Source organism: Williamsia sp. 1135, assembly GCF_002095395.1.
GTDB lineage: Bacteria > Actinomycetota > Actinomycetes > Mycobacteriales > Mycobacteriaceae > Williamsia.
The window spans coordinates 1-57059 of sequence record NZ_MJEI01000088.1 but is presented as its reverse complement, the minus strand read 5'-3'; the positions used below and the strand labels follow the sequence as shown (position 1 = coordinate 57059).

Here is a 57059-nt window from a genome sequence, read left to right as displayed (position 1 = left end):
CCTGGTCGAGGCCTTCGAAGACGATGCGGCTGGTCCGCACGTCAACAGCGACCACTTCAAGAAGGCGACGCAGGAACAGATGCCACAGGCGCTGGTGTCGACGCCGCGGATCATCAGTCACACCATCGACGCCGACGACTGGTCGGCCATGGGTGAGATCACCATCGATTGACGGGTGACCCACGAATTCGCGCCACCTAGGTGCGTACGCGCCTGTTGCACCTGTCGCGTACGCACGCAGGTGGCGCGAATTCAGCTGGGCGGGCGGGCATCGATCCGACGTCGCTGCCGTCGCGCGGCAGCGACCATGTTGCGCAGCGACGGCTCGAGCTGCCAGTAGTGCCTGGTCTTGAGGCCGCCATCCGGATTGACCCACAGCCGATCCGAATCGATCGCGGCGGCGGCACGCTGGATGCGCTCATCGATCTCGTCGATGTCAGGAATCGCCGCACTACGACTCTCGTATACCCCCGGCCCGACCTCGCGCTTGATCGCTGTTCCCGAACTCGTGATCTGATCGAGGACCCAGCCGATGGAGCGGGTCGCCACGATCGATGTCACGTCGGCATCGAGGGCGTCGAATGCCTCGACCACCGACGCGATGCTCGAGTACCCGATGTGTGCATGGATCTGCGTCTGGGCTTCGGCCCCGCCCACGGCGAGCTTGAACGCGTTGACCGCCCAGTCGAGGAACCCGACCCGGCCCCGTTCGCGTAGTGGCAGCAGTTCCCGGATGGACGGCTCATCGACCTGGATGATCCGGATGCCTGCCCTCTCCAGATCGGCGACCTCGTCGCGAACCGCCAACGCCAGTTGTTCAGCGGTCTCGTACAACGGCTGATCCTGGCGGACGAAGGATCTCGCCAACATGGTCACCGGGCCGGTCAGGATGCCCTTCACCGGCTTGTCGGTCAACGACTGCGCGTAAGTGATCCACTCGACGGTCATCGGACCTTGGCGCTTGATGTCGCCGTACAGGATCGGCGGCCGCACGCACCGTGATCCGTACACCTGAACCCAGCCGAAATGCGTTGTGGCGTAACCGTCCATCAGCTCGGCGAAGTACTCGATCATGTCATTGCGCTCGACCTCACCGTGCACCAAGACGTCGAGTCCGATGTCTTCCTGCAGGTCGATCACGCGTTTGATCTCGTCGAGCAACAGGTGCCGGTACTCGTCCCAGGTCAAGCGGCCTTGACCGTACTCGTACCGGGCCTGGCGGATCTCCGCGGTCTGCGGAAACGACCCCAGCGTGCAGGTCGGCACCAGCGGCAGCCCCAGAGCCTGCTGTTGCGCCTTGCGCCTGACCTCGTACGGTGCCCGCTCCCGCTGATCCGGACGGATCGCGGAGACACGTTGACGCACATCGTGCTTCATCTTGAAGTGCACCGACTTGGGGCGATCCGACCAGTGTTCGGGGGCCCCGTGGGTGACGGCTTTCGCGAGCGCCACGACCTCGCCGACCTTCTGCTTGGCGAACGCGAGCCTGTCAGCGACGTCGCCCGGGATGTCGTATTCGACGAGTAGGTCCACCGGTACGTGGAGCAGGCTGCAAGACGTCGACACGACCACATCCGGGATGACGGCCTTGATGGCGAGCAGATAGTCGAGCGTGCGCGCCTTGTCGGCCTTCCACACGTTGCGTCCGTTGATGACACCCGCGTACAGACGCTTGCGATCGAGTCCAGGGATCTTCGCCAGACCCGCCGCGCTGATCGGCTCGGATACCAGGTCCAGACCGATCGCCTCGATCTTTGTTCCGGCCAGAATCGGAAGCGCCGCACCGAGATCGCCGTACTGGCCGGTGACGAGTAGACGCGGGCGCTGACTGACGGCGGCCAGCGAGTCATAGACGGTCCCGAGCAGCGCCAGTTCCTCGTCGGTCCGGTCGCTGGTGAAAGCCGGTTCGTCGAGTTGGACGCACTTGGCACCCTGCGCAGCGAGTTCCTTGAACAGGTGCAGATACGCGGGGATGAGCTCATCGATCTTGTCGATCGGCGAGAAGCCTTCGGGCGCACCAGGTGCAGCCGCCGACAGCAGCAGGAGTGAGATCGGGCCGATGACCACCGGCCGCAACTCGATGCCCTGTTGCTTGGCCCGGGCGTGCTCGGCCAGCAACGATTCGGCGTGCAGCGAGAAGGTGGTATCCGGGTCGATCTCGGGCTGCCGGTAGTGATAGTTGGTGCCGAAGAACTTCACCAACTCCAGGGGCGGAAAGTCGGCCTTCCCGCGTGCCAACATGAAGTAGAAGTCCAACGGGTGGAGTTCGGGCTCGAGCGCCGCAAATCGCCTCGGTAGAGCAGCGAACATCAGCGCGTTGTCGAGTACGTGATCGTAGAACGAGAAGGTGTTGCCCGGCACCTGTTCGAGTCCTGTCGCGGCGAGTTCCTGCCACATGTCGTCCTGCAGGTGCCGCCCGACGGCGATCAGATCGCCCACCGAACCACCGAGATGCCAGTACTTTTCGAGCGCGCGCTTGAGTTCTCGCCGGGCGCCGATGCGCGGATACCCCAGGATCGAGGACCCGTATTCGATCGTCTCCTCCTGGCCGGTCATGGCCTCGCCCGGCTTATCTTCCTGCGCCGGTCTTCGCCGGGCTGTCCGCGTACACGTAGAAACCGTGTCCGGCTTTCTTGCCCAGCCGACCGGCCTCGACCATGCGCAGCAGTAGGGGCGGCGGAGAGTAGAGCGGTTCTTTGAACTCTTCGTACATCTTGTCGGCGATCGCCTTCACGGTGTCGAGGCCGACGAGGTCGCTGAGCTTGAGCGGGCCCATGGGGTGCGCGCAACCGAGCACCATCGCCTTGTCGATGTCTTCGACGGTGGCAAAACCGCTCTCCACCATGCGGATCGCCGAGAGAAGGTAGGGCACCAGCAAAGCGTTGACGACGAATCCGGAGCGGTCCGACGATCGGACGACCTGCTTGCCGAGGATGTCGCGGGCGAAGGCCTCGGCGCGCGTGGTGACGTCGTCGGAGGTCATCAGCGTGGTGACCAATTCAACGAGCGGCAGTACCGGCACCGGGTTGAAGAAGTGCATACCGACGACGCGATGAGCGTTGGCGGTTGCCATGCCCAACTTCATGATCGGGATCGAAGACGTGTTGGAAGCAAGCACGGCATTGGGGTCCGTGACCACCTTGTCGAGCTGTTTGAAGATCTCGGTCTTGACGGCCTCGTCTTCGACCACCGCCTCACACACCATCTGCCGGTCAGCGAAATCGCCCAGATCGGAGGTGAAACGCAGCCGCCACGATGCCTGTTCCCGCTCACGTTCGGTGAGTTTTCCGCTACTCACACCGCGATCGAGGGAGCGCAGGATGCGGGACCGTCCAGCGGCTGCCAACTCACGGGTCGTCTCGTACACCAACACGTCGGCGTGCGCCCGGGCACAGACTTCGGCAATGCCTGCGCCCATCTGACCGGCACCGATTATGCCGACCCGTGAAATCTTCTCGCTCACAAAAGCTCCTAAAAACAACGAGCACAACATCTTTGAACAAAGAAGAGAATCTCTGAACTAAGAGTGACCAACACGAAAAGGTGATGAAGAGGGTAACCCTTGTGGGGTACGCCCAGAGTTCACCCGGATACCAGCAGGCGGCCCGCAACGGTAGTCGCGGACCGCCTGACTAGTTCGCTAAAGTTCCCGAGAGGGGTTCCAGCTTAGTGGAATTGGCCCTCTTCGGTGGAACCGGCCAGCGACGTGGTGCTGCTGGTCGGGTCGACCGTGGTGGCGATGTTGTCGAAGTAGCCTGCGCCGACCTCACGCTGGTGCTTGACGGCGGTGAAGCCGCGCTCGTCGGCTGCCTTGAACTCGCGGTTCTGCAGGTCGACGAATGCCGTCATCTGCTCGCGGGCGTAGCCCCAAGCAAGGTCGAACATGCCGTAGTTGAGTGAGTGGAAGCCGGCCAGGGTGATGAACTGGAAGGTGAATCCCATTGCGCCGAGCTCGTTCTGGAACTTGGCGATGGTGGAATCATCGAGGTGCTTGCTCCAGTTGAACGACGGGCTGCAGTTGTACGAGAGCAGCTGGTCGGGGAACTCGCTCTTGACGGCCTCGGCGAACTTGCGGGCCAGCTCGAGATCGGGGGTGCCGGTCTCCATCCAGATCATGTCGGCGTACGGCGCGTAGGACTTGGCGCGAGCGATGCAGGGCTCGATGCCGTTCTTCACGTGGTAGTAGCCCTCGGCGGTGCGCTCGCCGGTGACGAACTGCTTGTCACGGTCGTCGACGTCGGAGGTGATCAGGGTGGCGGCTTCGGCGTCGGTACGGGCGATGACGACGGTCGGCACGTTTGCGACGTCGGCGGCCAGGCGAGCCGAGCTCAGGGTGCGGATGTGCTGCTGGGTGGGGATGAGCACCTTGCCACCGAGGTGGCCGCACTTCTTCTCCGAGGCGAGCTGATCTTCCCAGTGGGTGCCTGCGGCACCGGCTGCGATCATGGCCTTCTGCAGTTCGTAGACGTTCAGGGCGCCACCGAAGCCGGCTTCGCCGTCGGCCACGATCGGCACAACCCAGTTGTCGACGGTGTCGTCACCCTCGACGCGGGCGATCTCGTCGGCGCGCAGGAGCGCGTTGTTGATGCGACGGACCACCGAAGGAACGGAGTTCGCGGGGTACAGCGACTGGTCCGGGTAGGTGTGGCCCGAGAGGTTCGCATCGCCGGCGACCTGCCAGCCGGAGAGGTACACGGCCTTCAGTCCGGCGCGGACCTGCTGCACGGCCTGGTTACCGGTGAGTGCGCCGAGTGCGTTGATGTAGCTGCCGTCTCCGGCGTTGACGCCCTCCCAGAGGATTTCTGCGCCGCGGCGGGCGAGGGTCTGCTCCTCGACAACGCTGCCCTGCAGGTTGGCGACCGACTCTGCGCTGTAGTCGCGGGTGATGCCCTTCCAGCGGGGGTTGGTGTCCCAATCCTGCTGGATCTCGGCTGCGGTACGTGGTTTTCCGACGGTGCTCATATCTCGCGCTCCATATTCGTTGAGCCTGTGCTGTGTGGCCGCCCTGCTCCCGAGGTGCTGAAGCGGGGCCGAGCCATATCGGTGCGAATTAGCAATTTCTTCACTCCGGCTAGGCGGTGCCTGTACTGAGGGTGCCACACACAAACCCGCAGGTCCACACGTCGCGAGTGTGAATTCGGGCTAGTTTTCATGGCCCCGTTGCGAAGTTTGCAAAGATTCGTCTGTAAAACCACTTCGATTTTCTTACTGACGAGTACGCAAAAAGTACGCGCGTACTGCATGTTTGCCGACCGGCTCAGAGGGGCTGTTCCAAGCCCCCGCGGGGGCGACCATCAGCGGACGACTGCCCGAAACAGACGCACCGTGTGTCCACGATCACAATCAGACAATCCGACGGGTGGCCCTCGAGCCGCCCGAACGGACGATGGCGTCGCTAGCCGACGGACCCGGCGACCCGGGTCACTGCACGGGTGAACAACTCCGCGAACTTCGCGTCCGTCATGGCGTCCTGGGTCGAGACCGCCACCAGCTGGACGGTGACCCCGTCGACCACCGCATACCCGGCGAGCGTCTGTGCCACCGCCGTCTTGCCGCCGGGGTAGGTGGTCGTGGCAACCGACTTGACCAACAACGACAGGGACGTCGGTAGCGGCGGAGGAGTGAGGCGCTGGTTCTCGGTGACCACGCCGGCGCCGGCTGTGCTGCCGGTCGTGACCGTGATCGTCACCCGGGCGCACTCACCCGTATTGGCACGGATATCGGCATCGATGTCCCGCGGCACGGTCGTGACCAGCTCGATTATGCTGTTGCCCGACGACGACTGCCACGCCGTCACCGCGGCGTTCGAGGGATCGAGCTGCTCGTTCAGCGTCGCGTCCGCGGTCGGGCGGCATTGCGGCGGATCGAACTGTGCGGTGGACGCCGCCGCCAGGGCAGCCGCATTCTGGTCTCGCAGGTCGACGACGCCGAGTTCGGCCCGCTGATAACCGGCAGGAAACTCACGGGCAGGCAACAGGGCGCTCGCGGGCGTGAACGGTCCGGACTGCGACGCGGACGACGGCGCCGGGTCGGCGTTGCCGCCACACGCACTGGTCAACAGGCCACAGGTCGCCAAGATGATCACCGGGACACCCACCCGCTCGCGCAGCATCCCCACAGCGTAGACACCGCGGCTCACCGACCGAATCGGCCCGTGCGCTGCGGCGTCGTCGAATCAGCGCAGGTGGCCGTGACGGCCAGCGACATCAGATGGTTCGCGAAGCGGGACCCAAGAATGTGCTCATAACTTCGCTCTTGTCGCCGAGAAATGTTCGGCGGCAACGGAGTCGGTTCGCCCAATCCATCAAGCGACCGACGCGATGAAAGGAACCCGCATGAATTGGCTCTATCAGTTCTTCCCGTGGCTCGCACCGCAGCAGAATCGCCAGCAGTACCAAAACCAGAATCAGAACCGCCAGCCGCAGCAACAGCAGAACAACCGTCGCTGACCAGCTGACGCACCCAGCCTGTGACGCCCGGAACCCCACGCCGGGCGTCACAGGTGCGGCCAGACTTCACGGAAGGGGCCACCAGCCATGCACGTCGTCACGCTGTTCCGCCGGTTCTTCCCATTGCTCGGCCGAACCCGCTGGTTGCTGATCCCCGCGATCGGCCTGCTGTTGGTCTCGACGTGCGCAGATCTGCTGACCATCGCGATCTTCGCCCACATCGTCGATCACGCCCTGAGCCACGGCGATCTGGGCGCGCTGCCCGCCCCTGCCGTGTTGTGGATCGTCATCGCGCTCGTCGGTGGACTGGCCGGGGCAGGTGGCACGTTGCTCAGTGCCACCGTGACCGAACGACTCATCCAGCGCCTACGAAATCAGCTCTACGAACACGTTTATCGGATGCCGCGTATCGCCCGCAGCGATTTCGGGCCCGGAGACCTCATCGCACGGCACATCGGCGATGTCGAGTCTGTCGAGCACCTCGTTTCGTCCGGGCTGATCACGGGGGTCGTTGCCGCGATCAGCGCAGTCGTCTTCGCGGTTGCGGCCTTCGCGGTGCGCTGGGAGCTGGCCGCCGTCGCGTTCATCCTGGTCCCGTTGGTCGGCCTGGTACTGCACCGATGCAGCGATCCGCTGCGTCGCGTGTCGCGTATCGAGCGGCAGGTCAACGGATTGCTCAATGCCGAGGTCTCGGAAGGGCTGTCCAACGCCGACGTGATCATCGCCGACAATCAGGCGGTGCGACACCGCCACCGGCTCGACGCACTGGGGACCCGCTGGCGCCGGGCCCGAATGACAGAACTCGCCATCTCCACGGGATTTCGGCAGCTCACCAAGATGGTCGAATTACTGTGCCTGCTCGCGATCATTGCGGTCGGCGTGTGGGAGATCGCGCGCGGACGACTCACCACCGGCGGTCTCATCGCCATGACCGGTTACATCGGCTACCTGTACCCACAGATCCGGCAGGTGGCCGATCTGGCGATGTCGACCACTGCGGCCACCGCCGCTGGAGACCGCATCACCGACGTACTCGACGTCCCCGTCGCGCGACCTGGGCCGCCTCACCCGAAGGCCCCTGCACCCCGTGGCCCCGCCGGCGTCGAGTTGACCAACGTGTTCGCCCGGTACCCGGGCTCCGACCGGGCAGTGTTGTGTGGGCTCGACCTGAGGGTCGCGCCCGGCGAAATCGTCGCGGTGACCGGACGCAGTGGTGCCGGGAAATCCACTTTGGCAGCACTTCTGGTGGCCTTCCTCGATCCTGTGGGAGGCACCATCACACTCGGCGACCACGACATCAGCGACATGTCGGCGGAAGACATACGAGCTCGCGTCGGGTTGCTCCCTCAGCAACCCGCCATCTTCACCGAGACCGTCACCGAGAACATCCGGCACGGGCGTCCCGACGCCGACCTGGCCGCGGTGATCGCCGCGGCCAGGTCCGCAGGCGCCCATGAGTTCATCACCGAATTGCCCATCGGTTACGACACCGTCCTCGGGGCGTACGGCACCGCGCTATCGGGTGGTCAACAGCAGCGGATCGCGCTCGCTCGCGCGCTCGTGCGGGACACCCCGATACTCGTTCTCGACGAGCCGACGACCGGTCTCGACCGCGACACCGTCCTCGCGTTGATGACAGACATCCGGCGCGCGGTCGGGTCACGGACGACGATCCTCATCACCCACGACCGCCAGGTGGCGCGATTCGCCGACCGCGTGGTGCACATCGACCACGGCGTGATGCGGCCGCCCCGTCATTCCGCCGCGTCGGCCGACCAACTGGCAGGCTGACCGCCCAATCCGCCTACCCTGAAAGAATGTCCAAGACCTACGTCGGCGGGCGCCTCCGCCAGCTGCGCTCCGAGCGCGGTATGTCGCAGGTGGCGTTGGCCCAGTCCCTGGAGATCTCGCCGTCGTATCTGAACCAGATCGAGCACGACGCCCGCCCGCTGTCCGCGCCGGTGCTGCTCAAGATCAGCGAGGTGTTCGGTGTCGACACCACGTTCTTCGACTCCCAGGACAACGCGCGTCTGATCGCCGAGATGCGTGAGGTGGTCATGGACGAGGACGTCGACGCCACCGCTGACGCGCAAGAGATCAGCGATCTCGTCGCCAGCCATCCTGAGCTCGCGAAGGCGATGGTCAACCTGCACCGGCGGTACCGGAACGCGACCGACCAGCTCGCGGCCGCGACGGACGAACGCGGCGACGGCAGCATGCGCGGATCCATCTCGGCCCCCCACGAGGAGGTCCGCGACTACTTCTACCAGCGCCACAACTACCTGCACGAACTCGACACCGCAGCCGAAGAGCTCACCACGCGGATGCGTATGCACTCCGGTGACGTCCGCAGCGAGATCGCCGACCGGCTCCAGACCGTGCACGGCGTCCAGATCGTGCGACGGGTCGACCTCGGCGACACGGTGCTGCACCGCTTCGACCCGGAGACCCGGCGCCTGGAGATCTCCGGTCACCTCTCCCAGGGACAGCGGGTGTTCAAACTCGCCGCCGAATTGGGGTACCTCGAATGCGGCGACCTGATGAAGCAGATGGCCGACGAAGGCAACTTCACCACCGACGAGGCGCGAGCGCTGGCATTGCTCGGCATGGCCAACTACTACGCTGCCGCCGCTGTCCTCCCCTACGCCCAGTTCCACGGCGCTGCAGAGGATTATCGCTACGACATCGAACGTCTGTCCGCTTTCTACGCGGTCTCATATGAGACGGTGTGCCACCGATTGTCGACGCTCCAGCGACCCAATCTGCGCGGCGTTCCGTTCACCTTCGTCCGGGTCGACCGGGCGGGAAACATGTCGAAGCGCCAGTCCGCGACCGGTTTCCACTTCTCCAACAGCGGCGGCACCTGCCCACTCTGGAATGTCTACGAGACCTTTGGGTCTCCGGGCAAGATCCAGACCCAGATCGCGCAGATGCCCGACGGACGGAACTACCTATGGGTGGCGCGGACCGTCGAGCGTCGCGCCGCGCGTTATGGCCAGCCCGGCAAGACCTTCGCGATCGGGCTCGGTTGCGAACAACGCCACGCCGCACGACTGGTCTACTCCGACGGACTCGAGATCGGACCGCAGGCAAACGTCACCCTGATCGGTGCCGGTTGCCGGGTCTGCGAACGGGTCAACTGCCCCCAGCGCGCGTTCCCGGCACTCGGGGCGAAACTCGACATCAACGAACACCGGAGCACGGTGTCGCCCTACCTGGTGCAGTGACACGTTCACGCTGCACACGAGTGTCTAGACCGGATCGAGCAGACGCCGTAGGAACTGCTTGGTGCGAGCATGTTCCGGCGCGCCGATGACCTGCGCCGGCGTGCCCTTCTCCAGGACGGTGCCGCCGTCGGCGAACAGCACCTGATTCGCCACCTTCTGGGCGAAGCGGATCTCATGGGTCACCACGACCATCGTCCAGCCCTGAGTGGCAAGATCTTTCATGACCTCGAGCACCTCACCGACCAGCTCGGGATCGAGGGCAGACGTCGGTTCGTCGAACAACATCAGCAGCGGCTTGAGCGCGAGTGCCCTCGCGATACCCACGCGCTGCTGCTGCCCACCGGACAGTTGGTGCGGGTACTGATCCCGTTTCTCCTCCAGGCCCACCTGACGGAGCAGCACCTCGGCCTCGGCCACGAGTTCGTCGTGGTCACGTTTCTGAACCACCAGCGGACCCTCGAGCACGTTCTCGATCACCGTCTTGTGTGGAAACAGGTTGTGTCCCTGGAAGACCATGCCGCTCTGCGCCTGGTAGCGCTTGAGCAGAGCCCGGGGTATCGGGCGCTGGGAGAAGTCGACCGAGACGTCGCCGATCGTGATCTCTCCGCCGTCAGGCACGTCGAGCGCGTTGAGCGAACGCAGGATCGTCGTCTTACCCGAACCGGACGGACCGATGATGGTGGTGACCGAACCCGACGGCACGGTGAAATCGATGCCGCGCAGGACGTGGTTGGCGCCGAACGACTTCTGCAGTCCTGCGACCGTCACCAGGTCAGGGGCCGCTGGGCCGGGTGCGGATTTGCTCAGCGGTGCGGGAGTATCGGTCATTTCGCAACATACCTATCCAGTCGGACTTCGAGACGGCCCTGGAACGAGGACAGAATCAGGCACACAATCCAGTAGTACACCGCCGCGGTGCCGTAGAGCGCGAAGAATTCGAACGTGGGTGCCGCTGCTATCTGTGCGGTGCGCAGCAGTTCGGTGACCAGGATCGTCGATGCCAGCGAGGTGTCCTTCACCAGCGAGATCAAGGTGTTGGACAGCGGCGGAACCGCGGTGCGCAGGGCTTGCGGCAAGATGATCCGGCGCAGCGCGGTCGCGTAGTTCATCCCGATCGTCTCGGCCGCCTCCCACTGCCCCTTGGGGACGCTGCTGATCGCCGATCTGATGATCTCGGCGGCGTAGCCACCGACGTTGAGACTGAAAGCTATTGCCGCGGCCGGGAACGGATTGATCAAGATGTTCAATTCGGGCAACGCGTAGAAGATGATGAACAACTGCACCAGAAGCGGGGTGCCGCGGATGACAGAGATGTAGAACCGTGCCACCGCAGACAAAGCCCGATTCCTCGACATCCGCGCCAGCGCCACACCCAGGGCGATGATCAGGCCGAAGAAGAAGCTGACGGCCGTCAGCGGGAGCGTGACCGTCAGCGTCGCCTTGAGCATCGGCCAGAGGTTGTCCAGGATGAGCTCCCACGTGCTCGGCGCCGTCTTGGGCTCCGACGTACCGGCCGCGTTGGCATTCAGGTACTGCTGCGAGATCCTCTCCAGCGTTCCATCCGCTTTCAGGACGTCCAGCGCGCCGTTGATCTCGTCCATCAGGCCGCTGTCCTTGCGCGCTGCGAACGCCTGCTCGCTTCGTTCACCGATGTTCGCGGCGATCTTGATGCTCGTGTCGCCGGTGGTGGCCTGATAAGCCAATACGGACAGACTGTCGTTGACGGTGGCCTGCACGCGGCCCTGGTTGAGCAGCTTGATCGCCGGGGTGAAGCCATCAACGGCCTCGATATTCGCACCGGCTTCCGCGGCGACCTGGGCCCAGTTGCTGGTCAACGACTGCGCCGTCGTCTTCCCCGACAGATCCTCCAACGAGGTGATCGAGTTGTCCTCGGCCCTGGTGACGATGACGCCTTCGCCGATGGCGTACGGCTGGGACAGATCGTATTTCGCCTTGCGCTCATCGGTGATCGTGACCTGATTGGCGACGACGTCGAACCGGTCGGCCTCGAGTGCGGCGAAGATGGAGTCGAAGGGGGTCTCGACGAACTCGACCCTGAGGTCGAGCTGATCGGCGACCGCCTTGGCCACGTCGATGTCGTAACCGACCAGTTCGCCTGTCGCCGAGTCGTGGTAGCTGAACGGAGCGTAGGTGCCCTCGGTGCCGACCCGCAGCACACCTGACTTCTCCACCTTCTCGTATCCGGTGGCCTCGCCGCCGCCGCCGCAGGCAGCCAGGGTCAGCAGGGCAAAAAGCCCGGCCACCAACACCATCAGCATTCGCCGCACGGGCTACTCCAGTCCAGGATCAGTCGGTCGTTCTGGCTGGCCGAACACTAACACCGGGACAGTGGCCGCAAAAGGTTTGCGATCAGTCGTCGCGGGCCGCTGTGTCCGCTAGGTTGGCAGACGTGAGTTCACCACGAATTGCCCCGGGTACGTTCCGACAACTAGGGCCCTTCAACTGGGTGTTCAGCAAGGGGGCGGCGCGTGTGATCGGGGTGTCCGACGCGCACATCTTTTCCACCCTCGGCCGGGCGAAGGGTCTGTTTCACGGCTGGTTGCACTACTCGAGCCGAATGATGCCTTTCGGCAAGCTGTCTCGACATTCCACCGAGTTGGTCATCATCCGGACCGCCCACCTACGCGCGTGCGAGTACGAGCTCGATCACCACAAGCGACTGGGGCGGCGTGCCGGAATCGACGAGGCGGAGTTCTCGAGGATTCTGCAGGGACCTGAAGCAGGGTGGACCGGGCTCGACGAGGTTCTGCTGCGCGCCGTCGACGAGTTGGTCGGCACCAAGGATCTCAGCGACCTGGCGTGGAAAGAGCTGGCCGAGCACCTCGACGAACGCGAATTGATCGAGTTCGTCCTGCTTGTCGGACAATATGATTCGCTGGCAACCACCATCGGGACCCTGCGGATCGAACGGGACTTTTGAGTAACGCACTGGCGCGCGCTCGCGAGTTGCTCGACCCCGGCCGGCTCAGTGGCCCCGTCGATGAGAGCCGCGGTTATCTCGACCTGCTCGGACCACCGGAGACGGCGGCGAGCAGCACGTTGTGGGTGATGCAGAACGCGGTGTTCGCCGCCGTCTACGAGCGCGCCTGGCGGCCGATCTTCACCCGGTTGTACAGCCTCGGTGGCACCTCGGCTGCGAAGTTCGACCGTAGGCTGGTCACCCACCTCGGCCGGCCCGGGGACCGCACGATCCTCGATGTGGCCTGCGGCCCGGGCAATTACACCCGGCGTCTGTCCGAGCGACTGACCGGAAACGGTGTCTGCGTCGGCCTCGACTTCTCCGTGCCGATGGTTACCAGGGCGGTCGCCGACAACAGCGGCGAGCGGGTGGCTTACGTGCGGGGCGACGCCCACCGGTTACCGTTTCCGGACGGTTCGATCGACACAGTCTGCTGCCTGGCGGCGTTGTACCTCATCTCCGATCCGCACGAGGTCATCGATGAACTCGCGCGGGTGGTCGCGCCCGGCGGTGAGGTCGCCATCTTCACATCACTTCGAACCCGGCTGACATCCTCACGTGTCGTGGACAAGGTCACCGCCCGCAGTGGCTACCGGCTGTTCGGTCGCGATGAGGTGACCGACCGGCTACGCACGGCCGGCCTCGTCGACGTGGAGCAGACCATCACCGGGCAGGCTCAGTACGTGACCGCGCGCAAGCCATGATCTCGCCCGCTCCGCGGCGATGCGGGTCACAGGGCGTGCAAGTTCTTCGCGGTCGGTGATTTCTCGACGCTCTCGGGGTCGGGGTTCGTGCGCAGTACGCGGTCCGCGGTACCCGAGGTCGTGACCGTGAACCAGTAGTGCTCGTTCTTGTAGTGATGGAACCTGTGGTGGCGCCAGGTCGCCTTGGACAGCTTGCTTTTCGGCTTGTAGTCGGTGTGGATCAGATAGTGGGTCCACTCGTAGATCATGCCCAGCACGCCGAGCGTCACCATGAAGGTCAGTCCGAGACCCACCCGCCCGAACGCGAACAAACCCAGCACCAGGGCGAGAGGTAGGACACCGCAGAGCACCTGCCAGGGAATGAAGATCAGCGGGATGTCGCGGGGGTCGGAGTGGTGTTCGCGATGCTTGCGCGAGAGCAGCGAATCAACGGTGATCCGGCCGAGAACCTTCGGACGCCAGTGCAGGATGAACACGTGGATCAGCCACTCCGCCAACGGAAATGACAGGATCATCACCACCGGAACGAGGACATCGGTCCACGCCCAGTCTCCGACACTCACCCTGGCGGCTGCCGACCCGGCAAGAAACGCCACGATCATCCACGGCGTGGGGTGCCGCACGAACTCCCGGAAGGCGGAACCGAGCGTCACCGTCCGCCGCTGCTTGCGCAGCGTGCGCTCGTCGGCTCGAAGGTGCGCGCGAGCATCTCGATCAGTCGTCATTGTCTTCCTCCGTCTCCGACAGTGCTTCCTGCAGAAGCTTCTCCATCTCCCCGAAGGCCGACAGCAACGCCGTGGTCCCGGGTTCGAGCAGGACCGCCGCCGCACGTGCGGCTGCACCCGGGTTGTGGCCTGCGATGGCGTCGACGATCCGCCGATAACCGTCGGCGTTACCGACCTCACCGGACAACGCGGACGCCAGGGCGGGCAGCGCGGGCTCGTACGCGGAACGCATTGTGTTGTACATCAGGCGGAAGGCGATCGAATCGGCGCCGTCGACGACGGCATCCCAGAAGTCCAGCGCAGCCCGCTGCTGCGCGATGGGGTCAGAAAGCTCGATCAGTTGCGCCGCCGCCGCCCGAGCGATGGCAATCTGGTCCTCACTGGCGCGCATCGCCGCAAGTTCGGCGACTTTGGGCCCGATATGGGCGCGCGCCTCGACCACCGACCGCGCGACAGCGACGTCCAGTTCACCGCCGCGGATGAGCAACTTCGGGAGTAGGTCGAGGCCACCGAAGCGGCGGACGTCTCGAACTGTCGTGCCACCGCCCTGCCGGATGGTGACCAGTCCGGCCGCGGCAACCCGCTTCATCGCCTCGCGCACCGCCGGACGCGACACACCCAGCACCCGGGCGAGCTCGCGCTCGCTGGGGAGGTTCTGACCTGCAGGAAGCTCACCGCTCAGCACACCTTCCACGATTTGCTCGAAGACATCCTCGGGAACGCTGCGGTGCTCGATCGGTTGGAACGCCATACCCCCACGGTAGAAGTGCGACGGTCATAGGTCAAGTGGTCTTACCAATTCTGCGGAACTCGAGAGAGGACTGCGTTACCGTGTCAGCCATGACTGAGCGCACACATGTTCATGCCTTCGGCGACGATGCATTGGGAGACCTCGACGCCACCGGTGTCGCCGCCGCGATCGCGTCCGGCGCGATCGGTGCCAGGGAGGCGGCAGAGGCCGCCATCGCCCGGGCCGAACTGGTCAATCCTGCGCTCAACGCGCTGGCACTGAGGGATTTCGATCGGGCGCTCGAGGCCGCGGACTCGCCGTCGAAGGGCGCCTTTTCCGGCGTACCGACCTTCATCAAGGACAACACCGACCTCTACGGCCTCCCGACCGGCCACGGATCACAGGCAGTGCAATCGAAGGCGAAACGGAAGACCGAGCCGTTCGCCGAGCAGTACCTGTCCACCGGGATGACAATGCTCGGTAAGACGACGCTGCCCGAGTTCGGCTTCAATGCGACGACTGAATATCAGTCCCTGCCGCCCACGCGGAACCCGTGGCACACCGGTTACTCGAGCGGTGCGTCGTCGGGCGGTTCCGCGGCTCTCGTGGCCGCAGGCGTCGTACCGATCGCCCATGCCAACGACGGCGGCGGTTCGATCCGGATCCCGGCTGCCGCATGCGGTCTCGTCGGACTGAAACTGACGCGAGGCCGCGAGGTCCAATCCCTGCAGGGCAAGCAGATGCCCGTCGACATCGTGTCCAACGGTGCAGTGACACGAACAGTCCGGGACACCGCGGCTTTCGTCGCTGCACTCGAGAACTTCCGTCCGGCCAAGAAGCTGAAGCCGATCGGCGACGTTGCCGGCCCATCGAGTCGGCGCCTGAAGATCGGGTTGATCACGGACTCGATCGCCGGCGACCCCACGGACGCCGACACCGCCGCCGCTGTCTTGCAGACTGCCGAACTGCTGACGTCGCTGGGCCACGACGTCGTCGATTTCGCGGTCCCGACCGACCACACCTTCATCCGCGACTTCGTCCACTACTGGGCGCTGATGGCGTTCTCGACCCAGTACTTCGGGAAGATGGTCACCGGCGATCCGTTCGACCGATCCAAGACCGATGCCCTGACGAAGGGGTTGGCCCGCAACTTCATCCGGAAACCCTGGCTCACGCCGGTGTCCATCCGCGGGCTCAAACGCAGCGAGAGCCGATACCGCGAAGCGTTCGAGACCCTCGACGTCGTACTGTCCCCGGTGTTGGGTCACACCACCCCGGAGCTCGGCTTTCTCTCTCCGGCGGCCGGATTCGACGTGATGTTCCCCCGCCTGGTCAATTACGTCAGCTTCACTCCGCTGAACAACGCCGCCGGCGGACCGGCGATCTCCTTACCTCTCGGACGGGCCACCAACGGGCTACCGATCGGCGTCCACTTCTCCGCGGCGCACGGTGATGAGCGCACCCTGCTGGAGCTGGCGTTCGAACTCGAAGCGGCGCAACCCTTCGCGCGTATCCAGGATCAGCACGCGAGCGGAGCCGCCTGATCAGACCCGCTAGTTGGTGCTCGCGAGCGCGAACGGGAGCACCTCGTCGACACCGGCGCGCCGCAGGTGTCGCGCCGCCATCGTCAGGGTCCAGCCGGTGTCGGAGAGATCGTCGACCAGCAGGATCGGGCCGGTGAGGTCAGCGATCACCGTTGGATCAGGGTCGACCCACGAACCCTCCAGTGCGGCGACACGGTACGCCGAGTTGGCAGCGGTCACCGGCCGTCGATCGGGTGAGTAGCCCAGCGTCCCGAGATTCGTCAGGCGTCCGAGCTGCGACAGCTTGTCGACCACGGAACCGATCAGGATCGGATGCGTGTCAGAATCCAATCCCATGATCGCGGTGGGCCGGGTGTGCCAGGGCCAGGCCGCCAAGACCGCGACGGCCGCTTTGATCACGTCATCGGATGCCGGAGCGTCGGGTTCGTCGAGCAGGCGTCGTAGGCGGGTGCCCCAGCCGAGGTCACTGAGTCTGCCTATGACGCGGCCCATCGACGGGCCTTCGCTGATCTTTCCGGACAACTCGACACCCAGCTTTTTCATGCCGGTCGGCCACTGCTTGCGGGGCGCCAGTTCGACGCCGGGACGCTGCAGTTGATCACGAGCGGCGTCGAGTGAGCGACCATCGACGTCAGCCGAATAGCGTTGGCCTGCACAGTTGTCGCAGCGGCCGCACTTGCTGTTCGGCTCCAGGTCGGGATCGTCGAGCTGGGCCCGCAGGAACGACATGCGGCAGTCGGTGGTCGACTGGTAATCGAGCATGGCCTGCTGCTCTCGGCGGCGGGCCTGCTCCAGTTTTTCGTAGCGGTCCTCGTCGTACGTCCACGGTTGACCCGTCCCCAGCCAGCCACCCTTGACGCGTCGGACGGCACCGTCGACGTCGAGGACCTTCAGCACCATCTCCAGACGCGAGCGGCCCAGGTCGACGAGCGGTTCGAGGGCCGGGGTGGACTGCGGACGTTCGGTGTCGAGAACGTCGATCACCTTGCGCACCAATGTCCCCGAAGGGAAAGCGACCGACGCGAAGTACCGCCAGATCTCCTGATCCTCGCTGCCCGGCAGCAGGATCACCTCAGCGCTCGCGGTGGAGCGGCCGGCGCGGCCGACCTGCTGGTAGTACGCGATGGGCGACGACGGGGCACCGAGGTGAATGACGAACCCGAGGTCGGGTTTGTCGAATCCCATGCCCAGAGCCGATGTCGCAACCAACGCCTTGACGTCGTTGGCGAGCAGATCGGACTCGAGCTGCTCGCGCTCGGCGGAGTCGGTCGCGCCGGTGTAGGCCGCGACTTTGTGCCCCAGGTCGGTGAGCAGCGTGGCGACGTCGCGGGCCGCGGCGACAGTGAGGGTGTAGATGATTCCCGAGCCCTCGATCGAATCGATGTGCGCAGCGAGCCAGGCGACCCGTTCGGCCGAGGTGGCCACCTTCACCACCGACAGATGCAGCGACTCGCGGTCGAGTCCCCCGCGCAGCACCAATGTGTCGCCGCCACCCACCCCGAGCTGGGCCGCGACATCGTCGACCACCCGGTCGTTCGCGGTAGCGGTGGTCGCGAGAACCGGGACATCAGTACCCAATTCGGCGACCAAGGTGCGGATGCGCCGATAGTCGGGCCGGAAATCGTGGCCCCAGTCCGAGACGCAATGCGCCTCGTCGACCACGACCAGTCCGGCATCGGCGGCCAGCGCCGGCAAGACGTTGTCGCGGAAGTCGGGGTTGTTGAGTCGTTCGGGGCTGACCAGCAACACGTCGAGGTCGCCCTCGGCGACGCGCCGGTGGATGTCGTCCCACTCGGTGACATTGCCGGAGTTGATCGTCGCGGCCTTTACCCCGGCGCGTTCGGCAGAAGCCACCTGGTTGCGCATCAGCGCGAGCAGCGGCGACACGATGACCGTGGCGCCACGACCCTCGGCGCGCAACAGTTTGGCCGCGATGAAATACACCGCCGACTTGCCCCAGCCCGTGCGCTGCACGACCAATGCCCGTCGACGCTGCACCACCAGCGCCTCGATCGCGGTCCACTGGTCGTCGCGCAGCTCGGCCTCGGGGCCGGCCAGCTGCTCGAGAATCGTCTGAGCCTGGTCACGCGTTGCGGTGGTCGTCATGACCCCATGGTGCCCTGTACCGCCGACAGGCCCCGAATCCCCTCCACATGCGGCAGCGTCAACCACCGACCGTGCCGAACCAACCGCCGACCGTGCCGAACCAACCACCGACCGTGCCGAACCAACCGCCGACCGTGCCGACCGGCCGGTCTGTCACCCATCCACGCTCTGGCAAGTGTGGAAACCGCTTCCCGATCGACGACGTCAACCTTGGTATGACACGTGGAGACAGACCATTCTGGGGGGCCGATGCACCGCTGCCCGACGGCATCACGCGCCGAATGATGGAGCGGAACCACCGCAGAATGCATCGGGGTGTTCTGGTCAGCGCGGCAAAGTCGCTCGGCCCGCACGATCTGATCGATGGCGCATTGCTCCGAGCGGGCCCGTCAGCAGTGGTGTCTGGGTTGTCCGCCGCGTTCCTGCACGGGATTTCTTGGTACGAGGCAGATTCCGAGATCGAGATCAGCCGCCATGCCACTGGGCAAGGTCGCTGCCGTGGAGGCGTTCGAGTCGTGCGTTCCGATCTCTCGCCCGGTGATGTCATGGTCATCGACGGCCGGCGCGTCACCACACCTATCCGAACCGCTTATGACTTGGGACGACGTCCACCTCACTGGCGAGCACTCGGTCGCCTCGACGATTTGGTCAATGCCGCAGACATCGATCTCCGACTGTTGTGGCGCTATGTCGTCGAACATCCTGGCACACGCGGGATCCGGCAGATACGCGAGTTGATACCCCATATCAATCCGCTGTCGGAGTCCCCACCAGAGAGTTGGCTGCGGTTACTCATCGTCGAGGCCGAACTCCCGCGTCCGGAGGCGCAGATCTCCGTGCTGGACGACAACGGATACGAGTTCGCAAGGATGGATCTCGGGTACCGCCGACTCAAGATCGGCATAGAGTTCGACGGAACGGAATTCCACGAAACAGCCGAACAGCGGGCGCATGATGCCGCTCGCGACGCCCGGCTGAAGCGGATGGGGTGGATCATCCTGCGGGTGACGGGTGACAGGATGCGCGACGAGTCCGACGAACTGTTGAGAGATATCGACAAGCACCTACGCGACCGCGGCGCCTATCGCTGACGATGTGGGCACGGTCGACGGCGGTATTGGCACGATCGGCGGCATCTTTGGCACGGTCGACGGTCGGATGGGCACGATCGGTGGTTGGTTCGGCACGGTCGACGGTCGGATGGGCACGGTCGGCGGCATCTTCGGCACGGTCGGCGGCGTCTCGGGTCAGATGTTGCGGTAGTCCCGGGTCGGCATCCTCGGCGCGCGGCGGGCGGGCATCTTCATGTACAGCATGATCAACCGGATTACGCGAAAGCGATGTCCGGCATAGGGTTCGAGCAGTTCGAGCATCTGGTCGTCGTCGATGCGCTGACCGATGAGCGCCCGCCCGACCATGGACGGGACGTGGAAGTCCCCCACCGGGACGGCGTCCGCGTCGCCCACAGCGCGACAGCGAACTTCCGCGGCCGTCCACGGTCCGATCCCGCGCAACAACTCCAGGCGGTCCACCTTGCGTTCGACGTCGTAACCCGCAGCATGGACGATGGTGCGACGCCGTGGCGGCTCAGCACCGCTGGCATGCCATTCCCATTGGGGTATCTCACGCCAGACCGCCCGGGGCGGAGGGACTTTCATACTCGGCGACCCCGGCGCGGGTTCGCCGTACTTGTTGACGATGTACCGCCAGGCCCGCCAGGCCTCCCGGCCGGTGACCTTCTGTTCCAGCACGGCCGCAGCCAACGCCTCCCACACCCGATCGGTGCGGCCGATCCGCAAGCCCTGGCCCAGATGCGCGAGTTTGCCGACGACCTCGTCATGCGCGACGAAGTCCTCGGGATTGTCCTCGCTGCCCAGCATCAGCGGCAGCTGATCGAGCAGCCACTGCCTGCCCGGACCCCAGGCCCGTCCGAGTACCGCGTCCCCCGACCGCGACATCGCCAACGTCCCCGGGCCGTCCGGGGTATGGATCGCCCGCCAGATCGAGCCGTTCGGCGCGTACTTCATCGCGGGGTCACCGCTGCCGCGGCGGTGCAGGCCTACCGTCGCCCGGATGTCCAAGGGCCAGGGCGGGGTCCACAACCTGGAGACGGGCGCGGGGCCCGGCGAAACATCGCCGGGCCCCACGCCTGTCACGGAAACTCTAGAGATTGATCATGTGCCCGATGGCGCCGTGGAAGGTCTCCTGCATCGCCTCGGACAGGGTCGGATGGGTGTGGACGTTGCGGGCCAGTTCGTTGGCCGTGAGGTCCCACTTCTGGGCCAACGTCAGCTCGGGCAGCATCTCGGAGACGTTGTCGCCCACCAGATGCCCGCCGATCAGTTCATCGTGCTTCTTGTCGGTGATGAGCTTGACGAAGCCGGCGGGCTCGCCGAGACCCTGGGCCTTGCCGTTGGCGGTGAACGGGAAGGTGGTGACCTTCACGTCGTAGCCCTCGTCCTTGGCCTGATCCTCGGTGAGTCCGAACGAAGCGACCTGCGGCTGACAGAACGTGGCGCGCGGCATCATCCGGTAGTCGCCGAGCGGCATGGTCTCGACTCCGGCGATCGTTTCCGCCGCCACGACACCCTGCGCCTCGGCCACGTGGGCGAGTTGCAGCTTCGCCGTCACATCACCGATCGCGTAGATGTTGTCAACGTTGGTGCGCATGTACTCGTCGATGGCGATCGCGCCGCGGTCGGTGAGTTCGACACCGGTCTTGTCCAGACCGAAGCCCTCGACGCGGGGAGCGAATCCGACCGACATGAGCACCTTGTCGACGGTGAGCTCACCTTCGGCGTCCTTGGCATCTTTGTACTTGACGACGACCTGCGAGCCCTGGTCGTCGACCGATTGCACCTTGGTGGAGGTGAGGAGTTTGATGCCCAGCTTCTTGTACTGCTTGGCCAGCTCCTTCGAGGAATCTTTGTCCTCGTTGGGGAGCACGCGGTCGAGGAACTCGACGATCGTGACGTCGACGCCGTAGTTGGCGAGCACGTAGCCGAACTCCATGCCGATGGCGCCGGCGCCGACGATGACGATCGAGCCGGGGAGTTCACGGGTGAGGATCTGCGTTTCGTAGTCGACGACGTTCTCCGACAGCTTCACGCCGGGCAGCGACTTCACGGTGGAGCCGGTGTCGATGATGACGTTGTCGAACGTGATCTCCCGGTCACCGACCTCGATGGTCTTGGCGTCCTTGAATACGCCGTACCCGTCGATCTCGGTGATCTTGTTCTTGCGCATCAGAAAGTGCACACCCTTGACGATCTGGTCCGAGACCTTCCGGCTGCGGTCGAACGCCGCGCCGAAATCAAAGCTCACGTCCCCCGAGATGCCGAAGGTCTTCGCCTGATGGTTGAAGATGTGCGCCAGCTCGGCGTTGCGCAGCAACGCCTTGGACGGGATGCAGCCCACGTTCAGGCAGACACCGCCCCAGTACTTCTCTTCGATTACTGCGGTTTTTGCTCCGAGTTGCGCCGACCGGATCGCGGCGACGTAACCTCCCGGACCTCCGCCAAGGACAACTGTGTCAAAGTGTTCAGCCACGACGTCCACCCTACGTCTCAGCAGTTCCGGGCGCTGACGGATACCCCCTTGTGGGGGCCCAGACCGCTGCAGGCGAACACGCGGACGGAAAAACCGTTCTCGGTGACTACTTCCTCAGCCCGCAGGAATCCACAGCCAACGGTCGGGACGCGCCATCGATACCGCGCTGCCCGACCCACTGTCCCGGTACTCGGCGGTGTCAGGGTCGGCAGGGAGTCCGTCGAAGGCCGGGCTGTTCTCGGGTTCGCACAGCCGCAGATGTCGAGGGCTCGGATGTGTCCGTGCATTCATTGGAACGCCCTTACGTCGCAGTCCCCGACCGCTCTGTGTCTTCGCAGCACACATTCGTATCTGAATGTGCACTCCTCTGGTATTCGGTACCCAACCGCGTCCGGATTGAACCCTTACGGTGCCGAACTAGAACATGTTCTTGTTTGGCGTGCCGATCACCGATACCGTCGCGAAGGTGCAGCCCACACCCTTTGCTCCAGCCGACCTCGGTCCATTGCGTCTGCGCAATCGACTCATCAAGTGCGCGACCTTCGAAGGGGCCACGCCCGACGCGCTGGTCACCCCGCAACTCATCGAGTTCCACCGCGAGGTCGCCGCCGGTGGGGTTGCGATGTGTACCGTCGCCTACTGCGCGATCTCCCCGGAAGGACGCACCGACCGCCATCAGATCTGGATGCGACCCGAGGCGATACCCGGTCTGATCGAACTCACCGACGCCATCCACTCCGAAGGCGCCCTCGCGGCGGCACAGCTCGGCCATGCCGGGCCGGTCGCCAACTCGATTTCCAATCAGGCCAGGGCGCTCGCCCCGTCGCGTATCCCCGCCCCGATGGGTATGGCGCTGTGCAAAAAGGTCGACACCGACGACATCGCCGTGATTCTCGCAAAGTTCCGGCGGGCCGCCCGGATCGCCGTGGACAGTGGGTTCGACGGGCTGGAGATCCATTTCGGCCACAATTATCTTGCGAGCTGCTTCTTGAGCCCACTGCTCAATCGCCGCCACGATGCGTACGGCGGTTCGCTGATCAACCGCGCACGCTTCTGCCGCGAGATCACCCAGGCCGTCCGCGACGAGGTCGGCCCTGACATCGCTGTCTGGGCAAAACTGAGCATGTACGACGGATTCCCGGGGAGCTTCGGCGTCGACGAGGCCTGCGAGGTCGGGAGGCTGTTCGAGTCGGACGGCTACCTCGACGCCATCGAGCCGACCGCGGGCAGTTCATTGCTGAACCCGATGTACCTGTTCCATGGCGACGCTCCGCGCAAGGAGTTCGCCGACGCGTTCCGTGGTGCCATGAAATGGGGACTCAAGGCCGTCGCGCCCTTCTTTCTCAAGGAGTACGACTACCACCCCGCCTATCTGCTGCCCCTCTCTCGCCAACTGCGGGCCGCGGTGTCGATGCCGTTGATCCTGCTCGGTGGCATCACCGATCGGGCCTCGATGGACCTCGCGCTCGCCGAGGGCTTCGATTTCATGGCGATGGGCCGGGCGCTGCTCCGCGAACCAGACCTGCCGCTGCGAATCGAGGCCGATCCGACGACCGTGTCGAAGTGCACGCACTGCAATCTCTGTATGCCCACGATCTACACCCACACCCGTTGCCCGGTCAGGACCGGCGAGGTGGTGGCCTAGCTCAAACCCTCTCGCCGCGCCACGAGATGGCCGCGTTCGGCGGGATCGGTGGTCAGGGAGATCGCTTTGTCGAACGCGGTGATCGCGTCCTCGCGTCTGCCGAGGCGGTCCAGCAGGTGCGCCCGGGCACTCCATGCGGGCTGGAAATGCGCCGACTCGTCGCCGATGGCGTCGAGCAGTTCGAGCCCTGCCGCCGGCCCGTCGATCTCGGCGGTCACCACAGCGAACGCGACTGTTCCGCCCAGGCTCGGTGCCACCGCGTCGAGCGTTTGGTGCAGATCCCGCAGCGTCGGCCAGTCGGTGGTCCCCGTGTCCCGGCGTGCGACGTGCACGGCCTGCATGGCGGCCTCGAGCTGGTATCTACCGAGATCACCCAGCGGATGGGCGGCCCGCAGGAGCTCGATACCGCGGTCGATCAAGGCACCGTCCCACAGCGCGACATCCTGCTCCGGCAGCGGGACGAGATTGCCCACGGTGTCGAATCTGGCGGGCAGACGCGCATTCGACAGCCAGATCAGCGCGGCGAGTCCGAGCGCCTCGGCGTCACCCGGAGCCACGTCCACCAGCGTCTGGGCCAAGTACGAAGACTCGGTCGTCAGCGACTCGCGGACCTCGGTGCCACTGCTGTGCCAGTCGATGGCATGGGCTCCGTAGACGGCTTCGAGGACGGCGGGCATCCGGCCGGGCAGGACGTCACGGTCGGGTATCCGGAACGGGATCCGAGCATCCTTGATCCGGCGTTTTGCCCGGACCAGGCGGGCGGCAAGAGTTTTCGACGGAATCGCGAACGCACGTCCGATCTGTTCGGCGGTGAAACCGAGCACGGTGTTCAGCATCAGCGGGGTGTGCACTGCCGGGTTGATCGCGGGATGCGCGCACACGAGCATCAACGCGAGGCGCCTGTCCGGTATCGCGTCGGGGTCGATGGCGTCGAGGTGTGCGCCGCAGTCGCGGTCGGGATCGATCTCCACCGACGTCCGATGCGATGCCGACTTCCAGCGATCCCGCTGCCGGTTCCGGGCAACGGTCAGGATCCAGCCGTCGGGATTGTCCGGTGTCCCGTCAACCGGCCACCGCGTGAGCGCCCGCTCGAACGCATCCGAGAGCGCGTCCTCCGCGGCGGGTACGTCACCGTCGGCCGCCGCGAGCAACGCCAGCAACCGCCCGTACGACGTTCGGGCAGCCTGCGCGGCCCGCACCCTCGCATCGGAATCGGTCATCGGCTCAACGCCAGGCGCCGTCGATCAGCGAGATGGCGACCGGACGCACCTCGATCACGCCGTACTGCGCACCCGGGCACTTCTCCGCCCACGCCAGCGCCGCGTCGAGGTCGGGAACGTCGATCACGAAGACCCCGGCCAACGCTTCCTTGGTATCGGCGAACGGTCCGTCCTGCACCTGCACGCTTCCGTTCCGCAACGTGACCGTGGTGCTCGCGGCCACCGGTTGCAGGATCTCGCCGGCGACGAGGACGCCTGCCGACTCGAGCGCCCTGCCGTAGACACCGAAGGCCTCCTGCATCTCTTCGATCGCCTTCGCCGGAATCTCGCCCTCGGCCGGTTCGGCGTTGTTCAACAGTAGTGAGTAGCGCATGATGTTCTCCTTCTGGTTTCTTTGCTCATTGTCGCTTGCACAGTGATGACGATCGACGTCCGCTCGAATCGACACGGTTCCCGAATTGGTGGGTTCTGGTGATCAAAACCCCAGCTCGACTGCGCCAAAACCCACCAAGATCGGGGTGGTGGGGAACCGAGATCGCTCCCGGGGCGTCTGATGCACATGACGAACATCGAACCCCCGGCCCGCCGCACGTGTGGGGCCATGGCCGAGCACCGCCGGCTGCTGACCGACTCGTCGCAATACCGCCGCGCCCGGGCCGACCTGGAGAACACCACCAGGGACTTCCAGCGGCTGGAGCGGACCACCGAAGAGGTGGTCCAGATCCCCGTGGTCGTGCACGTCGTGGCCCGTACCGACGCCGAGAACATCTCTGAAGACCAGGTGGTCAGCCAGATCGAGGTCCTCAACCACGACTACCGGGCGACCAACGCAGACCTGGCGGCCGTGCCCGAGGTCTTCTCCGACCTCGTCGGCGACGCCAAGATCGAGTTCGTCCTGGCGACCGTCGACCCCGACGGCGATCCGACGTCGGGGATCACCCGCACCTCGACGACCCAGAGTTCCTTCGGCACCGACAACGCGATCAAATACAGCGACAGCGGCGGCGCCGACGCCTGGCCTGCCGACCGTTACCTCAACATGTGGGTGGGCCAGCTCCGCGGCGGGCTCCTCGGCTACGCGCAGTTCCCCGGCGGCCCGAAAGACACCGACGGCGTGGTGATCACCCACACCGCATTCGGGACCACAGGAACGGCCACAGAACCGTTCAACCTCGGTCGAACAGCGACACACGAGGTCGGCCACTACCTCAACTTGTTCCACATCTGGGGCGACGACGGTAGTGGCTGCGGCGGCACCGATGAGGTCTCCGATACCCCCAATCAGGGTTCGGAGAACACCGGCAAGCCAACCTTTCCCAAGGTCAGCTGCAACAACGGGCCCTCGGGCGATCTGTTCATGGACTATATGGACTATGTCGACGACGACACGATGGTCATGTTCACAGTCGGGCAGGTCAGCCGCATGCGCACCTGCCTCGAGACCGCCCGGTCATCACTGCGGGCGCCCATGCCGACTACGACGAGGTAGCTGACCATGACCGCCCAGACCTGGTGGCACTCCTTCGAGGAAGACCACGACGACGTCGCCGTCTACAGGCCCGACGGCTTCGGCTTCCCGCCGGCCCGGGGACGTCGCGGACTCGAGCTCGACCCGGACGGCACCGTCGTCGAGCTCGGACTGGGGCGCGACGACACCCCGAGCCGCGCGGCGCACGCTTCCGGCGCATCCCTCGAAGTCGTCCATCAGGCCGATGACCGACTCGAGATACGCCGACTGTGATCGAGCACGAGAAAACTTGTCGCCGATCGGATACCGGGCGGATCAAACTGTCGCCGCTCGAGCATCCGCCAAAGGTGGAGGGCGCCCGGGATCCGGAGCTGGCCACACTCGTCGCGACCCTGTCCCCTGCGCACTACGCGCGGTACCTGACGACGATCGCGGCCCCGACCACCCGCCACTCCCTGAGCCCGGAGTTCGCTGCGGTGATGTCCTTTGCCGCCACCGAGCTCGCCGGTCTGGGCTACTCCGTGACCCGCAGTCCCATCGCCGTCGGAGACGGCCGGAGTGAGAACCTGCTCGCCCACCGCACCGGAACCGGCGCGGCCCCGCGGGGACTCGTCGCGGTCACCGCGCATCTCGATTCGGTGAACCAGGAAGGCCGATCCCTTCCCGCGCCGGGTGCCGACGACAATGCCAGTGGATCGGCGGGCGTCCTCGAACTCGGCCGCGTCCTCGCCGGCAGGGACTGGTCGAACGATGTCGTGCTGATCCTGTTCGGCGGAGAGGAACAGGGATTACTCGGGAGCCTCGACTACGTCGGCGGCCTCGACACCGAGACCAGAGCTCGCCTGCGCGCGATCATCAACATGGACATGATCGGCAGGAGGAACACCGCGCAGCCCGGAGTCATGATCGAGGGCGGCCCAGCATCGAAGACCTTGATGTCCGAACTCGTCGCTGCTGCAGGCACCTGGACGGCGCTGGAGGTGACCACGTCGCTGAACCCGTTCGCCAGTGATCACGTCCCGTTCATCGATGCCGGACTCCCGGCGGTTCTCATCATCGAGGCCGACGACCGCGCGAATACCGACGTGCACACAGCGGGCGACGTCCTGGACACCGTCGATCAGGCCCTCGCACTCGAGATACTCACCATGAACCTGGCCGTCCTCGCCGGGCATCTGCAGAATCCTCCCTCGACTCCCTGACTGCCCGGTGGTGAACCGTTGCGGCAGACTGGTCGGCGTGAGTGATTCCGATCCCTACCTCTGGCTCGAAGATGTGACCGGCGACAAGGCCCTGGCCTGGGTCCGCGAGCACAATCAGCCGACCATCGACACGTTGACCACATCGACGAGGTTTTCCGACCTGCAGTCCGGCGCGTTGGAGGTTCTCGACACCGACGACCGCATCGCGTACGTCCGCCGCCGCGGCGAGTACCTGTACAACTACTGGCGCGACGCCGCCAATCCCCGAGGCCTGTGGCGTCGCACCACCCTGGAGCAGTACCGTACCGACGCCCCGGAATGGGACGTGCTGATCAACCTCGACACCGTCGCCGCCGACGAGGACGAGAACTGGGTGTGGAAAGGCGCTCTGGTGCTGCGCCCCGATCACCGCCGCGCACTCATCCTGCTCTCGCGGGGAGGTGCCGACGCATCGATCGTCCGCGAGTTCGACATGGTCACACGGACGTGGATCACCGCCGACGATGGTGGATTCACGTTGCCCGAGAACAAGTCCGACATCGGTTGGATCGACGAGGACACCGTCTACGTCGGCACCGACTTCGGCGACCAACCCGATGGTGGCTCCGCACTGACCAACTCCGGTTATCCGCGCGTGGTCAAACGCTGGACCCGCGGTACGCCCTTGGAACAGGCTCCGGTGGTGTACACCGGCGCCGTCGAAGACGTGGCCGTGCAGGCGATGTACGACGACACGATCGGATTCGAGCGTCACTTCCTCATCCGGTCGACGGACTTCTTCAACCAAGAATTCTACGAACTCGACGGCGACGCGATCACTCTGATCGATGTCCCCAGCGACGCGCACACGAGCGTCCATCGGAACTGGCTTCTGATCTTCACCCGGTCGCCGTGGCGGCTCGACGAACAGACCACCTACCCGACCGGGACCCTACTGGTATTCGACTATGACACCTACAAGAGCGGCAGTCGCGATGCGACGGTGCTGTTCTCGCCCGATGCGCACACGAGTCTGCAGAACTTCTCGTTCACGTCCGCGCATCTGGTACTGGTGACCCTGCGAGACGTGCAGACCGAACTCCGGTTGCTGAGCGTCGACGACTGGAGTGTTTCCGAGCTCGCAGGTCTACCGGAATTGGCGACCATCGGTGTCCTCGACACCGATCCCGATCACAGTGACGAACTGTTCTTGTCGGCGAGCAGTTTCACCACGCCTCCGAGCCTGCTGCACGGGTCGAGCACAGACGGTGTCGCGCCCATCAAGCAGTCGCCTGCCCTCTTCGACACCGCGAATGTGACTGCGTCACAGTACTTCGCCACGTCCGATGACGGCACCCAGGTGCCGTATTTCGTCGTCAAGCGGGATGACGTCAACACCGGGCCAACCCTGCTCTACGGTTACGGCGGATTCGAGAACTCGATGACACCCGCATACGGCGCGATCTCGGGACGCAGCTGGATCGAGCGGGGCGGAATCTACGTGATCGCGAACATCCGGGGCGGCGGGGAGTACGGGCCGACCTGGCACACCCAGGCGCAACTCGCCGGGCGTCATCTCGTCTACGAGGATTTCGCCAGTGTCGCAAAGAACCTGGTCGATCGCGGACTCACCACTCCGAAACAGCTGGCGGCACAGGGTGGATCGAATGGCGGGTTGCTCATGGGAGTGATGCTCACGAGCTACCCCGAGCTCTTCGGCGCACTCGTGTGCCAGGTCCCGCTGCTGGACATGAAGCGCTATCACCTGCTGCTCGCCGGGGCCTCATGGGTGGCGGAATACGGCGATCCGGACGACCCGGAGCAGTGGGCGTTCATCTCCGAATATTCTCCCTACCAACTGCTCCGTGAAGACGCGACCTACCCTGAACTCCTGATGACCACCTCGACGCGCGACGACCGGGTCCACCCGGGACACGCACGAAAGTTCGTCGCCCGCCTCGAGGAGTACGGCCACACGGTGAGCTATTACGAGAACATCGAGGGCGGGCACGGCGGTGCAGCCGACAACAAACAGGCGGCGTTCAAGTCCGCTCTGGCCTACGAGTTCCTGTGGGAGAAGTTGAGCCGCTGAGGCCGTGAACGGTGGTCAGGGTCAACGTCGCTCGAGCAACACGACCCCGCCCCGCTCGGCGACCTCGCGGTACTGGCGACCGTTCTCGACCTTCTCGAGGGCGTCCCGCACACCCTGCGGACTGGTCGGGAACATGCCATAGGTGTTGGTGTCCGCCATGATCCACTGCGGAATGGACCGATCCCGGTCGAGCCGCGGGAAGAGTGTCACCTCGTGGTCGGCCACCAATTGCGGTGCGATGTTGTTGGTGGCGGCCACCGATGCTCCGGCCGGTATCTGCTCTTCGAGCGCCGCAACTGCCTGTGCGGCGGTGGCCGGGGTATAGAAGTCGCGTTCGGCCAGTCGGTGCAGAGGGCCACCCGCGGTCAGCACCACTGCGATCACCGCGGCGCCCGCGGCGAACCCGGTCAGCACCCGGCGCGAGCAGCCACGCCTGCGCAAGGTCATCAACGCGTCGATCATCGCGACGAACACGACCGGCATCAGGATGGCGTCGTAGTGGTAGTCGTCGGACCAGTAGAGATGATTGGTGCTCCAGAACCGCCACGCGATGGTCGGGATCGCGACGAGTGCGATCGGTGAGCGAACCGCGAGGAACACCGTGATGACGAGGAGCATGAAGGCGGTGGAGGCCCTGGCGTCTCCGGCGGCGAACCCGAGCACCAATTCGCGAACACCCTCTGCGGGCGACTCCGCGAACTTCGATCCGTACGAGTAGTCGGCACTGCTGAAGGCCGGCACGATCACCTTCGCCGCGAGCACGGTCCAGACCAGACCCCAGACCGCGGTCGCTGCAGCCCACCGGTACGTCCGCGATCCGCAGCGCAATGCGACGACAGCCGCAACCACAACAACCGTCAGTCCGAGATCTTCTTTGCAGAACACCAACGGCAGTGCGTACAGCAATGCTGCTCGCCAACGCTCCTCTACCAACGCCACGAGCGAGAAGGCCATCAATGGTACCGCGAGGGCGATCTCGTGGAAGTCGAACGCCAACGCGTGCGCCACGCCCCACGCGAGACCGTAGGCGATCGCGATCAGGACCCCGATCACGACGTCCAGTTGCCTGGTGGCGAGCCGGACAATCGGGATCGCGGCAACGGCGAACAGAAGAGCTTGCACGATCAGCAACGTGATCGGGGACGGGCACAGTCGATACAGCGGGCCGATGAGCGCGATCCAGGGTTGGAAGTGGTCGCCCATCAAATTGATGTCGGTGCCCTCCAGAGGCACCATCGGTGACTCGAAGCGGCTGTACGCCTTGACCGCCTGCGTGAAGATCCCCAGGTCCCAGCCGGTGAACCCGAGCCGTTCATACCGCCTCACGGCGTAGACGATGTAGAGGGTCGCGGTGATCGCGAAGGTCGCGAGCGCCACCACCCAGGGTGCCTGCCACGACGACAGCTGCAGGCGTGCCGCGGCCCGTCGACCCCAATAGAGATTTTCGCCGGCGCGAGCATCGACAGGCGCCGGCCCCTTGTCATCGACGACGTCTGGAGTCAGGTCGTTCGAGTCGGAGACGGTGGGTGAAGCCATCTAGACACCGTAGCGAAGAGTTCGCGACCCTTCTACCTGCAGTTTTCGAACAGCAGTGCGGGCGGCTCACCTCCGCAACCACGCCCGGGTCGCGTTGTCCAGCGTTGGCCGCCGAGAAAATCACGGTGCGCCGAAACCTCCGGCCGCAGTCTCGTGGTTGTTATACAAGCTCAGACAAGTCGGTTACCCGTGCCGCTCAGCGCCACCACACCCCTCCGGAGGTTTCATGCCCACCCTGCTTGTCGTCGCCTTCGTAGGGCTGTTCAGTCAACTCGTGGACGGCAGCCTCGGCATGGCGTTCGGCGTCACCGCGACCACCTTCCTGCTCGCCTTGACCACGCTGTCACCGGCAGCCGTGAGCGCGACGGTGCATCTCGCCGAGATCGGCACGTCCCTGGTGTCCGGGTTCTCGCACTGGCGGTTCGGCAACGTCGATTGGAAGGTCGTCGCAAAGATCGGGATCCCTGGCGGCATCGGCGCCTACCTCGGGGCCACCTTCGTCTCGAATCTGCCCACCGACGTCGCGAAGCCGCTCATGGCGACGATCCTGCTATTGCTGGGCATCTACGTCCTGGTCCGGTTCACCTTCCGCGGCATCAACACGACGAACCTCGGAAAGCCGCTGCGGCACCGGTTCCTGACGCCACTCGGGGTCTTCGGCGGTTTCATCGACGCCACCGGCGGAGGTGGCTGGGGGCCGGTTGGCACGCCCGCGCTCCTCGCCTCCGGCCGTATGGAACCGCGCAAGGTCATCGGCACGATCGACACCAGCGAGTTTATCATCGCCGTGGCCGCGTCCATCGGATTCCTCACCAATCTCAGCGGTGAAGGCATCAACTTCGGTTACGCGGCGGCCATCCTGGTCGGCGGTGTGATCGCCGCACCCATCGCGGCGTTTCTCGTCCGGCACTTCCCACCCCGACTGCTCGGTGCCAGCGTCGGCGGCCTCATCATCCTGACCAACACCCGCACGATCATCGGCAAAGACGGCTTCGCGCTGGACACCGGCGCACGCTGGGTCATCTACTCGATCATCATCGCGGTCTGGGTAGGGGCATTCATCTACTCCCTGATCCAGTACCGACGCGACACGGCCGCCGAGTCTGCTGAGGCGATCCGGGAGCTCGCCGAGCGGAACGAACGCGAAGCGCTGGCCACGGCCCCCGCCTGACCCGGGGGTTTCAGTCCGGCAGCATCGGCACCGACATACCCGCGTCGCGGCCGAGCAGCACCGCCCGGGTCACCGATCCGGAGCCGAAGCGGTCACGCAGACCGTCAATGGTGATGTCCAGCTTCTCTTGGTGATGCTCCTCGAACGGCAGTGCCATCTGAATCGAGCTGTTGCTGTCGAGATTGGTCAGAGACAACCCGACCAACGTGCAGCCCTTGGTCCGGATGATCGGCATCGCGTCCGCGAGGAGTCCGCGGGCCGCGGTCATCAGCACCTGCGTGCCGTCGGTCGGTTCGTACAGGGTCCGCGAACGGGTGGCTCGGGTGAAGTCGTCGAAGCGAAGCCGCAGCACCACGGTGCGACACACCCGTCCAGCTGTGCGCAGCCGCTTGCCGAGCCTGTCGACGATCGCCACCATCGTCGCCTCCAGGTCTTCCTGGGACTTGGGCTTGCGTCCCAGGGCGCGCTGCGACCCGATCGATCGTCTCCGCTTTCCGCCCTCGACCGGGCGCGGATCGCGCGCCAGGGCCAGCGCGTAGAGGTGCCGTCCGGCGCCGCGCCCCAGCAGAGAACCCAAGGACACCTGCCCCACCGCGGCCAGATCACCGACGGTGTTCAGCCCGGCATCTCGCAACTTCCGCGAGGTGACTACTCCGACGCCCCACAATCGCTCCACCGGAAGCGGATGCAGAAAAGCCAGTTCCTGGTCGGCCGGGACCTCGAGCAGTCCATCGGGTTTGCCGACCGCGCTGGCAACCTTCGCGAGGAACTTCGTCCGCGCGATGCCCACGGTGATCGGCAGCCCTACGTCCACGCGGACCTGCTCACGCAGCTTCGCGCCGATCTCCCTCGGGGTGCCGCTGACCCGATACAGACCGCCGACGTCGAGGAACGCCTCATCGATCGAGATGCCCTCGACCAAGGGCGTGGTGTCGTGGAAGATCTCGAAGACCGCGCGGCTCGCCTCGGTGTACGCATCGAATCGAGGCGGCACCACCACCGCCTCAGGACACAGCTTCCGGGCGTCGCGGCCGTTCATGGGAGTCCGGATACCGCAGGCCTTGGCCTCATAGCTTGCGGCGAGGACCACCCCACCGCCCACGATCACGGGCCGTCCACGCAGCTCCGGGTGGTCGCGCTGCTCGACCGAGGCATAGAAGGAGTCGAGATCGGCGTGCAGAATGCTCGCCTGCTCTCTCACCACCCGCGCGTGCGATCCCGGTTCATCCGACACGAACACATGTTCGCACGGGTCACCGACAGCGGCGGCTCGCTACCTCCGGCGCTCCAACAGAGCTGAGATCAACAGACCGATCGCGGCCAGCGCGACACCTGCACCGACGGCGATCAGTCCGACGTTCTGCATGTTGTCGACCACCTTGTCGACCATCAGATCTGCGACCTCGCGCGCCGATCCCTCAGCGCCGCCGACTTCGTCCTGCGCCCGGCGGCGGGCCCATTCGCCGAGCAACCAGGTCAGGATCCCGCCGATGACGACGCCGAAACCGACTGCCAGCAGCACCAGGCCACGCCGGCGGGCGAAGATCAGCGCGCCGAGGGTCGCGACGATCGCCGCTATCGCCGCGCCGAAAGCGATGTACCCGATCTGTTCACCGAGCTGGTGATAGCGGCCCGCCTCGAGCCCGGCCTGCGCGGAGTCGCTCAGCGGCACCTCGATGGGCCCCTCGACCTGGATCGCACCAAGCCCCTGCTCGGACAGCACCCGGTTCACCATCGGGGTCAGGTCGAGGGACATGACCCGTCCCTCGTCCTCAGGAGTGGCTTCGGAGAACAACCAGTCATGCTGCTGGTTCATCACCTCCGCGAAGTCCTTCGGGAACTCGCTGCCCCGGGTGTAGGCGTCGGCCAACGGCTGCACCAGCGCCGAGGGGACCAGCGGAGCGGCCACCCCGACCTGCGTGGTGATCTCGTCGGCGATCAGTTGCTGCACCTTCGCGTTGTCTGCGAGGGGCGCAACGGTTTCGGAGAACCCATCACGGTCGACCACGTGCTCGTTCACCCAGAACGCGGGCACGGCGATGGCGGCCCCGACGATGGCGACGAGGCACAGCAGAGCAGTCAGGAATGAACGCACCGGCCCAGGCTACCGATCCGCAAGCCGCAGATGGCGCAGGCGCCTATTCACCGGCGAGGTCACGCGCCCGTCCGACGATGAGCGGATCAGGCTTACCGACGACGCTCTCGTCCTTGTTGTCGTAGTCGAAGAGGTTCAGGACATGACGCATCGCGTTGAGCCGAGCGCGCTTCTTGTCGTTGCTCTTCACCACGGTCCAGGGCGCGTGGTCGGTATCGGTGAAGGTGAACATCTCTTCCTTGGCCGCCGTATAGCGGTCCCATTTGTCCAGGGAAGCGAGGTCCATCGGGGAGAGTTTCCACTGCCGGACCGGATCGACCTGCCGGATCGCGAACCGGGTGCGCTGTTCCAGCGGGCTGACCGAGAACCAGAACTTGGTCAGGCTGATGCCGTCGTCGACCAGCATCTGCTCGAACAACGGGGCCTGACGGACGAACGTCGCGTGCTGCTCCTCGGTGGCGAATCCCATGACTCGCTCGACGCCGGTGCGGTTGTACCAGGACCGGTCGAACATGACGATCTCGCCGGCAGCCGGAAAGTGCTGGACGAACCGCTGGAAGTACCACTCGGTGGACTCCCGCTCGCTGGGCTTCTCGAGGGCCACCACGCGCGCACCACGAGGATTGAGGTGCTCCATGAAGCGCTTGATCGTGCCACCCTTGCCTGCGGCGTCACGGCCTTCGAACACCATGATGTGCCGCCGCTTCGTGGCCTTGATCCACTGCTGCAGTTTCAGCAGTTCGATCTGCAACAACCGCTTGTCGAGTTCGTACTCATCGCGGCTGAGCCGTTCGTCGTACGGGTAGTCCTCCCGCCAGGTGTCTATGACGTTGCGACCCGGGAGGGTCAGCAGTCGCGGATCGTCGTCGTCGCGATCGTCGACCAGGAATTGGGTCGTATCGGCGAGGTCGACGATGTGCTGCAGGGCCTCGCGCCCGGCGACAACACTGAAGTCCGGACCGATGTCGGGATGGTCGGGACCAAAATCTGAAAGGCGCAGGATCTCGTTCACCGATCAAACCTAATCTGTCGCGACCACCGAGACATGGCGAGCCGATGAACGCGGGACGAATGCGCGCCAGGACCCGCGCCGCCATTGCGGACCGAAACTGACCTCGATCGGCCATACCGTCCACCCAGCAACACATCCGCTACGCAGACACCGGACGGATCGACAGCGCAAAGGGGCCCACCAGATGAATTGTTCAGTTCCCGCCGGCTACACCTCGGTTGCACCATGGATGGTCACAGACGACACAGGCGCCCTACTAGATTTCGTCACCACCGCGTTCGGCGGCGTCGAACTCGCGCGCGTGGCCACAGCGGACGGCACCATCGGCCACGCTGAGATCCGCGTAGGCGACACCGTACTGCTCGCATTCGACCGTCGGCCTGACTGGCCGACGATGCCGTCCCTGCTCCGGGTGTTCGTACCCGACGCCGAGGTCGCTGTCGCCAATGCAGTCGCTGGAGGAGCCACAGTGATCACCCCGTTGTCGGACAGCGCGTGGGGCGACCGCGGAGGCCGGGTCCGCAACCCGTTCGGCAACATCTGGTGGGTGGTGTCGAGGGTCGAGGATGTCCCCGACGATGAGATCTGGCGCCGGCTCGCACTCCCCGCCTATGCCGAGTCGATGCAGGTGGCCCAGCGGACGTTCGACAGGGAGATGACCGGGCGGTCGGCCGGTTTCTCCAGCCCGCCGATCGCTCCTGCCTGAGACCGGCATCAATCCAGCACGAAGGGCGACACCGTCAGCGGCGCCGCCCTTCGTTGGAAGTGCGGGGGTTTTTCGTGTGCGCCCCCGCCCTGGGTCTATTGAGGTCTCGGTGTCGAGAGCCAGATGCCACCCGAGCCGATGCAGGCCTGGCCGGTGTTGGTATCGATCGCAGCGGCGAAGCTGCCGGTGCATTGGGCTCCGTATTCGCCGGAGTAGGCCGTGCCACCCCAACCGGCAACTGCGAGCGAGGTGCCGCCCTGCCGGGCCTGCGTGATGGCGAGGCCGCCGGGGCCTGTGGTCACCGAGTATCCCGTGCCGCCGGACACCGCCCCCGACAAAGCCGCCGTACCCGGTTGCAGATTGATGGCCGTGGCGTTGCCGCCGGTGTTCGACGACGCGACCGCGGTGCCCTTGCGACTGTGGTCTTCGGCGTGCGCGGTACTTCCCGGGCCGGCCTTGGCGCCGCAACCGCCTTGGCCATCTGTCCGGATTACGTTGTGCCCGTTGGCTGCTGTGCAGGTCAGCGGATCTGCCGATGCCGCGCCACCACCGGCGAGACCGGCCAGCGCGAGCGCTCCCGTTCCGACGAGACCCACCACCGCGACCCGGACCGCGGTCCGCTGACGCCTGCGAAACACCTTGCGAATGAACAACCTTGGTCCCATCGAGATAGAAATGTGCAATGTCCCCCGCGCTCGGCGAAACGGACCGAATCCGGCCGCGACTTCCTCAAGCACCCGCGCCACCCGGGTTGGCCCCCGGGCGCCGCTCAGGGCTGAGCGTACTCCCGCCCATGGCCTTCGTGCCGCCGTTCGATTGCATCGGTCCGGTCACGAAATAGAACCCGACCGAGCGCTCCGTCCTCACCGGTCAATGTTGTTGTCACGAGGCTCAATTGCGATGCCGCCACCCTCTGACGGCGGCGTCCGATTCTCTGCCGTCTACGACACCGGTGTCCACCTCTTCGGAACCCGTCTCAGGATCGGCCCTCCTCGGTGTACTTTTTGTTCCATGCCTGTCAACGCAAAGACCGAATTCGATATCGATGCACCCCCTGCGGTCATCATGGAAATCCTCATGGATGTCGAAGCACTCCCCGACTGGTCCGGACCCCACAAAAAGGCCGAGATCGTCGACGAACACGAAGATGGTTCGCCCAAGACCGTGAAGCTCGAACTCCAGGCGGTCGGCATGACCGACCACCAGCTGCTCAACTACACCTGGACCGAGAACACCTGCACCTGGGACCTGATCGAGGCAGATCAGCTCTCGCACCAGCACGGCCAGTACACCGTGACCGCAAAGGGCGAGGGATCGCACATTGCCTTCGAGCTCGAGGTGGACCTGAAGATCAAGCTCCCGGGCCTCATCGTCAAGCAGGCTCAGAAGACGGCGCTCAACACCGCGCAGAAGGGCCTGAAGGAAGAAGCCAAACGCCGGCTCTCATGAGCCTGCTCCGAACTCGCCCCGCGACTACTTCGCCAGCCAGAGCCGCCGCCGGACGACGCTGCGCATCTTGTCGACCGCGACAGGTGACAGCGTCTCAGGCGGCTCGGTGTCGAGGAGGTCGTTGATCTTGACGAAGTAGTCGCGATCGGACATGCCGAACTGCTCGTGGATCTGCTGCGACGGTCCACCACCCAGCGGGTACCAGCGGACCTCGAAATCCAGTAGTTCTTGTGCTTCCGGTGACACGGCAACCCCCTTCGGGCAAGTGACTGATGTCACCCAGGGTAGCGCGCCGGAGCATCGTTACCGCCACTAGAAATCAGGGCAATTCTAGAGCGGAACCAGATAGCAGAATTTGGACGCCTGTCACGAGTGTCGTTCCGCCAGTTGGGCGACCCGATTGTCCCGATCAGCAGCGTGATGGGACAGCATCGCCAGGCGCGCAGCCTCCCCGTCCCTGTTGCGTAGTCCACAGATGCACACGTTCCGGCCATTTGCACACGTTGCGAAGTGTGCAAATTACTGAAGCGTGTGTTTCTGTGCCGCGATCAGATCGGGTCCGACACCTGCCCGTAGACGTGGTCTGCGTGGAGCCGGATCACGAGGCGCTGGTCGGACACCAGGGCACGGGCGTATTCGTCCCAATCAGGGTGCTCGCCGAGGATGTCCCGATAAACGTCGATGAGCTCCGACACCGTGTCGTCGTCCTGCGTCTGCACAGCGACCGGACTGAGCTCCACTCGTCCCTCGGCGACCACGTACGACCAACCGTCGGCACTACTGACGTGGATGCTGGCCCGGGGGTCGCGACGGAGGTTCGCCACCTTCGCACGGCTTGCGGTGACCGAGATCCGGAACAACCGCGCCCGTGGGTCGAAGGCATAACTGATCGTCGACAGCTGCGGTACCCCGCTGCGCCGGATGGTGGCCAGGGTGCCGCGGGTGTGTTCGGTGACGAACTCGATGAGAGCAGCATCTTCGGAGGACATGATCCGACTATTGCGGTGCGGGCACATCCTGGCAAGTCAGGAACGACCCCGGGGCCAGAATCAACCTGACCGCAACCATTCTCGGACCCGGTACGCCCGTCCTACTCTGACCGGCAGATGTCCCACCGGACTGGTCGAGCTCCGCCGCGTCTCGGCCGCCGAACGGTGGACCGCCACCTCGTCAGGAGTTCACGTGTCCGCACCTCTGGAGTTGTCCACCGATGTACTCGTGATCGGCGGTGGACCGGCCGCCACGTGGGCGGCCCTGCATGCCCGCGAGAGTGGCGCGGACGTGGTCCTGGTCGACAAAGGCTACTGCGGGACCAGCGGCGCAACCGCGCCATCGGGCACCGGGGTCTGGTACGTCGCGCCCGATCCCGAGAAGCGCAGCGCCGCCAAGGCGAGCAGGGAAACACTCGGTGGCCATCTCGCCGACCACCATTGGATGGATCGGGTTCTCCCGCAGACGTTCACGAACATGGAACGCCTCGGTACCGAAGGCCGGTACCCGTTCCCGGTCGACCCGACCACCGGCGCGCAGGACCGTACGGGCGTGCAGGGCCCCGAATACATGCGCCGGATGCGCGCGTGGATCCAGCGGGTCGGCGTGCGAATCCTTGATCATTCACCCGCTCTCGAACTGCTCGTCGAAACCGATGGATCGGTCCGCGGTGCGGCCGGATACCAGCGACACGAGAATCGCGACTACACGATTCTTGCCGGCGCGGTGGTGCTCGCCAGTGGCGGATGCGCATTCCTGTCCCGGGCGCTCGGCACCAACGTGAACACCGGTGACGGTGCATTGATGGCAGCCGAGGTCGGTGCGGAATTCTCCGGGATGGAGTTCTCCAACGCCTACGGCATCGTTCCGGCCGGATCCACCGTGACCAAGACCGCCTACTACGGCTACGCCACATTCTTTCACGGCGACGGCCGGGTCGTCGAAGGCGCCGGTTCCACCAAGGGCCGCTCGGTGATCGCCCGGACCCTGTTGCAGGAGAGGGTCTTTGCCCAGCTGGACCGGGCGACCCCGGACGTCCAGCGGCAGATGCGGATGGGACAGCCCAACTTCTTCCTGCAGTTCGACCGCCGTGGAATCAATCCGTTCACCGACAGGTTCGAGGTCGACCTGCTGGCCGAGGGCACCGTCCGCGGGACCGGCGGCATCAACATCGTCGACGACAGCTGCCGGACGACGGTGCCCGGCCTGTTCGCGGCGGGCGACGCCGCCACCAGGGAGCGCATCTGCGGCGGATTCACCGGTGGGGGCAGCCACAATTCGGCATGGGCGATGTCGTCGGGCACCTGGGCCGGTGCCGGTGCGGCCCGTCATGCCCGGCAGGTGAGAAAAGTGACGGCGATCGATGTCATCGGAGCCGGCCGCGCCGGTCTGCGACCCGAGGGCAGGCAGGCCGTGTCTGCCCAGGACGTGGTCGCCGCCGCCCAGGCCCAACTGCTCCCCTTCGAGAAGAACTACCTCCGCAGCGGAGACCGGTTGACCGCGGCGGCCGACGAACTCGACCACCTGTGGATCGACCTGTCCGCCGGGCTGGCTCCCACCGGCGGTATCGATCGGATCCGTTCCCGGCAGGCCGCCGCCATGACCGCAGTCGGTCGCTGGATGTACCGATCGGCATTGTTGCGCACCGAATCTCGTGGCATGAGCAAGCGCGACGATCATCCCGACCTGGATCCGCGCCAGCATCATCACATCCTCACCGGCGGCCTCGACCACGTCTGGACCGCGACCAGCCCCGCCGAGACAGTCCTGCTGGCACACGCCTCATGATCGAACTGGTCTTGGCGCAGGCCTGCATCGGATGCGACAAATGCATCGAGGCCTGCCCCACGGATGTCTTCGACCGCGGGCCGGACGGCGTTCCGGAGATCGCCCGGCAGAGCGACTGCCAGACGTGCTTCATGTGCGAGGCCTACTGCCCCACCGATGCGCTCTACGTGTCACCGGAATCCGCGCCGCTGCGTGATCGATCGGTGCTCGCCGATGCCGCCGTGGGGTCCTACCGGGAAAAGCTCGGCTGGGGCAAGGGCCGCACCGTGGGCAGCCTTCTCGCGGTGGGACCTCCGATCCCGCACGGCGACCAGCCCCCACGACTCCCACCCACCTGAATTCGCGCCGCCCACCCGGAATTTCGGGTGGGCGGCGCGCAAACGGGTGGGCGAGCGAGCTGTCAACGGCGCATGAACCGGGGATTACTCGGGTGCGCCGAGGTTCATCTCGTCGGGATGGATGCCGACGCGGACCCCGTCGTCGAGGGTGGCGATCTCCTGCAGGTCGGCGTCGGTCAGGTCGAATCCGAAGACGTCGATGTTCTGAGCGATCCGCTCCGGGTTCACCGACTTCGGGATGACGATCAGACCGTTCGAGAGGTGCCAGCGGATGAGCACCTGGGCGGGTGACTTGCCATGGCGCTCTGCGATACCGGCAATCACCGGATCGGACAACAGGGTGTTCGGCTTGGACGCCTTGCCCCATCCCGAGTTGCTGGTGCCGCCCAGTGGACTCCATGATTCCACCGCGATGCCGTGCTCTCCTGCGACTTCCCGAATCGCGTGCTGGGTCAGGTGCGGATGCAGCTCGACCTGGTCGACGGCGGGCAGTGTGCCACCGCGGTCGACCAGAAGCTGCAGGTGATGGGGCTCGAAATTGCAGACACCGATGGCCTTGGCCCGGCCCGACTCGGCGATCGCCTCCAGGGCGTCCCACGTCCGGAGCAATCGTTCGTCGTTCTGTAGCGGCCAATGGATCAGATACAGGTCGACATAGTCGAGGCCGAGGAGCGACAGGCTCTTGTCGAACGCCGCCTGGGCGGGCTCGAAGCCCTGGTCGGCGTTCCAGAGCTTGGTGGTGACGTAGAGGTCTTCCCTGGCGACCGAGGTGGCTGCCAGAGCTCGGCCGACCCCCTCCTCGTTGCCGTACGCTGCCGCGGTATCGATGTGCCGGTAGCCCGCGTCGTCGATCGCCGAGAGCACCGCACGCTCGGTCTCGTCGTTGGTGGCTTGCCAAACCCCGAGTCCCAGTTGCGGAATGGAGGTGCCGGAGTTCAGTTCGACTGCAGGTACGTCTGTGGTCATGACTTCAGCGTACGGGCCGCGATGTCGGCGGGTTGCCGGAACAGCTCAGGCGGAGCGGATCCGCGAGCTCGGATCGGCGAGTTCGTCGACCGTCAAACCTCCCCAGATCCCGTGTTTCTCGCCGAAGGTCTCCGCGTGTTCTCGGCATTGCCTGACGACAGGGCACGTCGCGCACAGCGATTTCGCCTCCGCTTCACGACGTCGACGCGCGGTTGCGGACTCACGTCCGGACGGGGTGAAGAACACATCCCAATCGATGCCGGCGTCGCGACAGGTTCCGTGCACTCGCCAATCCCATCCCACCGCACCGGTTTCCGGACCGAAGGCCGCCATCGCGATCACCCACTCCTGTATTCTACCATGCCTGCCATCAGAGCTTCTCTCATCGCAGCATCCGGGCGTAGCTTTGGTGTCGGACAGAATCGAATGCTTGACAAACACGAACCGTCAATCCCGGACACCCGACCTGGACACTTCTCAACAACTGTGCGTTACAGAGGGTTTCACTCCGAGCGCACGAGCCACTTCAGGCGGAGGCCGCCAGCGAGCATCCGGCGGCGATGTCCTTTTCGAAACGGTGGAGGCCGATCTCGTCGGCATCGCGGCCCGTGTCGTACAACGGTCGGTAGCCCGCGGCGCGATAGAGGCTGTGCGCCTCGGGTTGCCGCGGACCGGTCGTCAGCACGACCCGCCGGTAACCGTGGCCCGCGATGTCGGCTTCGAGATCGGCGAGCACCCGCCGCGCGAGTCCTTGGCGACGGAACTTCGACGCGGTCCAGATCCGCTTCAGTTCGACGGTCTGTTCATCGACGGGGCGGTAGGTGCCTCCGGCGACCGCGACACCTTCTGCCACCACCACCAGAAAGGACCCGTCTCGGTCGACGGACTGCTTGGTCAGCTTCGAGAACCAGTTGCACGACGTGCCGCCGTAGCGGTGGCTGTATTCGATGGCGAGCTCGGAGAGCACTGTCCTGGCCAGGGCATCATTCGGACGCACCCGCACCAGCACGAGAGAGTCGGCGCGTGTCATCGCACACCGTCGTTGTCCTGAGTGGCTACCGCGGCGTGCCCGCACCGCTCGATCATCGGTAGGGGAGGCGGGGCCTCGGGGTGCACGGCGGCGGCGGCCATCAGCAGATGGTCGACCGACATCAGCGTGGTGAACAGTGACATGCGGCAGCTCCCGGTTGAGTGTTCTCTCCATTGAGCACCCGAACTGCCGCCCCGGCGAGGGTTAGATTCACGCTGATCCGAGCCCGGCCGCTGCGGAATCTCCACCCGCGCACGGGGCGTTGTCAGCCTGAGGTGGGAGTTCGAATTCTCGCCGGCCCCGCCGAACCACACCACAGGAGATGAATGATGCCGACATCTGACCAGGTCCATCTGGCAATCGCGCTGGACGGCGCGGGGTGGCATCCCGCCGCGTGGCGCGAGCAGTACGCCGAACCGGACCGCTTGCTCTCGCCGCGCTACTGGGGCGAACTCGTGGCGGAGGCCGAACGCGGTCTCGCCGACTTCGTGACGATCGAGGATTCCTTCGGGCTGCGGTCTGCCACGCTGGAGGGTCTGCAACCGCGCACCGACCTCGTCAGTGGGCGTCTCGATTCCGTTCTCATCGCGGCCAGAGTCGCGCCGGCGAGCACACACATCGGGATCATCCCGACAGCCGTGGTGACGCACACCGAACCGTTCCACCTGTCGAAGGCGATCGCGACGCTCGATTACGTCAGCAAAGGCCGGGGCGGGGTCAGGCTCCAGGTCTCGGCACAGCCGCATGAGGCGGCTCTTCTCGGACGCCGAGAGTTCCCTCGGCTCGACAGAGCCGACCTCGCGGGCCCGACCGCGCAGGCGCTCATCGCCGACCTCTTCGAGGAAGCCGGCGACTACGCCGAGGTGCTACGGCGCCTCTGGGACAGTTGGGAAGACGACGCCGAGATTCGCGACAAGGCCACCGGGCGATTCGTCGACCGCGACAAGCTGCACTACATCGGTTTCGAGGGCCGCTTCTTCAGCGTGCGCGGGCCATCGATCACCCCGCGCCCACCCCAGGGCCAGCCGATCATCGCCGCGCTGGGCCATCAGCAGATCCCGTTCGAACTGATCGCCGCGTCCACCGACCTCGGATTCATCACCCCCACCGACCCGGCCGACGCGACATCCATCGTCGGCAAGATCCGCGATGCTCAGCTAGGGGCGGGCCGCGGCGACGACACCGTCCACGTCTTCGCCGATCTCGTCGTTTTCCTCGCCGAGTCCGGTTCCGAGGCAGCGAGTCGCAAGTCGCGGCTCGACGAGCGCGCGGGCGCCGAGTACACCAGTGACGCCCAGATCTTCGTCGGCACCGCAGCCGGTCTGGCCGACCGGATCGAAGAACTCAAGGCCGCAGGTGTCACCGGCATCCGACTGCGACCCGGAGCGATTCCGGACGACCTTCGAGCCATCACGTCGGCACTCGTCCCGGAGCTGCAGCGCCGCGGCATCTTCCGTACCGGCTACGCCGGTACGACGTTGCGCGAGAACCTCGGCCTCACCCGGCCCGCCAACCGTTACGCAGGAGCACAGGAGCTGATCAACCGATGACCAAGCAAGTTCACCTGGCGGCACATTTCCCCGGGGTCAACAACACCACGGTCTGGAGCGATCCGGCCGCGGGCAGCCACATCGAGTTCGACTCGTTCACCCATTTCGCCAGGACCGCGGAACGCGCCAGGTTCGACTTCCTGTTCCTGGCGGAGGGCCTGCGTCTGCGGGAGCAGAACGGCGTCATCTATGACCTCGACGTGGTCGGGCGCCCGGACACGTTCACCATCCTCGCCGCCTTGGCGGCCGTCACGGACAAGCTGGGCCTGACGGGCACCATCAACTCCACCTTCAACGAGCCGTACGAGGTGGCCCGCCAGTTCGCCAGCCTCGACCACCTCACAGACGGCCGGGCGGCGTGGAATGTGGTCACCTCGTGGGACGAGTTCACCGGCGAGAACTTCCGCCGCGGCGGCTACCTCCCGAAGGACGAGCGCTACGGCCGGGCGAGGAAGTTCCTCGAGGTCGCAACCGAACTCTGGGACTCTTGGAAGGCCGACGACATCGTCGCCGACAAGGAATCAGGAATCTTTCTGAGCCGGCCCGACGTGGGATCGTTCAGGCACACCGACGATCAATTCGACATCTCCGGTCAGTTCAACGTCCCGCGCAGTCCTCAAGGGCGCCCGGTCATCTTCCAGGCAGGCGATTCAGAGGACGGCCGGGAGTTCGCGGCAGCGCGCGCCGACGCCATCTTCTCGCGGCACTCGACCCTCGACGACGGTCAGGCGTTCTACAAGGACGTCAAGGGCAGACTCGCGACCTACGGTCGCGGCCACGACGAGCTCCTCATCCTGCCCGCCGCGACGTTCGTCCTCGGCGACACCGATGCCGACGCGGCCGAGCGCGCGCACGAGATCCGGCTTCAGCAGGTCAGCGGGCAGACTGCGATCAAGTTCCTCGAGCAGTTGTGGAACCGGGATCTCTCCGACCACGACCCTGACGGTCCGCTACCGACCATCGATCCGCTGCCCGGTGAGAACACCGTCGCCAAGGGCCGGGCCAGCGTCCGGATCCATCGCGATCCGCGCGATGTCGCGGCCGAGTGGCGGGCGCGGGCCGAAGCCGAGAACCTGACGACCAGGGAACTGATCATCGAGGTGACCGGTCGGCAGGCGTTCATCGGTTCGCCGCAGACCGTGGCCGATACGATCAACGAATTCGTCCAGGCCGACGCCAGCGACGGATTCATCCTCGTCCCGCACATCACCCCGGGTGGGCTCGACGAGTTCGCGGACACGGTCGTCCCCCTCCTGCAGGAGAAGGGCGTCTACCGCACCGAGTACGAGGGCGAGACCTTGCGCGATCACCTCGGGCTGACCCAATCCGCGGTCGCAGGAGTCTGACGCGCCGACCGAGGCGCGCGACGCGAGCTCAACGCTCGCGCGCCTCCAGGCGGACCGGCCAGGCCTCGTCGGGGATCTCCCGCAAGGAGCACGGCTCGTCGTGGGTCGTGAACCAGCCCCGGTAGTGGATGAGCTCCCCGAGAACCGGGTTGCGGACGGTCGCATCGACGCGGAAGCGATTGTGCGCATCGTCCCAGCCCTCGATGTACTGCATGCGGGCGGCCATGAAACCGCGCATCCCGATCTTCGGGCCCGCCAGCAGGCGCATCGGTCCGCTCTCGAACACCAGCGAGCCGTGCCGGTCCACCGATGCCTCGATGGGCCACAGCAATTCCGGCCCGTCGCCGAAGTAGTCGACCAGGCCTTCCTTGCCGTCCACGAGCAGCGAATTGAGTCCATGCGCGCCGCTGGTGTAGTTCAGCGACCGCATCACCGCCAGCGATTCGCGACCGAGTTCGTCCCGATAGCAGTAGTTGTGCATCGTGAAAGGAACCAGTCGGCTCGTCCTGATCGGCATCGCGTTGCGCTTCCCGAAATGACGCAGACCGGTGGCTACGACGGGCGAGCTGTATACCGACTCCATGATCCCGTGCGAGGCCTGGGAGAGTTGAGAGGTGGAATCGATCCCATATCGCCATTGCAAATTGGGATGCAGGTTCTCGAATTCCCGACCGAGCACGTTCTGGATGACCGGGCTCACGGCTGCCGCCGGATGGGGGTACCAGACATGAGGTCTGAATGTACTACGAGCCGCCTGCATAAAATGATCGGTCGGAGCACGCAACAACTCCACGCACCAACTACAAGCACAACACCCCAAGGAGCTTCAACGTGAGCGCTCAGGTCGAAGAGATGGAGTTTGCCGCGGAGACGCGGCAATTGCTCGACCTCATGATCCATTCGGTTTACTCGAACAAGGATTCTTTCCTGCGTGAGCTGGTGTCCAACTCTTCGGACGCCCTCGACAAGCTGCGCATGGAGACCTACCGCAACAAGGACCTCGCGGCGGATACCTCCGATCTGCACATCCAGATATCCCTGGACCCTGAGGCCCGGACCTTCACCCTCTCCGACAACGGCATCGGCATGTCTCGCGCCGAGGTCGTCGATCTCATCGGCACGCTCGCGAAGTCGGGCACCGCGGAGGTCCGAAAGAAACTGAAGGAGGCCAAGGACTCGGCGGCGTCCGAGGAGCTGATCGGCCAGTTCGGCATCGGCTTCTACTCGACGTTCATGGTCGCCGACAAGGTCACCCTGCTGACCCGCAAGGCCGGCGAGGAGCAGGCCACGCGCTGGGAGTCAGCGGGCGAGGGCACGTACACGATCGAAGACGTCGCGGATGCGCCGCAGGGCACCACGGTCACGTTGCACCTCAAGCCCGAGGATGCCGAAGACGACCTGCACGACTACGCGTCGGTGTCGCAGATCCGCCAGTTGGTGAAGAAGTACTCCGACTTCATCTCGTGGCCGATCCGCATGGACGTGCCCGCCCCGCCCGCTCCCCCGGCACCGGAGACCGACGAGGACGCTGATGCCGAGACTGATGCTGAGGCTGCTGAAGAAACCGAGCCGGCACCCACTCACGTCACCGAGACACTGAACTCGCAGAAGGCCCTGTGGACCCGGCCTCGGTCCGAGGTCACCGACGAGGAGTACGCAGAGTTCTACCGCCACGTCAGCCATGCGTGGGATGACCCGCTCGAGATCATCCCGATGAAAGCCGAGGGTACGTTCGAGTACCAGGCCCTGCTGTTCATCCCGTCGACCGCACCGTTCGACCTCTTCATGCGCGAGCACAAGGCAGGCGTGCAGCTGTACGTCAAGCGGGTGTTCATCATGGACGACTGCGAAGAGCTGATGCCCGAGTACCTGCGGTTCATCAAGGGTCTGGTCGACGCGCAGGATCTGTCGCTCAACGTCTCCCGCGAGATCCTGCAGCAGGACCGCCAGATCAAGGCGATCAGGCGGCGGCTCACCAAGAAGGTGCTGTCGGTCATCAAGGATCTCCGGGCGAACGACCGCGAGAAGTACGACACCCTGTGGTCGCAGTACGGACGCGTCCTCAAGGAAGGTCTGTTGCAGGACGTCGACAACCGCGATGCCCTGCTGGCCATCACCTCGCTGAGCTCCACCCACTCGGTCGACACAGCGACATCGCTGGCCGAGTACGTCGAGCGGATGAAGGACACGCAGAGCCAGATCTTCTACGCCACCGGCGAATCGCGGGAGCAGATCGAGCGCTCCCCACATCTGGAGGCGTTCAAGGCCAAGGGCCTCGAGGTGCTGCTGCTGACCGACCCCATCGACGAGATGTGGATCCAGTCGATTCCCGACTTCGAAGGCAAGCCCCTGCAGTCGGTCGCCAAGGGCGAGGTCGACCTGAGTGACGAGACCGACAAGGACGACGACGACAAGAAGGACAACGAGCAGTTCGCCGAACTGCTGACGTGGTTGACCGGCGTGCTCGTCGACGATGTCAGCCAGGTGCGCCTGTCGTCGCGGCTGACCGACTCGGCGGCGTGCATCGTGGGCGAGGCACAGAGCCTGTCCCCGGCACTCGAGAAGATGTATCGCGACTCCGGGATCCCCATGCCGGAGAGCAAGCGCATCCTCGAACTGAACCCGGACCACGCCCTGACGTCGGGATTGCAGAAGGCGTTCGCCGACCGCGGCGACGATGCTGCGCTCCGGGAGACGGCAGAGTTGCTCTACGGTGCGGCCCTGCTGGCCGAAGGCGGTAGCCCGACACAGCCTGCGGCGTTCAGCAAGACCCTGGCAAACCTGCTGACCCGCACTGTGTCCGCAGGCTGATCACACCCCGGCCCTTCCGCCGAGCGTGCCGATAACACCGTCGAGCGTGCCGAAACTGCCGTTGACCGTGCCGAAAGGTACCGTCCGACCGCAGTTTTGGCACGCTCGCGTGTCGGTTCGGCACGGTCGGCGGTTGCTTTGGCACCGTCGGCGGTTGGTCAGCGGGTGACGTACTGCGCGAGCGCAGACAGCAACGCGTCGACATCGGCAGAACTCGAGCCCAGGCCAAGACTGGCCCGAACTGCTCCGCCGTCGTGGCCGAGTCGGCCCAGCAGCGGATGCGCGCAGAACCGGCCGTCCCGCACGCCGATGCCGTGTTCGGTGGACAGATACCGCGCCACATCCACCGCCCGATGGCCTTCGACGACGAAGCTGACGACACCGACGGCGTCTGAGATGTCGTGGAAGATCTTCAGCACCTCGACACCGTCGACGGCGGCAAGACCCCACCGCAGTTGCTCGGTGAGTGCCGTTTCATGGAGCGCTGCAGCGTCTCCCAACGACGCGATCTCCTCGCAGGCGGCCGCCAGCGCTGCTGCGCCGAGCACGTTGGGCGATCCGCCTTCGTGCCGAGCAGGCGACGGTGCCCACTCGACGTCGTCGCGTGTCACGTTGCGCACCGCTCCACCGCCGGCGAGATACGCCGGGGCCGCGTCCAGCCAATCCCGTCGTCCGACAAGGACTCCGGCACCGAATGGGGCGTAGACCTTGTGGCCGGAGAAGGCCAGGTAGTCGATGCCGTCCGCGACCAGGGACACCCGACGATGCGGGACCAGTTGAGCACCGTCGACGACGATCCGCGCTCCCCGTGAATGGGCCAGATCGGCGAGTACTCGGATCGGCAGAATCTCGCCGGTGACGTTGGACGCGCCTGTCACGGCCAACAACGCGGCCCCGGTGCGCTGCAGTTCTGTGTCCACCCGTCCGACGGTCTCCTCGACACTGTTCGCAGCCTGGACGACGTGACAATCTGTCCACGGCAACAGATTCGAGTGGTGTTCGATGTCGAGTACCACCACCGGACCCGGTACGCAGCCGGCCAACAGGTTCAGCGAATCCGTGGTGTTCCTGGTGAAGACCAGGCACTGGTCATCAGCGGCGCCGACGAACTCGGTCACCACCGCCCGGGCGTCTTCGTATGCCTGTGTGGTGACCTGAGATGCGTATCCGGCGCCCCGGTGCACGCTCGAATAGGTGGGCAACAACTCGCCGATCCGACTCACCGCGCTCCGGAGCGCAGGCGAACTGGCCGCGTAGTCGAAGTTGATGTAGCGGGTGGTCGAACCATCTGCCAGCGGTGCTCGCAGGTCCGAACCTTCTACTTCGGCAACGGCTTTCAGCGAACATTCGAGTTCGGTGGTGGTACTCATCGTCAATCCTCCAGCGAGATAGAGGACGCCACAACGCACAGGGGTCGCAGAACTGATCTGCGACTACCGGACGTAGGGGGTCCGCGCTTGCCGACTGAGGGTTCCAGCCGGCCAGGTCATCACCCGGAGCACCCCGCCGCGGTGGAGGGTTGCCGATCAGCAAGCCGGGGCTGTGCGCTGATACTCGTGACCGAGACGAATGCTAGCAAACTGATGCACCGGCCGCCAGTGCCATCCGTCGAACGGCTCCACTAGACCCTGGTGACATCTCCGCGCCAGATTAAGTTCTTCGAGATTCGAAGTGCCTACGAACTACTGATTCTGTGGCGAGTCTGCGTACCCTTCTGTTCAGGCGGTCGACTCCAAACCCTTTGGTGGACTTCGACTGCCATGTGTCAACGAGTACCAGTGCCAAGTTCCAGCTGGCTGGTCGGCAACCCTCCACCGCGGCGGGGTGCCCTGGATAAAAGACACGGCTCCAGTCCGCAACGGGCATGGAGCAAGCGCGGGTTCACACATGCGAACCCGAAGAGATATCGGGAGTTCGATGATCAGCCGTACCCGGCCGATGAAGTCGGTTTGCCTCACCCTGTGCCGCTCACGCCTGCTTGTGAGCGGTTCCTGTAGCCCCAGCGTCAGTCACCCATCACCTCAGGAGAACACCCATGTCCCGACCACCCGGCCGCTTCAGACACCGATCGAAGGCCACCGTCCTCGCTGCCGTGTCGATCGGACTCATCGCCAGCGCCTGTAGCTCGGGAGACAGCAGCGAATCCGCCACCGCCACCGGCGATCCCGTCGACGGCGGAACACTCCGGTTCGCCAGCGCCTCGGGGCCCGGCGGTTGCATCGATCCTCATCAGAGTCCCGCCGACATCGCCGGCTTCTACACCCGGCCGATTGTGGACTCGCTCGTCGCGCTGAACGCCGACGGCACCCTGGATCCGTGGCTGGCAACTGAGTGGAATGTCTCCCCCGACCAGCTGACCTATTCGTTCACCCTGCGCGACGACGTCACCTTCTCCAACGGCGAGAAGTTCGACGGCAACGCGGTCAAGGCCAACCTCGACCACATCGTCAACCCGGCGACCAAGTCACAGCTCGCCGCCAACACCATCGCGACCTACACCGGCACCAACGTCATCGACCCGACACACGTCGAGGTCACGTTCTCCGAGCCGAACTCTGCGTTCCTGCCGTCGCTGGCCACGGCCTATCTCGGTATCGAGGCGCCCTCGACCCTGACGCAGAGCCCGGATGCACTGTGCAGCAAAATTATCGGCTCCGGACCGTTTGTCAGCGAGAATGGTTACACACCTAACAAGGGCATCGAATACACCCGGAACGACGCCTACAACTGGGGTCCGGGCAATGCCGACCACACCGGCAAGGCCCATCTGCAGGCGATCAGCATCCAGGAGATCCCCGAGGACTCCTCCCGCTACGGCGCGCTGACCAGTAACCAGGTCGACGCGATCGCCAGCGTGCCACCGGTCAACGTCTCGCAGCTGAAAGACACCCCCGGCTTCACCGTCGACACCGCCCAGGCACCCGGCGGCAACTACAACTACTACCCCAACACCGAGGCCGGCGTGTTCTCCGATGTCAAGGTCCGCGAGGCCTTCCGGGCCGGCATCGACTGGGACACCATCGTCGACAAGCTGTACTTCGGTGTCTTCCAGCCCGCGAAGAACACCCTCAGTCCTGCCACGGTCGGATACAACAAGGACAGCGAGTCGGCCTACACCTACGACGAGGACAAGGCCAACCAGCTCCTCGACGAAGCCGGCTGGACCGGACGTGACAGCGAGGGATACCGCACCAAGAACGGCAAGCGCCTGACCGTCGTGCACCCGTACCTCAAGGAGTACGCCCGCGAACAGCGCGACACCCTGCTCGAGCAGGTGCAATCGTCGGCCAAGAAGCTCGGCGCCGATTACCAGATCAAGAACATCACCGTCGATGAGTACTACACCGCGCTCTACACCAACGGATACGACGTACTCGACATCAGCTGGCAACGCGCATCACCCGATGCCCTCCGCACGCTCTCGGACTCGAGCAACATCCCGAGAGATTCTTTCGGCACAAACCTTGCGCGATACTCGAACCCGACCGTCGACGCCGATCTGAAGGCAGCACTGGCCGAGACCGACCTGGCCAAGCAGTCGGCCATCTACGGCCGCGCACAGCAGCAGATCGCCGACGACGCCGCGGTCTTCCCTGTCTACGTCTTCAACTACGCTCTGGGTCGCAACAACAACGTCCAGGGTGTGAAGTTCGAGCCACAGGCGTTCCCGACGTTCTATGACGCCTGGGTCACGCAATGACAGTCGTGATCGAAACGGTGGCTGTCCCGACCGAGATTCCGCGCACTCGGACTCTCGGTCGGGCGGTCGCCCGTCGGTTGGCCGTATCGCTGCTGGTGTTGTGGGGCGCGATCACTGCCACCTTCATCGTGATCCACTCCGGTAAGGGTTCGGCGATCAACTCAATCATCGGGACCGCCCAGGTCTCACCCGAGGTGCGGGCACAGATCATCAGCGACTACAGGCTCGACGACCCGATCCTGACCCAGTACGGAAACTATCTGTGGCGCCTGCTGCACGGCGACCTGGGCCGGTCCTACGCGCTGCGGATGCCGGTCACCGAGGCCATCGGCGGGCAGATCTGGCCGACACTGCAATTGGTGATCGTCGCCGCAATACTGTCCTTGGTGGTCGCTCTGGTGGTCGGCCTGGCCACCGCGAACCGCCCCGGGTGGATCCGCGGACCGATCACCTCCTTCGAGGTGCTGACCGTGGCCGTCCCGACCTTCTGGCTCGGGATCTTGCTGCTCACCATCTTCTCCTTCGAGCTGGGTTGGTTCCCCTCGGTCGGCTCGCAAGGTGTCTCCTCGCTGGTGCTGCCCGCCATCGCGCTGGCGGCGGCGCCGGCCGCCCTGCTCTCGCAAGTGCTGCGCCACGGCGTCGAGAAAACCCTGGACGAACCGTTCGTGGTCACCGCCCGCTCCCGCGGCGTCGGGGAGACCGCAGTATTGCTGCGCCACGTGCTCCGGCATGCAGCGATGCCGGTGATCACGTTGTGGGGCTGGATCATCGGCGCCCTGATCAGCGGCGCCGTCGTGGTCGAACAGGTCTTTTCCCGAGAAGGACTGGGCCGCTTGACCATCGCCGCGGTCACCAGCAAGGACTTGCCTCTGGTCCTCGGCGTGGTCATCATCGCCGCCACGTTCTACACCATCGTCAACACCCTGATCGACGCAGCGTACGGCTGGCTCGACCCCCGCCTACGCACCCAGAGCTCGTCCGCAACCACAGCAGAGAAGGTGACCGGATGACCACGCCCGACATCTTGCCCGACCCCGCACCGGCCGTCCGTTTCGCCGCCGGGCAGACTGTGGTGCAACGGATCCGGCGTCTGCGCATCTCGGTGATCCTCAGTGGCATCTTCATCGCCGCCATCACCCTGGCTGCACTGTTCCCGTCGCTGTTCACGGGCAAAGACCCCAACGCGGGTGAGCCACTGGACATGCTCCTGGCGCCCAGCTGGGAGCATCTGTTCGGGACCGACCAGAACGGCCGCGACATCTACGCCCGCATCATCTACGGCGCCTGGCCGTCGCTGTTGATCGGCGTCAGCGCAACGGTGTTCGCACTCCTGGCCGGCACCGCGATCGGGGTATTCGCCGCCCGCGGCGGCCGCACCGGCGACTGGGTCGTCTCCCGCCTGCTCGACGTCTTCCTGGCCATCCCCGGGCTGCTACTGGTGTTCCTGATCGTCGCCGCCCGCGGCCCCGGCACCCTCACCACCATCATCGGCGTCGCTGTCGTGACCCTGCCCAGCTACGCCCGACTCGTCCGCGGCGAAGTCATCCGCCTGCGCGGAGCCGTCTACGTCGAAGCCGCCAAAGCCCTGGGCTGGACCCAGGCCAACATCATCGGCCGCCACATCATCCCCAACGCCCTCGGACCGGTCCTGGTCCTGGCGACCATCGGGATCGGCTCGGCCATCGGAATCGGTTCCTCCCTCAGCTTTTTGGGTCTGGGACCTCAACCACCCACCGCCGAATGGGGCAGCATGCTCTCGGCCAGCCGCACCTACTTCTCCGTTGCCTGGTGGCCCGCCATCTTCCCCGGCCTCGCCATCACGCTCACCGTTCTCTCGGTCACCGTGGTCGGCCAATACCTCCAGCGACGCACCGACGGACGGACCTCGTGATGACCACCCTCACCACGCACACTCCCGCGACCGGCGATTCCGCGTCGCCACTGGTCGAGGTCGCGAACCTGCGGGTCGGCTTCCCCTCCGTCGCCCGCACCATCTCCGCCGTCGACGGCATCTCCTTCACCATCGACCGCGGACAGTCCGTCGCGATCGTCGGCGAATCAGGCTCGGGCAAAAGCGTCACCGCCCGCAGCCTCGTCGGTCTCATCGGCGGCAACGCCCAGGTCCGAGCCGACCGCCTACACGTGGGCGGATCCGACACCCGAAAATACTCCGAGCGGCGGTGGCGCGCCCTACGCGGCAAGCAGGTTGGGTTCGTCCTGCAAGACGCCCTCGTCTCCCTCGACCCACTACGGACCGTCGGCGCCGAAATCGGCGAGGTGCTCAACACTCACCGGGTTGTAGGGCGCAGCGACGTCGACGCCCGGGTCATCGAACTGCTCACCACCGTCGGCATCCCCGACCCCCAATTGCGCGCGACGCAGTATCCCCACCAGCTCTCCGGCGGCCTACGCCAACGCGCCCTCATCGCCTCCGCCATCGCCGCCGACCCCGACCTGTTGATCGCCGACGAACCCACCACCGCCCTCGACGTCACCGTCCAGGCGCAGATCCTCGAACTCCTCGAACAGCGCCGCAGTGACGGCACCGCTCTGCTGCTCATCTCCCACGACCTCGCCGTCGTCTCCCGCGTCTCGGACTACCTCTACGTCATGAAAGACGGTGTCTTCGTCGAACACGGACCCACCCGCGACGTCCTGAACAACCCCCAACACGCCTACACCCGCCAACTCCTCGACGCCATCCCCGTCGCCCACGCCCGCGGCACCCGCCTGTCCTCCACGGGCGGCGTCCAGACCCTGCAGCGCGCACCGATCTCCGAAGACGTTGTCCTGCAGGCCGACAACCTCACCAAACACTTCGCGTTGTCGGGCAATCGGCGACTGCGCGCCGTCGACAACGTCAGCCTCACCCTCCACGGAGGGGAAACCCTCGGCATCGTCGGCGAATCCGGCTCCGGCAAATCCACCGTCGCTCGCCTGCTCCTGAACCTCGACACCCCCGACGACGGCAGCGTCGGCGTCCACGGAACCGATTGGACCTCCCTGACCGGCAAGCAAGTCCGACAGACCCGCCAGAACATCCAGGTCATCTACCAAGACCCCCTCAGCTCCTTCGACCCCCGTCACACCGTCGCCCGCATCGTCGAAGAACCACTCCTGGCCACCGGCGGCATCAACCGCGCCGACCGTCGCACCCGGGTCCTCGAACAACTCGAACTCGTCGGCCTCGGAGCCGACTACCTCGGGCGCCGCCCCCGCCAACTCTCCGGCGGGCAACGCCAACGCGTCGCCATCGCCCGCGCCCTGGCCACCCGCCCCGACATCATCATCTGCGACGAACCCGTCTCCGCCCTCGATGTCTCGATCCAAGCCCAGATCCTCGATCTGCTCGCCGACCTGCAAGCAGAACTCGGCATCGCCTACGTCTTCATCTCCCACCACCTCGGCGTCATCTACCACGTCGCCGACCGCGTCCTGGTCATGAAAGACGGCCACGCCATCGAAACCGGCACCGTCGAACAAATCTTCACCAACCCCACCGACGACTACACCCGCGCCCTCCTCGCAGCCATACCAACCCTCGAACAACAACACGACAACGAGAAAGTGGGAACGGGCATATGAGCGCCACCCGCGTGGACACCATCGTCGTCGGAGGCGGCGCCATGGGTTCGGCCGCGGCCTGGCACCTCGCCCGCCGCGGCGTCGACACCGTCCTGCTCGAACGCTTCACCCCCGGCCACACCAACGGCGCCTCCCACGGCAGCTTGTGGTTCCCCCCAAATCGTGGAGGACTCCTCTATGCGGCTTCGGGCTCCGCGACTGCAGCGTTCTCGTAGTCGATGGGGCTGACCATCCCAATCGTGGAGTGCCGGCGGACGTGGTTGTAGAAGCCGTAACACCAGTCAAGCACACCGGCCTTGGCTCCGGCAAGAGTCTCGAAATCGTTGCGTGACAGTACCTCCCACTCCAGGGAAGAGAAGAACGCTTCGGCAGCGGCATTGTCGAAGCATGACCCGACGCGGCCCATCGACTGACGGAGTCCCATCCGACGGCACAGCTTGGTGAACTTGTTGGAGGTGTACGTCGACCCGCGGTCACTGTGGAAGATGACCCGTTCGGACTCCTCGTCACGCCTTATGGCCTGCTTACCGCCTCGGGTGGCCACCGCCATCTCGATTGCTGCACACGCGAGCGGTGCGTCTGGATGCACGCTGGTGGCCGCACCCAGCAATCGGCGGCTGTAGAGGTCGATCACGGTCGCCAGATACAACTTCCCGGCCGCAGTCGGGATCTCGGTGATATCGCCGACCCACTTCTCGTTCGGACGCGTCGCGGTGAAGTTCCGGCGCACCAGATCCGGGAACTTCGGTGCCGTCTTGTCCTGCCGGGTCAGCCCGTTTCGGCGACGGATCCGGCGTGCCACCAAACCCTGCCGGCGCATCGAATCCGCGACCGTCTTCTCGCTCACTGTCCACCCGTCCTCACGCAGGTCCACGTGCAGCCGCGGGGAACCATGCAAGCCCCGCAATGTCATGAACTTGACCTTGACTGCGCGGTCTACCGTGTCGCGCCGATAGTCACGCGCGGTATGCAATCCTGTTGCTGCACCCGGCTTTTGAGAACGCTTGAACCACTTGTAGAACCACGCCATACTCACGCCAAGCAGCGCGCACGTGACCGTATGTGGCACTCGATAGGTGGTCCTCTGCTCTGCGATGAAGCGGGCCAGCATCACTTCGTCGCCTCCTTCACCCACAGGACCACCGATCGTTTTAAAACATCGCGCTCCATCCGCAACTCGGCCACCTCGGCACGCAACCGCTTGAGCTCGGCAGCACTATCGCCGCTCGCCTCATCCTCGCCGCCGCGCTCGGCGCGCGCACGGTTGACCCAGTTGCCCAGGGTGCCCTCGTTGACCCCCAGATCGCGCGCGACCTGGGCGATCGGTTTACCCGTCTCCTCGACGATCCGGACCGCCCCATCACGG

At 65.3% G+C, this 57059-nt stretch carries 55 protein-coding genes and 2 riboswitches (1 of these 57 running past the window's edge); of the genes, 26 read left to right on the top strand and 29 right to left on the bottom strand.

From position 1 onward, the window contains the following. Positions 1–172: the 3' portion of a putative quinol monooxygenase gene (locus tag BFL43_RS11715; protein ID WP_084892716.1), read on the top strand. 152 nt of this gene lie to the left of the window's left edge; 172 of the gene's 324 nt are visible here — the last part of the coding sequence; its start codon lies beyond the left edge, outside the window; it ends in the stop codon at positions 170–172. 80 nt (positions 173–252) lie between these two features. Here the strand turns inward: BFL43_RS11715 and metE are convergent, their stop codons facing one another. From metE to BFL43_RS11695, 4 genes are all read right to left on the bottom strand, one after another. After that, on the bottom strand, positions 253–2556 hold the full coding sequence (gene metE / locus BFL43_RS11710; RefSeq protein ID WP_084892715.1) for a 5-methyltetrahydropteroyltriglutamate--homocysteine S-methyltransferase: 2304 nt from the start codon (positions 2554–2556) through the stop codon (positions 253–255). 13 nt (positions 2557–2569) lie between these two features. Beyond that, complete coding sequence (locus tag BFL43_RS11705) at positions 2570–3463, bottom strand: 3-hydroxybutyryl-CoA dehydrogenase (protein ID WP_168176621.1); 894 nt, start codon at positions 3461–3463, stop codon at positions 2570–2572. Between the two features lie 203 nt (positions 3464–3666). Further along, a complete protein-coding gene (gene aceA, locus BFL43_RS11700) occupies positions 3667–4962 on the bottom strand; it encodes an isocitrate lyase (protein ID WP_084835193.1) in 1296 nt (431 codons plus the stop codon). Between the two features lie 433 nt (positions 4963–5395). Then, positions 5396–6112: a hypothetical protein gene (locus BFL43_RS11695; protein ID WP_143695272.1), complete on the bottom strand. Its 717-nt coding sequence runs from the start codon at positions 6110–6112 to the stop codon at positions 5396–5398. A gap of 424 nt (positions 6113–6536) precedes the next feature. Here BFL43_RS11695 and BFL43_RS11690 point away from each other — a divergent pair, with 424 nt between their 5' ends. After that, the gene (locus BFL43_RS11690; protein WP_084892712.1) at positions 6537–8240 is read left to right on the top strand and encodes an ABC transporter ATP-binding protein; all 1704 of its coding nucleotides are present in this window, start codon (positions 6537–6539) and stop codon (positions 8238–8240) included. A gap of 26 nt (positions 8241–8266) precedes the next feature. Beyond that, positions 8267–9676, top strand: coding sequence for an acetate metabolism transcriptional regulator RamB (gene ramB, locus BFL43_RS11685; RefSeq protein WP_084892711.1), 1410 nt, complete (start codon positions 8267–8269; stop codon positions 9674–9676). Positions 9677–9700: 24 nt separating this feature from the next. On the opposite strand, the gene BFL43_RS11680 is transcribed toward ramB, so the two are convergent. Further along, the gene (locus BFL43_RS11680; protein ID WP_084892710.1) at positions 9701–10504 is read right to left on the bottom strand and encodes an amino acid ABC transporter ATP-binding protein; all 804 of its coding nucleotides are present in this window, start codon (positions 10502–10504) and stop codon (positions 9701–9703) included. After that, positions 10501–11955 (bottom strand): ABC transporter permease subunit, encoded by a 1455-nt coding sequence (locus tag BFL43_RS11675; protein ID WP_084892709.1) that lies wholly within the window; start codon positions 11953–11955, stop codon positions 10501–10503. Before BFL43_RS11675 ends, BFL43_RS11680 begins: the two co-directional genes overlap by 4 nt. A 131-nt stretch (positions 11956–12086) precedes the next feature. Between BFL43_RS11675 and BFL43_RS11670 the strand changes: the two genes are divergently transcribed. Continuing rightward, a complete protein-coding gene (locus tag BFL43_RS11670; RefSeq protein ID WP_084892708.1) occupies positions 12087–12617 on the top strand; it encodes a carboxymuconolactone decarboxylase family protein in 531 nt (176 codons plus the stop codon). Further along, positions 12614–13360 (top strand): class I SAM-dependent methyltransferase, encoded by a 747-nt coding sequence (locus tag BFL43_RS11665; protein WP_240498208.1) that lies wholly within the window; start codon positions 12614–12616, stop codon positions 13358–13360. The genes BFL43_RS11670 and BFL43_RS11665 overlap by 4 nt, the downstream gene beginning before the upstream one ends. Positions 13361–13386: 26 nt before the next feature. Here the strand turns inward: BFL43_RS11665 and BFL43_RS11660 are convergent, their stop codons facing one another. Together BFL43_RS11660 and BFL43_RS11655 are read right to left on the bottom strand one after the other, a co-directional pair. Further along, positions 13387–14085, bottom strand: coding sequence for a sterol desaturase family protein (locus tag BFL43_RS11660; protein WP_084892707.1), 699 nt, complete (start codon positions 14083–14085; stop codon positions 13387–13389). Further along, on the bottom strand, positions 14075–14836 hold the full coding sequence (locus BFL43_RS11655; RefSeq protein ID WP_084892706.1) for a GntR family transcriptional regulator: 762 nt from the start codon (positions 14834–14836) through the stop codon (positions 14075–14077). Before BFL43_RS11655 ends, BFL43_RS11660 begins: the two co-directional genes overlap by 11 nt. An 89-nt stretch (positions 14837–14925) precedes the next feature. Between BFL43_RS11655 and BFL43_RS11650 the strand changes: the two genes are divergently transcribed. Beyond that, positions 14926–16359, top strand: a complete 1434-nt coding sequence (locus BFL43_RS11650) for an amidase (protein WP_084892705.1) — start codon at positions 14926–14928, stop codon at positions 16357–16359. A 9-nt stretch (positions 16360–16368) separates the two neighbouring features. On the opposite strand, the gene BFL43_RS11645 is transcribed toward BFL43_RS11650, so the two are convergent. Next, a complete protein-coding gene (locus BFL43_RS11645; RefSeq protein ID WP_084892704.1) occupies positions 16369–18465 on the bottom strand; it encodes an ATP-dependent DNA helicase RecQ in 2097 nt (698 codons plus the stop codon). Positions 18466–18770: 305 nt separating this feature from the next. Here BFL43_RS11645 and BFL43_RS11640 point away from each other — a divergent pair, with 305 nt between their 5' ends. Then, positions 18771–19556: a DUF559 domain-containing protein gene (locus BFL43_RS11640; protein ID WP_168176620.1), complete on the top strand. Its 786-nt coding sequence runs from the start codon at positions 18771–18773 to the stop codon at positions 19554–19556. Positions 19557–19560: 4 nt separating this feature from the next. After that, positions 19561–19728: a hypothetical protein gene (locus BFL43_RS28950; RefSeq protein ID WP_168176619.1), complete on the top strand. Its 168-nt coding sequence runs from the start codon at positions 19561–19563 to the stop codon at positions 19726–19728. Here the strand turns inward: BFL43_RS28950 and BFL43_RS11635 are convergent. From BFL43_RS11635 to BFL43_RS28945, 3 genes are all read right to left on the bottom strand, one after another. Continuing rightward, entirely contained in the window at positions 19713–20621 is a 909-nt protein-coding gene (locus tag BFL43_RS11635) for a 3-methyladenine DNA glycosylase (protein WP_084892702.1), read from the bottom strand. The genes BFL43_RS28950 and BFL43_RS11635 overlap by 16 nt on opposite strands. A gap of 7 nt (positions 20622–20628) precedes the next feature. Next, entirely contained in the window at positions 20629–22014 is a 1386-nt protein-coding gene (gene lpdA / locus BFL43_RS11630; RefSeq protein WP_084892747.1) for a dihydrolipoyl dehydrogenase, read from the bottom strand. A gap of 114 nt (positions 22015–22128) precedes the next feature. Further along, complete coding sequence (locus tag BFL43_RS28945) at positions 22129–22305, bottom strand: hypothetical protein (protein WP_168176618.1); 177 nt, start codon at positions 22303–22305, stop codon at positions 22129–22131. A gap of 133 nt (positions 22306–22438) precedes the next feature. On the opposite strand from BFL43_RS28945, the gene BFL43_RS11625 reads away from it, so the two are divergent. Continuing rightward, positions 22439–23659 (top strand): NADH:flavin oxidoreductase, encoded by a 1221-nt coding sequence (locus BFL43_RS11625; RefSeq protein ID WP_084892701.1) that lies wholly within the window; start codon positions 22439–22441, stop codon positions 23657–23659. Here the strand turns inward: BFL43_RS11625 and BFL43_RS11620 are convergent. Then, complete coding sequence (locus BFL43_RS11620) at positions 23656–24879, bottom strand: DUF6596 domain-containing protein (protein WP_084892700.1); 1224 nt, start codon at positions 24877–24879, stop codon at positions 23656–23658. The two genes, BFL43_RS11625 and BFL43_RS11620, sit on opposite strands and share 4 nt — an antisense overlap. Positions 24880–24883: 4 nt before the next feature. After that, the gene (locus BFL43_RS11615; RefSeq protein ID WP_084892746.1) at positions 24884–25252 is read right to left on the bottom strand and encodes a YciI family protein; all 369 of its coding nucleotides are present in this window, start codon (positions 25250–25252) and stop codon (positions 24884–24886) included. 186 nt (positions 25253–25438) lie between these two features. On the opposite strand from BFL43_RS11615, the gene BFL43_RS11610 reads away from it, so the two are divergent. From BFL43_RS11610 to BFL43_RS11600, 4 genes are read left to right on the top strand one after another with little or no spacing between them, the layout of a single operon-like run. Beyond that, positions 25439–26368: a M43 family zinc metalloprotease gene (locus BFL43_RS11610; RefSeq protein ID WP_240498207.1), complete on the top strand. Its 930-nt coding sequence runs from the start codon at positions 25439–25441 to the stop codon at positions 26366–26368. Between the two features lie 6 nt (positions 26369–26374). Further along, positions 26375–26620 (top strand): hypothetical protein, encoded by a 246-nt coding sequence (locus BFL43_RS29445; RefSeq protein WP_168176617.1) that lies wholly within the window; start codon positions 26375–26377, stop codon positions 26618–26620. Continuing rightward, entirely contained in the window at positions 26617–27549 is a 933-nt protein-coding gene (locus BFL43_RS11605) for a M28 family metallopeptidase (RefSeq protein WP_084892699.1), read from the top strand. The genes BFL43_RS29445 and BFL43_RS11605 overlap by 4 nt, the downstream gene beginning before the upstream one ends. Before the next feature lie 37 nt (positions 27550–27586). Next, positions 27587–29620, top strand: a complete 2034-nt coding sequence (locus tag BFL43_RS11600) for a prolyl oligopeptidase family serine peptidase (protein ID WP_084892745.1) — start codon at positions 27587–27589, stop codon at positions 29618–29620. 21 nt (positions 29621–29641) lie between these two features. Here the strand turns inward: BFL43_RS11600 and BFL43_RS11595 are convergent, their stop codons facing one another. Next, positions 29642–31156 carry a DUF2079 domain-containing protein gene (locus BFL43_RS11595; RefSeq protein ID WP_084892698.1) on the bottom strand — a complete coding sequence of 505 codons (1515 nt, stop codon included), beginning with the start codon at positions 31154–31156 and terminating at the stop codon, positions 29642–29644. A 226-nt stretch (positions 31157–31382) separates the two neighbouring features. On the opposite strand from BFL43_RS11595, the gene BFL43_RS11590 reads away from it, so the two are divergent. Next, positions 31383–32327, top strand: a complete 945-nt coding sequence (locus tag BFL43_RS11590) for a sulfite exporter TauE/SafE family protein (RefSeq protein WP_084892697.1) — start codon at positions 31383–31385, stop codon at positions 32325–32327. Positions 32328–32337: 10 nt separating this feature from the next. Here the strand turns inward: BFL43_RS11590 and dinB are convergent, their stop codons facing one another. The 3 genes from dinB to ppk2 are packed head-to-tail and all read right to left on the bottom strand — an operon-like array spanning position 32338 to position 35434. After that, the gene (gene dinB, locus BFL43_RS11585; protein ID WP_240498206.1) at positions 32338–33561 is read right to left on the bottom strand and encodes a DNA polymerase IV; all 1224 of its coding nucleotides are present in this window, start codon (positions 33559–33561) and stop codon (positions 32338–32340) included. Between the two features lie 39 nt (positions 33562–33600). After that, positions 33601–34422, bottom strand: coding sequence for a hypothetical protein (locus BFL43_RS11580; RefSeq protein WP_084892696.1), 822 nt, complete (start codon positions 34420–34422; stop codon positions 33601–33603). Positions 34423–34465: 43 nt separating this feature from the next. Continuing rightward, positions 34466–35434, bottom strand: a complete 969-nt coding sequence (gene ppk2 / locus BFL43_RS11575) for a polyphosphate kinase 2 (protein ID WP_084892695.1) — start codon at positions 35432–35434, stop codon at positions 34466–34468. 184 nt (positions 35435–35618) lie between these two features. Here ppk2 and BFL43_RS11570 point away from each other — a divergent pair, with 184 nt between their 5' ends. Next, positions 35619–36140, top strand: a complete 522-nt coding sequence (locus BFL43_RS11570; RefSeq protein ID WP_084892694.1) for a VOC family protein — start codon at positions 35619–35621, stop codon at positions 36138–36140. Between the two features lie 95 nt (positions 36141–36235). On the opposite strand, the gene BFL43_RS11565 is transcribed toward BFL43_RS11570, so the two are convergent. Next, positions 36236–36793, bottom strand: a complete 558-nt coding sequence (locus BFL43_RS11565) for a DUF6764 family protein (RefSeq protein WP_346425961.1) — start codon at positions 36791–36793, stop codon at positions 36236–36238. Positions 36794–37151: 358 nt separating this feature from the next. Here BFL43_RS11565 and BFL43_RS11560 point away from each other — a divergent pair, with 358 nt between their 5' ends. Continuing rightward, complete coding sequence (locus BFL43_RS11560) at positions 37152–37589, top strand: SRPBCC family protein (RefSeq protein WP_084892692.1); 438 nt, start codon at positions 37152–37154, stop codon at positions 37587–37589. Positions 37590–37613: 24 nt separating this feature from the next. On the opposite strand, the gene BFL43_RS11555 is transcribed toward BFL43_RS11560, so the two are convergent. After that, entirely contained in the window at positions 37614–37835 is a 222-nt protein-coding gene (locus BFL43_RS11555; protein ID WP_084892691.1) for a DUF3263 domain-containing protein, read from the bottom strand. A gap of 302 nt (positions 37836–38137) precedes the next feature. Then, positions 38138–38578: a PPOX class F420-dependent oxidoreductase gene (locus tag BFL43_RS11550; RefSeq protein WP_084892690.1), complete on the bottom strand. Its 441-nt coding sequence runs from the start codon at positions 38576–38578 to the stop codon at positions 38138–38140. Positions 38579–38771: 193 nt separating this feature from the next. On the opposite strand from BFL43_RS11550, the gene BFL43_RS11545 reads away from it, so the two are divergent. After that, positions 38772–40367: an FAD-binding protein gene (locus tag BFL43_RS11545; protein WP_084892743.1), complete on the top strand. Its 1596-nt coding sequence runs from the start codon at positions 38772–38774 to the stop codon at positions 40365–40367. After that, positions 40364–40705 carry a ferredoxin family protein gene (locus BFL43_RS11540; protein WP_084892689.1) on the top strand — a complete coding sequence of 114 codons (342 nt, stop codon included), beginning with the start codon at positions 40364–40366 and terminating at the stop codon, positions 40703–40705. Before BFL43_RS11545 ends, BFL43_RS11540 begins: the two co-directional genes overlap by 4 nt. Positions 40706–40789: 84 nt before the next feature. On the opposite strand, the gene BFL43_RS11535 is transcribed toward BFL43_RS11540, so the two are convergent. The 4 genes from BFL43_RS11535 to BFL43_RS28935 form a co-directional block, all read right to left on the bottom strand. Continuing rightward, positions 40790–41671 carry an aldo/keto reductase gene (locus tag BFL43_RS11535; RefSeq protein WP_084892688.1) on the bottom strand — a complete coding sequence of 294 codons (882 nt, stop codon included), beginning with the start codon at positions 41669–41671 and terminating at the stop codon, positions 40790–40792. Between the two features lie 45 nt (positions 41672–41716). Then, positions 41717–42004, bottom strand: coding sequence for a WhiB family transcriptional regulator (locus BFL43_RS11530; RefSeq protein ID WP_084892687.1), 288 nt, complete (start codon positions 42002–42004; stop codon positions 41717–41719). Positions 42005–42197: 193 nt separating this feature from the next. After that, entirely contained in the window at positions 42198–42701 is a 504-nt protein-coding gene (locus tag BFL43_RS11525) for a GNAT family N-acetyltransferase (RefSeq protein ID WP_084835216.1), read from the bottom strand. After that, positions 42698–42844, bottom strand: coding sequence for a hypothetical protein (locus tag BFL43_RS28935; protein ID WP_168176616.1), 147 nt, complete (start codon positions 42842–42844; stop codon positions 42698–42700). The genes BFL43_RS11525 and BFL43_RS28935 overlap by 4 nt, the downstream gene beginning before the upstream one ends. Positions 42845–43030: 186 nt before the next feature. On the opposite strand from BFL43_RS28935, the gene BFL43_RS11520 reads away from it, so the two are divergent. Together BFL43_RS11520 and BFL43_RS11515 are read left to right on the top strand one after the other, a co-directional pair. Next, complete coding sequence (locus BFL43_RS11520) at positions 43031–44251, top strand: LLM class flavin-dependent oxidoreductase (protein ID WP_084892742.1); 1221 nt, start codon at positions 43031–43033, stop codon at positions 44249–44251. Further along, positions 44248–45597 carry an NtaA/DmoA family FMN-dependent monooxygenase gene (locus tag BFL43_RS11515; protein WP_084892686.1) on the top strand — a complete coding sequence of 450 codons (1350 nt, stop codon included), beginning with the start codon at positions 44248–44250 and terminating at the stop codon, positions 45595–45597. Before BFL43_RS11520 ends, BFL43_RS11515 begins: the two co-directional genes overlap by 4 nt. A 28-nt stretch (positions 45598–45625) precedes the next feature. Here the strand turns inward: BFL43_RS11515 and BFL43_RS11510 are convergent, their stop codons facing one another. Further along, the gene (locus tag BFL43_RS11510) at positions 45626–46297 is read right to left on the bottom strand and encodes a DUF4166 domain-containing protein (protein WP_084892685.1); all 672 of its coding nucleotides are present in this window, start codon (positions 46295–46297) and stop codon (positions 45626–45628) included. Between the two features lie 131 nt (positions 46298–46428). On the opposite strand from BFL43_RS11510, the gene htpG reads away from it, so the two are divergent. Next, positions 46429–48408, top strand: coding sequence for a molecular chaperone HtpG (gene htpG, locus BFL43_RS11505; protein ID WP_084892684.1), 1980 nt, complete (start codon positions 46429–46431; stop codon positions 48406–48408). A 158-nt stretch (positions 48409–48566) separates the two neighbouring features. On the opposite strand, the gene BFL43_RS11500 is transcribed toward htpG, so the two are convergent. Then, entirely contained in the window at positions 48567–49778 is a 1212-nt protein-coding gene (locus tag BFL43_RS11500; protein ID WP_084892683.1) for an aminotransferase class V-fold PLP-dependent enzyme, read from the bottom strand. Between the two features lie 78 nt (positions 49779–49856). Further along, positions 49857–49970, bottom strand: a riboswitch (SAM riboswitch). A 201-nt stretch (positions 49971–50171) separates the two neighbouring features. Beyond that, a riboswitch (SAM riboswitch) is annotated at positions 50172–50290 on the top strand. Positions 50291–50443: 153 nt separating this feature from the next. Here BFL43_RS11500 and BFL43_RS11495 point away from each other — a divergent pair. From BFL43_RS11495 to BFL43_RS11475, 5 genes are read left to right on the top strand one after another with little or no spacing between them, the layout of a single operon-like run. Continuing rightward, the gene (locus BFL43_RS11495; RefSeq protein ID WP_084892682.1) at positions 50444–52108 is read left to right on the top strand and encodes an ABC transporter substrate-binding protein; all 1665 of its coding nucleotides are present in this window, start codon (positions 50444–50446) and stop codon (positions 52106–52108) included. Next, positions 52105–53118 carry an ABC transporter permease gene (locus BFL43_RS11490; RefSeq protein WP_240498205.1) on the top strand — a complete coding sequence of 338 codons (1014 nt, stop codon included), beginning with the start codon at positions 52105–52107 and terminating at the stop codon, positions 53116–53118. Before BFL43_RS11495 ends, BFL43_RS11490 begins: the two co-directional genes overlap by 4 nt. Beyond that, positions 53115–53999 carry an ABC transporter permease gene (locus BFL43_RS11485; RefSeq protein WP_084892681.1) on the top strand — a complete coding sequence of 295 codons (885 nt, stop codon included), beginning with the start codon at positions 53115–53117 and terminating at the stop codon, positions 53997–53999. Before BFL43_RS11490 ends, BFL43_RS11485 begins: the two co-directional genes overlap by 4 nt. After that, positions 53999–55693: an ABC transporter ATP-binding protein gene (locus BFL43_RS11480; RefSeq protein ID WP_084892680.1), complete on the top strand. Its 1695-nt coding sequence runs from the start codon at positions 53999–54001 to the stop codon at positions 55691–55693. The genes BFL43_RS11485 and BFL43_RS11480 overlap by 1 nt, the downstream gene beginning before the upstream one ends. After that, positions 55690–55908 carry an FAD-dependent oxidoreductase gene (locus BFL43_RS11475; RefSeq protein ID WP_276206106.1) on the top strand — a complete coding sequence of 73 codons (219 nt, stop codon included), beginning with the start codon at positions 55690–55692 and terminating at the stop codon, positions 55906–55908. The genes BFL43_RS11480 and BFL43_RS11475 overlap by 4 nt, the downstream gene beginning before the upstream one ends. Here the strand turns inward: BFL43_RS11475 and BFL43_RS11470 are convergent. Both BFL43_RS11470 and BFL43_RS11465 read right to left on the bottom strand, forming a co-directional pair. Next, positions 55869–56807 carry an IS3 family transposase gene (locus BFL43_RS11470; protein WP_084889697.1) on the bottom strand — a complete coding sequence of 313 codons (939 nt, stop codon included), beginning with the start codon at positions 56805–56807 and terminating at the stop codon, positions 55869–55871. The genes BFL43_RS11475 and BFL43_RS11470 overlap by 40 nt on opposite strands. Beyond that, the coding region (locus BFL43_RS11465; protein WP_084889703.1) for a transposase at positions 56804–57059 on the bottom strand (256 nt) is incomplete at its 5' end. The genes BFL43_RS11470 and BFL43_RS11465, both read right to left, overlap by 4 nt.

Bases quoted from the DNA above. Each gene is read 5' to 3' on its own strand.
- BFL43_RS11520 (WP_084892742.1), top strand. From the start codon at position 43,031: ATGCCGACATCTGACCAGGTCCATCTGGCAATCGCGCTGGACGGCGCG.
- BFL43_RS11655 (WP_084892706.1), bottom strand. From the start codon at position 14,836: ATGGCGTTCCAACCGATCGAGCACCGCAGCGTTCCCGAGGATGTCTTC.
- BFL43_RS11590 (WP_084892697.1), top strand. From the start codon at position 31,383: ATGCCCACCCTGCTTGTCGTCGCCTTCGTAGGGCTGTTCAGTCAACTC.
- BFL43_RS11475 (WP_276206106.1), top strand. From the start codon at position 55,690: ATGAGCGCCACCCGCGTGGACACCATCGTCGTCGGAGGCGGCGCCATG.
- BFL43_RS11540 (WP_084892689.1), top strand. From the start codon at position 40,364: ATGATCGAACTGGTCTTGGCGCAGGCCTGCATCGGATGCGACAAATGC.
- BFL43_RS11495 (WP_084892682.1), top strand. From the start codon at position 50,444: ATGTCCCGACCACCCGGCCGCTTCAGACACCGATCGAAGGCCACCGTC.
- BFL43_RS11625 (WP_084892701.1), top strand. From the start codon at position 22,439: ATGTTCTTGTTTGGCGTGCCGATCACCGATACCGTCGCGAAGGTGCAG.
- BFL43_RS11570 (WP_084892694.1), top strand. From the start codon at position 35,619: ATGAATTGTTCAGTTCCCGCCGGCTACACCTCGGTTGCACCATGGATG.
- BFL43_RS11550 (WP_084892690.1), bottom strand. From the start codon at position 38,578: ATGTCCTCCGAAGATGCTGCTCTCATCGAGTTCGTCACCGAACACACC.
- aceA (WP_084835193.1), bottom strand. From the start codon at position 4,962: ATGAGCACCGTCGGAAAACCACGTACCGCAGCCGAGATCCAGCAGGAT.
- BFL43_RS11675 (WP_084892709.1), bottom strand. From the start codon at position 11,955: ATGCTGATGGTGTTGGTGGCCGGGCTTTTTGCCCTGCTGACCCTGGCT.
- BFL43_RS11525 (WP_084835216.1), bottom strand. From the start codon at position 42,701: ATGACACGCGCCGACTCTCTCGTGCTGGTGCGGGTGCGTCCGAATGAT.
- BFL43_RS11535 (WP_084892688.1), bottom strand. From the start codon at position 41,671: ATGACCACAGACGTACCTGCAGTCGAACTGAACTCCGGCACCTCCATT.
- BFL43_RS29445 (WP_168176617.1), top strand. From the start codon at position 26,375: ATGACCGCCCAGACCTGGTGGCACTCCTTCGAGGAAGACCACGACGAC.
- BFL43_RS11695 (WP_143695272.1), bottom strand. From the start codon at position 6,112: ATGCTGCGCGAGCGGGTGGGTGTCCCGGTGATCATCTTGGCGACCTGT.
- BFL43_RS11500 (WP_084892683.1), bottom strand. From the start codon at position 49,778: ATGAGTACCACCACCGAACTCGAATGTTCGCTGAAAGCCGTTGCCGAA.
- BFL43_RS11560 (WP_084892692.1), top strand. From the start codon at position 37,152: ATGCCTGTCAACGCAAAGACCGAATTCGATATCGATGCACCCCCTGCG.
- BFL43_RS11645 (WP_084892704.1), bottom strand. From the start codon at position 18,465: ATGACGACCACCGCAACGCGTGACCAGGCTCAGACGATTCTCGAGCAG.
- BFL43_RS11650 (WP_084892705.1), top strand. From the start codon at position 14,926: ATGACTGAGCGCACACATGTTCATGCCTTCGGCGACGATGCATTGGGA.
- BFL43_RS11620 (WP_084892700.1), bottom strand. From the start codon at position 24,879: ATGACCGATTCCGATGCGAGGGTGCGGGCCGCGCAGGCTGCCCGAACG.
- metE (WP_084892715.1), bottom strand. From the start codon at position 2,556: ATGACCGGCCAGGAGGAGACGATCGAATACGGGTCCTCGATCCTGGGG.
- BFL43_RS11615 (WP_084892746.1), bottom strand. From the start codon at position 25,252: ATGCGCTACTCACTACTGTTGAACAACGCCGAACCGGCCGAGGGCGAG.
- BFL43_RS11660 (WP_084892707.1), bottom strand. From the start codon at position 14,085: ATGACGACTGATCGAGATGCTCGCGCGCACCTTCGAGCCGACGAGCGC.
- BFL43_RS11595 (WP_084892698.1), bottom strand. From the start codon at position 31,156: ATGGCTTCACCCACCGTCTCCGACTCGAACGACCTGACTCCAGACGTC.
- BFL43_RS11530 (WP_084892687.1), bottom strand. From the start codon at position 42,004: ATGGCGGCCTTCGGTCCGGAAACCGGTGCGGTGGGATGGGATTGGCGA.
- BFL43_RS11610 (WP_240498207.1), top strand. From the start codon at position 25,439: ATGACGAACATCGAACCCCCGGCCCGCCGCACGTGTGGGGCCATGGCC.
- ramB (WP_084892711.1), top strand. From the start codon at position 8,267: ATGTCCAAGACCTACGTCGGCGGGCGCCTCCGCCAGCTGCGCTCCGAG.
- BFL43_RS11490 (WP_240498205.1), top strand. From the start codon at position 52,105: ATGACAGTCGTGATCGAAACGGTGGCTGTCCCGACCGAGATTCCGCGC.
- BFL43_RS11480 (WP_084892680.1), top strand. From the start codon at position 53,999: ATGACCACCCTCACCACGCACACTCCCGCGACCGGCGATTCCGCGTCG.
- BFL43_RS11640 (WP_168176620.1), top strand. From the start codon at position 18,771: ATGCATCGGGGTGTTCTGGTCAGCGCGGCAAAGTCGCTCGGCCCGCAC.
- BFL43_RS28935 (WP_168176616.1), bottom strand. From the start codon at position 42,844: ATGTCACTGTTCACCACGCTGATGTCGGTCGACCATCTGCTGATGGCC.
- BFL43_RS11515 (WP_084892686.1), top strand. From the start codon at position 44,248: ATGACCAAGCAAGTTCACCTGGCGGCACATTTCCCCGGGGTCAACAAC.
- BFL43_RS11680 (WP_084892710.1), bottom strand. From the start codon at position 10,504: ATGACCGATACTCCCGCACCGCTGAGCAAATCCGCACCCGGCCCAGCG.
- BFL43_RS11690 (WP_084892712.1), top strand. From the start codon at position 6,537: ATGCACGTCGTCACGCTGTTCCGCCGGTTCTTCCCATTGCTCGGCCGA.
- BFL43_RS28945 (WP_168176618.1), bottom strand. From the start codon at position 22,305: ATGAATGCACGGACACATCCGAGCCCTCGACATCTGCGGCTGTGCGAA.
- BFL43_RS11485 (WP_084892681.1), top strand. From the start codon at position 53,115: ATGACCACGCCCGACATCTTGCCCGACCCCGCACCGGCCGTCCGTTTC.